Consider the following 55,146-nt stretch of genomic DNA (forward strand, 5'->3'; position numbering starts at 1 on the left):
GCCCCCGGACACCAGCCCCGCCGTCGCGGCGCCCCATCCGGCCGCTGCCGTCGAAACCCGTTTTTCCAACACCTTCCTGCGCCTGAAGAAGAAGCTCGAGCGCGGCGTCGGCAAGGCGATCGCCGACTTCAACATGATCGGCGAAGGCGACACCGTGCTGGTGTGCGTATCGGGCGGCAAGGACTCCTACACGCTGCTGTCCTGCCTGATGGCGCTGCGCGAGCGCGCGCCGGTGGACTTCCGCATCGTCGCGATGAACCTCGACCAGAAGCAGCCGGGCTTTCCCGCCGACGTGCTGCCGGCCTACTTCGAGTCGATCGGCATCGAGTACCGCATCGTCACCGAGGACACCTACTCGATCGTCAAGGACAAGATCCCCGAGGGCAAGACCACCTGCTCGCTGTGCTCGCGCCTGCGCCGCGGCATCATCTACCGCGTCGCCAAGGAGATCGGCGCGACGCGCATCGCGCTCGGCCACCACCGCGACGACATGATCGAGACGCTGTTCCTCAACATGTTCTTCGGCGGCAAGCTGAAATCCATGCCGCCCAAGCTCGTCAGCGACAACGGCGAACACGTCGTGATCCGCCCGCTCGCGTACTGCACCGAGAACGACATCGCCCGCTTCGCGCGCACGATGGACTTCCCCATCATCCCGTGCAACCTGTGCGGCTCGCAGGAGAACGCCCAGCGCAAGCAGATCAAGACCATGCTGCAGGGCTGGGCGCGCGAGTTCCCGGGGCGCATCGAGTCGATCGCGACGGCGATGAGCCAGGTCGTGCCCTCGCACCTCGCGGACAATGCGCTGTTCGATTTCCCCAATCTCACGCGCGACACGCCGGTCGCCGAGGGCGACATCGCCTTCGACCGCCCCGAGCTGCCGTCGCAGGACCGCATCATTCCCATCGTGAGTGAATTCACGGACGAGGATTGAGCGTCCATGCCGGCGGCTTGCGTCGCCGGCACCATTTGACGATCATTTCAGACTCCGCGATGTCCTCTTCCGCATCGCCCGGCCGCCCCCGCCGGCCCGCAACCGCAACGGAACCCCGGTCATGACCCAGCCGAACAACGTCTGCGTCCTCGTCGCCGAAATACCCGGCGCGGACCGCATCGCCGACGCTCTCGACGCTGCCGAGGCACGGCGCGCGCTGGAGCGCTGCATGCACCGCATCGACCTCGCGATCGAAGCCAACGGCGGCACGGCGCAGCGGCGCGGCGCGGCCCGCGTCTGTGCGACATTCGCGCGCGGCGACGAGGCGGTGCTGTCCACCTGCGAGATGTTCGACCGCGTGCAGAGCCTGCCCCCGCTGCGCGGCCTGCGCATGACGATCTGCGTCGGCCTGCACTGCGGCACCGGCGCCGACGACGCCGAACTCGGCGCCACGCGCCTGGCGGAAACGGCCAAACCCGGGCACGCGCTCGCGAGCGAGGCCGTCGTGATGCAGCTGTCGGCCACCGGGCGGCAGTTCGTCGCCGCCTCGCCCTCGCGCAACCCCGCACTCGCCGGCTTGGGCTGGACCGCCTTCGCGGTGGCGCGCCAGCCCGCCACCGCCGCCTCGGTTCCGGTCGACCGACGGATCGAGCAGCGTGTGCGCATCCGCCACGGCCAGAACACCCTGTTCGTGGACGAAACGCGCCCGGTGGTGCTGCTCGGACGCGAACTCGGCAACGACATCGTGATCGCGGACCCGCGCGCGTCGCGCCAGCATGCCCGCATCGAACGCCGGCGCGAGGGTTTCGTGCTGATCGACCAGAGCACCAACGGCACCTTCCTCGCCGACGACAGCGGCAACGAGCGCTGCATCAAGGGGGCCGAGCTCGTGCTCGCGGGCAGCGGACGTATCGGCTGCGGCTTCTCGGCGAACGAGGTCGAGCGCGAGCTGGTGTTCGTCGACATCGTATGAGGGGCCGGGCCGGAACGGGTGCAAGACCCGCCGGGACAGCGTATGGGCGCACTGGCGCGGCGCCGGCGAGGAAAAATCCGGCGCGACATCGCGGATGAGCTTCCTGTCGCTGCTCGATCCCGGCCCCGACGCCGGGCTGGCCGCCCTATTCGTGTCGAGCTTCCTCTCCGCGACGCTGCTGCCGGGCGGCTCGGAGCTGGTGCTCGCCGGCGTGCTGAGCCTGCGCCCGGAACAGCTCGTGCCCGCCGTGGCGCTCGCGACGCTGGGGAACACGGCGGGCGGCATGAGCACCTGGGGTCTCGCGCGCCTGCTGCCGCAGCGCGCCGACACCACCCGCCTCGACTGGGTGCGCCGTCATGGCGCACCGGTGCTGCTGCTCTCCTGGGCGCCCGTCGTCGGCGACGCGCTGTGTGGCGCCGCCGGCTGGCTGCGCCTGCCGTGGCTGCCCTGCCTGCTGTGGATGGGCGCGGGCAAGCTGCTACGCTACGCGCTCATCGCCTTTTCCGTCACCTAACCCCCTTCCTGCCCCCATGAACATCCAGCGCCTGGGCACCACCGCCCGCTATTCCGACATCGTCATCCACAACGGCACCGCATGGATCGTGGAGGTCCCCGCCAGCGCGGACGCCGACGCCGCGACGCAGACCGGCGAGATCCTCGCGAGCCTCGACACGCTGCTGGCGCGCGCCGGAAGCAGCCGCGAGCGCCTGCTGTCGGCGACGATCTACCTCACCGACATGGCCGACTACGACGCCATGAACGCGGCGTGGGACGCCTGGCTCCCCCCCGGCACGGCCCCGTCGCGCGCCTGCGTGCAGGTGGCCGGGCTCGCTCATGCGGGCTGGCGCGTGGAGATCGCGATCGTCGCCGCCTGCGCGCGCGCCGACTGAACTTTCGCCCCCGCAGCTGTCCGACAACAGTCTCAACCTGCAGAAAAATCAAGACCCTACGCGCCTCAAGGATTTAAAGCGCGCGTCTATTGCACTGCAGTAAGTTACAATTTGCGGTTCACTGCCGTCCGGTACCGGAACATCTCATGACCCAACGCCTGCGCGAGATTCCCTATAACTACACGTCGTTCTCCGACCGCGAGATCGTCATCCGCCTGCTGGGCGCCGACGCGTGGCAGACGCTCAATGCGCTGCGCGAAGAGCGCGTCACCGGGCGCTCGGCGCGCATGCTGTACGAGGTGCTCGGCGACATCTGGGTCGTGCAGCGCAACCCCTACCTGCAGGACGACCTGCTGGGCAACCCGGAACGGCGCAAGGCGCTGATCGAGGCGCTGCGCCACCGCCTCACCGAGGTCGAGAAGCGCCGCGAGGAAAGCGCATCCGCGGACCCCGACCGCAGCGACAACGTGGCACGCCTCGTCGCCGCCGCGCACGGTGCGGTGGATCGCTTCGCCGCTTTCTTCGACGATACCGGCGCGCTGCGCAGGCAGACGCTCAAGGCGCTGGCGCGTCACACACGGCGCGACAACATCTGCTTCGACGGACACGCGCGCGTGTCCCACGTCACCGACGCGACCGACTGGCGCGTCGAGTACCCCTTCGTGGTCCTGTATCCGGACACCGAAGAGGAGATGGCCCCGCTCGTGAAGAGCTGCATCGAGCTCGGGCTCACGATCATCCCGCGCGGCGGCGGCACCGGCTACACCGGCGGCGCCGTGCCGCTCGACGCGCGCTCGGTCGTCATCAACACCGAGAAGCTGATCGACCTCGGCAAGGTCGAGGAAATGCTGCTGCCCGACCGCAGCGGCAATCCCGCCCAGCCCTACATGACGATCCGCACCGGCGCGGGCATCGTCACCGAGCGCGTGGCGGAAGCCGCCTCGGCGGCCGGCCGCGTGTTCGCCGTCGACCCGACCTCGGCCAGCGCCTCGTGCATCGGCGGCAACATCGCGATGAACGCCGGCGGCAAGAAGGCCGTGCTGTGGGGCACCGCGCTCGACAACCTGGCGTGGTGGAAGATGGTCACGCCGGACGGCAACTGGCTGGAGGTCGAGCGCCTCGACCACAATTTCGGCAAGATCCACGAGCAGGAAACCGTGCGCTTCCGCCTGCGCCGCTTCGATGCCGCGAACTACGCGCTGCTCGGCGAGGAAGTCCTGACGCTGCCGGGCGCCTCGTGCCGCAAGACCGGCCTCGGCAAGGATGTCACCGACAAGTTCCTCGGCGGCGTGCCGGGCGTGCAGAAGGAAGGCACGGACGGCCTGATCGTCGCCGCGCGCTGGGTGCTGCACAAGATGCCGCCGGTGACGCGCACGGTCTGTCTCGAATTCTTCGGCCAGGTGCGCGAGGCTGTGCCGGCGATCGTCGAGATCACCGACTGGTTCAAGCCCGGCGCCGAAGGCCACCGCCTGGGCGTGCAGCTCGCGGGCCTCGAGCACCTTGACGAGCGCTACGTGAAGGCCGTCGGCTACACGACCAAGGCCAAGCGCCACGGCCGGCCGAAGATGGTGCTGATCGGCGACATCGTCGGCCACGACGAGGCCGCCGTGATGGCCGCGGCCTCGGAGGTCGTGCGCATGTGCAACGTGCGCGGCGCCGAAGGCTTCATCGCCGTCAGCCCCGAGCAGCGCAAGCGCTTCTGGCTGGACCGCTCGCGCACCGCGGCGATCTCGCGCCACACCAACGCGTTCAAGGTGAACGAGGACGTCGTGATCCCGCTGCCGCGCATGGGCGACTACTGCGACGGCATCGAGCGCATCAACATCGAGCTGTCGACGCAGAACAAGCTGGAACTGTGCGACGCGCTGAGCGAACTCCTGCAGGGCGAGCTGCCGCTCGACCAGGGCGACGCGAACCTCTCCAGCGAAGAGCTGATCGGCGACCGCCGCCAGGCCGCGCTCGACTACGTCGCGAGCGTGCGCCGGCGCTGGCAATGGCTGCTCGACAATCTCGACCTGCCGCTGGCGCAGGCCGAGGCCGCCTTCGGCGAGTACGGCGTGCATGCCGGCGAGCTGACCAACCGCGCGGCGCACCCCAGGCTGTTCCACCGTCTGCAGGACTACTCGGTGCGCACCTCGTGGAAGACCGAGCTCAAGCCGCGCCTCGACAAGATCTTCGACGGCGTGGTGTTCCGCGCCGTGCTTGCGCGCATCGAGGAAGTGCACAAGGAAGTGCTGCGCGGCCGGGTCTTCGTCGCGCTGCACATGCACGCCGGCGACGGCAACGTGCACACCAACATCCCGGTGAACTCCGACCACTACGACATGCTGCAGAGTGCCAACCGCGCGGTCGACCGCATCATGGCGCTGGCGCGCTCGCTCGACGGCGTGATCTCGGGCGAGCACGGCATCGGCATCACCAAGCTCGACTACCTCACCGACGAGGAAATGGCGAACTTCTGGGCGTACAAGCAGAAGGTCGACCCCGAAGGCCGCTTCAACCGCGGCAAGCTGATGCGCGGCGCCGGCACGCTCACCGGCAACCTCGACAACGCCTACACGCCCAGCTTCAACCTGATGGGCCACGAATCGCTGATCATGGAGCAGACCGAGATCGGCGACATCGCGCACGACATCAAGGACTGCCTGCGCTGCGGCAAGTGCAAGCCGGTGTGCTCGACGCACGTGCCGCGCGCGAACCTGCTGTACAGCCCGAGGAACAAGATCCTCAGCACCTCGCTGCTGATCGAGGCCTTCCTGTACGAGGAGCAGACGCGCCGCGGCGTGTCGCTCGCGCACTGGGCCGAGTTCGAGGACGTCGCCGACCATTGCACGGTGTGCCACAAGTGCGAGAAGCCCTGCCCGGTGGACATCGACTTCGGCGACGTGTCGATCAAGATGCGCAACCTGCTGCGCAAGCAGGGCAAGAAGAGCTTCAACCCCGGGAAGGCCGCGGCGATGGCCTTCCTCACCGCGAAGGATCCGGCGACGATCAAGCTGATCCGCACCGGCATGCTCCAGTGGGGCTACAAGGTGCAGCGCCTCGGCCACCGCATCGGCAAGTCACTGGGCCTGATTCAAGCCCAGGTGAAGCAGCCGCCCGCGACCCTCGGCAAGCCGCCGCTCAAGGCGCAGGTGATCCACTTCATCAACAAGCCGATGCCCGGCAACCTGCCCAAGCGCACCAGCCGCGCGCTGCTCGACATCGAGGACGACAAGGTCATCCCGGTGATCCGCAACCCGCAGCTCAAGCGCGACGAGTCGGAGGCGGTGTTCTACTTCCCCGGCTGCGGCTCGGAGCGGCTGTTCAGCCAGGTCGGCCTCGCCACCCAGGCGATGCTGTATCAGGTCGGCGCGACCACCGTGCTGCCGCCGGGCTACCTGTGCTGCGGCTACCCGCAGACCTCGGCCGGCGAGGACGACAAGGGCCAGCAGATCACGACCGACAACCGCGTGCTGTTCCACCGCGTCGCCAACACGCTGAACTACCTCGACATCAAGACGGTGATCGTGTCCTGCGGCACCTGCATGGATCAGCTGCTGAAATACCAGTTCGACAAGATCTTCCCCGGCTGCCGCCTGCTCGACATCCACGAGTACCTGATGGAGAAGGGCGTCAAGCTCGAAGGCCTCAGCGGCACGAAGTACATGTACCACGAGCCCTGCCACACGCCGATGAAGGTGCATTCGGGCATCAAGGTCGCCAACGAGCTGATGGGCACGCGCGTCGACCTGAGCGACCGCTGCTGCGGCGAATCGGGCACGCTCGCGGCCGCGCGGCCGGACATCTCGACCCAGGTGCGCTTCCGCAAGCAGCAGGAGATCGAGAATGGCGCCGCGGCGCTGCGCGACGGCGGCCACGACCCGGTCAAGATCCTGACCTCGTGCCCGTCCTGCCTGCAGGGTTTGAGCCGTTACGCCAATGACGCCGGCGGCGTGGATGCGGACTACATCGTCGTCGAGATCGCGAAGCACGTGCTGGGCGAGAGCTGGATGCCGGAGTACGTGCAGCGCGCCAACAACGGCGGCATCGAGCGGGTGCTGCTGTAAGCGATTCGCGAGACCGCCCGGCGTCCCGCCGCGGGAGCATTCCCGCGGCGCCTCGCCCGGCGCGCGACGCAAGCCTGCATGATCGATCTTCGGCGATGGACCCCAACGGTGCAGCGCTCGCCCCCGCGTCCCGCAACGTCACCACCCTGACCGGGCTGTGGCCCTTCCTGCGCCCGTATCGCGCGCGCCTGACGTTCGCGTTCGTGCTGCTGTGCCTCGGCTCGGCGATCATGCTGCTGATGCCGCTGGCCTTCCGCGACCTGATCGACTTCGGCTTCCGGCGAGCCCCGCCGCCCGCCGAAGGCCTGTTCGGCGGAGCGGACCTCGATGCCCATTTCCTCGCCCTGTTCGGCCTCGCCAGCGCGTGGGCGCTCGTCGTGTCGGCGCGCTACTACACGGTGACGTGGATCGGCGAGCGTGCCACGGCCGACCTGCGCTCCGCGGTCTATGCGCGCGTGCTGTCACAGTCGCCCCAGTTCTTCGAGACCCTGCAGACCGGCGAGGTGCTGTCGCGCCTGTCCGGCGACACGACGCTGATCCAGACCGTGGTCGGCAGTTCGGTGTCGATGGGGCTGCGCAGCCTGTTCCAGTTCGTCGGCGGGATGGTCATGCTGGCCATCACCAGCCTCCACCTCTTTTCCCTGAACCTCGGCCTCATGGCGCTGCTGGCCCTGCCGATCGCCGTCATCGGCCGCCGGGTCAAACGCCTGTCGCGCGAATCGCAGGACCGCATCGCCGACGCCGCGGCCCTCGCGGGCGAGATCCTCAACGCGATGCCCACGGTGCAGGCCTACACGCAGGAGCGCTACGAGGCGGGGCGCTTCGCCGGCGCGGCCGACACCGCCTTCGCCACCGCCGTCCGGCGCACGCGCGTGCGCGCCGCCCTGACCGCGGTGATCATCACGGCGGTGATGGGAAGCATCGTGTTCGTGCTGTGGGTCGGCGCGCAGCAGGTGCGAGCGGGCGACATGACCGAGGGCCAGCTCGCCTCCTTCGTCCTCTATGCCATGCTCGTGGCGGGCGGCGTCGGCACGATGGCCGAGGTCTGGGGCGACATCATGCGCGCCACGGGTGCCGCCGGCCGGCTCCTCGAGCTCCTCCACGCCGACACGGCCGTCCCCGAAGCGGCCCACCCGCAGGCACCGCGGCAACCGACACAGGCGGCGCTGCGCTTCGAGCACCTCACCCTGCGCTACCCGGCCCGACCGCAGCTGCGTGCGCTGGACGACATCTGCCTCGAGGTCGCGCACGGCGAAAGCGTCGCCCTCGTCGGCCCCTCGGGCGCCGGCAAGACCAGCCTGTTCCAGGTGCTGCTGCGCTACTACGACGCCAGCAACGGCCACATCCGCCTCAACGGCCAGGACATCCGCGAACTCAGCCTGCACGACCTGCGCCGACACATCGCGATCGTGCCGCAGGACCCGGTGATCTTCTCCGCGACCGCGCTCGACAACATCCGCTACGGCCGGCCCGCTGCGAGCGACGCCGAGGTCATCGCCGCCGCGCGGGCGGCTCGCGTGGACGAATTCGTCGAACAGCTGCCTGAAGGTTACCGCAGCTTCCTCGGCGAACGCGGCACCCGCCTGTCCGGCGGCCAGCGCCAGCGCATCGCCATCGCGCGCGCGATCCTGAAAGGCGCCCCGCTGCTGCTGCTCGACGAAGCCACTAGCGCCCTCGACGCCGAATCGGAAATCCTCGTGCAGAAGGGGCTCGACAGCGCGATGCAGGGCCGCACCACGCTGATCATCGCCCATCGCTTGGCGACGGTGCAGAAGGTTGACCGCATCGTCGTACTCGATCAGGGCCGCATCGTCGAAACCGGCACCCCGGCCGACCTCCGCCGCCAGGGCGGGCTTTACGCGCGCCTGGCGGCGCTGCAGCTCGGCGTCTGAGGCGGCGCGGCCCGGCACGGTCGCGCGGCACGCATCGCAGCGCCGGGCGGTTTGAGCATGCCCCCGGGAGATGCCCCCTGCGTTCGGGTTCGACCACCCTCCCCCGAGGGTCCGCGCCAACACGCACGCTACGACAACCGCGTAGCGCGGCGGTGTAAACTCGGGGCCTTGCCCCGGAGACCCCTAGCGAGGACCGGCCCCGCCCCCTCCGGCATGATCCAAGGAGGCGCCATGCGCAAGCGCGACAACACGCTCACCACCGACCACAAAGCTCTCGCGATCAACCTCGACAGGTACAAGTACGGCTCGATCGTCGAGATCGGTGCCGGACAGGAGGTGGCGCGGCGATTCTTCTCGGTCGGGGCCGCCGCCGGCACCATCGCCAAGACCATGTCGGCCTACGACATGGCCGTGAGCGACGACATCTACGGCCACGTCGACCGCTACGTGAGTCGCTCGCGACTGTTGCAGATGCTCGAGAAGGAGTTCACCCAGGTCGTCGAGCGGCTCGCCCATGTGCGGGCCAGGAACACGACCTTCTTCGCCTACGCGGCGACGGTGACCGCTCGCAGCTTCAAGCAGAAGAACGAATGCCACGGCTGGGTGGGCATCCGGCTGCAACTGCACCCGGGCGCCCGGCCGAGCGACGTGGTGCTGCACGTGCGCATGCTGGACCAGGACAACGCGCAGCAGTCGGAGGCGCTCGGAATCCTGGGCGTGAACCTGATCTACGGCGCATTCATGCATCACCAGAACCCCGAGTGGGTCGTCGAGGGGCTGGCCGACGGGCTGGGCTCCGATCGCATCGAGGTGGACCTGATCCACTTCTCCGGCCCGTATTTCGAGGAGGTCGAGAACCGCCTGATGAACCTGCACCTGATCCGCAGCTGGCTCACGCGGGCGGTCGTGTTCAATCCGGCGGGCGAGGTGGTGGTGCCGGGAGAACTGTTCTATCGCAAGCCGGTAATGGTCATGCGCGGCAACTTCAAGCCGGTGACGCTGGTGAACGTCGACATGATGTCGGCCGGCCTCAAGCAATTCAGCCAGCTCGCTGCGGTGAATGAGAACGAGATCCTTTCCCTCGCCGAAATCACGATGAACTCGCTGGTCAGCGGCGACAACGTGGACGGGGCGGACTTCCTCGCGCGCATCGACCTCCTCTCCTCGCAGGGCTACACGGTGATGATCTCGGACTACGTGCGCTTCTTCCGCCTGCGGGCCTACTTGCGCCGCTACACCCAGAAGCCGATCGGCATCGTGCTGTCGGTGCGGGATTTCGACTTCCTGTTCGACGAGAAGTACTACGAAGGCCTCGAGGGCGGCATCCTCGAAGCCTTCGGCAAGCTGTTCCCGGACAACACGCACGTCTATGTGTATCCGTCGCGCCCGCGCCACGGCGACGCAAAGGCCCTGGTCACGCTCGACAACGTGGAGGTGCCGGCCAACCTGCACCACCTGCTCGCCTTCCTGAAGGAAAACCAGAAACTGATTGCCGTCCGGCCCCACGACGACAGCCACCTGCACATCGACGTCACCGAGGTGCTCTCCGGCCTGCGCCGCGGCCGCGGCGAATGGGAACAGCACGTCCCCGAGGCGGTGGCAGCGCGGATCATGGAATCCCGACTGCTCGGCTTCGACACGGAATGAACGGTGGCCGGCCCGGGACGCCCCGCCGCAGGGCCGAACACCCGACGAACGCGCAGCGTTGCAGTCCCGCCATGATTGACTAGATTGAAGGACCGGGGCAGGCATGCCGAACCGCCCTGCCACAAAGAGTCGAAGTACCGATCGCGGGAGGGCTAATCATGAGGCGGGCGCAGGCGCGGGCGTGGCGGAACCTTTTCCTGGCGGGCGCGACGGCGCTCGCCACACTCGGTGCGGGGAGCGCCCTGGCGGAAGGCAAGGCGGCGGTCTACGACGGCAAGCCGGTCAAGATCGGTCAGGGCACGGCCCATACCGTGGTGCGCACCGGCGCTGACGGCGCGGTGTCCGCGATCGGGGTGGTATTCACGGAGAGCATGCTCGACGGGCTGCCCGTGGCGGCGCCCGGCACCAGTCCGCATTTTCCTTACGTGTTGAGCATGCCGACGAAAGGGCCGAAGTCGGTCATCGATCACGTGGTGATCGATTGGGAATCGGTGGGCCATCCGCCGCCGCAGGTCTACGACGTGCCGCATTTCGATTTCCATTTCTACGTCGTGAGCCGCGAGGAGGTGTCGAAGGTCCGTTTCAATGGCCCGGACGACTCGGCCGCTCCGGAGCAGCAGCCGCCGGCCGAACTGATGCCCGCCGGCTACATCCTGCCGCCGGGCACCGCCGTTCCGCGCATGGGTGTGCACGCAATCAACCCGGCCGCACCCGAGTTCCAGAAGCAGCCGTTCACGGCGACCTTCATCTACGGCTACTACAAGAAGCGCCTCACCTTCGTGGAACCGATGGCATCGCTCGAATTCCTCAAGTCGAAACCCTCGTTCTCGGCGCCGGTGCCGCGGCCCGCGAAATACTCGAAGAGCGGCGCCTATCCGTCGCGCTACCGCGTCAGCTATGACGACGCGAAAAAGGTCTATGAGGTGATGCTCGAGGAGTTGCGCTAGGCTCGACAAGCCCACGCGCCTGCATCGCAGCCCGGCTCAGTCCTCGAGCGGACGCTCCGGATGCAGCCGGCGCCACAGCTCGGGCATCGCCTCGGCGGCGCCAAGGCGCAGGCGGTGCGTGACGATTTCACTGACTTCGGTGTCGCCGGGGTTGATCTCGACGCTGGGCACGCCGGCTTCCCTCGCCCACCACACCGGCCCCGAGATGTAGGGGAACACGCTGGTCGTGCCGATCGACACGACCAGGTCGAGGCCGTGCGCGATCAGCGTCTCGAGCCGGTGCAGCCCCTCGTCGGGCAGCATCTCGCCGAACAGCACGACGTCGGGCCGCAGCACGCCGCCGCACTTCGGGCACGCGGGCGGCAGCTGCAGGCCGGCGTAATCCTTCACGCTGCGATGGTGGCTGCAGTCCATGCAGCGCAGGTGATGCACGGTGCCGTGGATCTCGATCAGGTGGCGCGAGCCGGCGTCGTGGTGCAGGCCGTCGACGTTCTGCGTCAGCACCCACACGCCCGGCTTCTCGTGCTCCAGCGCCGCGATGATGCGGTGCGCGATGTTGGGCTGGGCGCCGCGGCAGTTGGCCTCGATCTGCGCGATGTACTTCCACGAGATGTCGGGCCGGCGCTGCATCATCTCGCCCGACAGCGCCTCCTCGATCATCAGCCCCTCGTCGGTGAGGCGCTCGTGGTACAGGCCGCCGATGCCGCGATAGGTCGGCAGGCCGGAATCGGCCGAGATGCCCGCGCCGGTGATGAAGAGGATGCGCCGGGCGTCGCCGATCAGGCGCGCGACGCGGTCCAGGGTCTGGGCTTCGGTCACTCGACCACCCTCCGGCCGCTATGCGACGTAGGGTCTGCTTTGCATAGCTGACCCGTTTCGCAGGCGCGGAGGAGTGCTCCGCGAAACCCCTGCTTCACCCTCCCCAAGGGAGAAAGAGCGCCACCGTCGGGCGGCCGCGCGGCCGCACTCATGCCTTGTTCACCTCGACGAGACAGTCGTAGAAGGTCGGCCCGCCGCCGATGTCGGTCAGCGCGGGCGAAGTCACCGCATTGGCGTTTTCGCCGTCGCCCGAGAGCTTGCGCCACCACACCGAGGGGCACACGACGAGCCCCGGCCGCACGCGCGCGGTGACGACCGCCTGCGCGTGGAAGGCGCCGCGGTCGTTGAAGATGCGCACGCGCTCGCCCGCCGCGATGCCGCGCCGCGCGGCGTCGTCCGGGTGGATCTCGAGCTTCGGCCCGCCCTCCTGCTCGCGGAAGCGCGGCAGGTTGGCGAAGCTGGTGTTGAGGAAGTTGCGCGCCGGCGGCGAGATCATCGCGAGCGGATAGCGCGCGGCGAGCGCGGGATTGCTGATCGGCGACTCGTGCGGCGGCACCCAGCCCGGCAGCGGGTCGAAGCCGCGCTGTGCGAGTGAATCCGACCAGAACTCGCACTTGCCCGAGGGCGTCGGGAAATTGCCCTGCGCGAAGGGCGCGAACGGGCGCGGCAGGTTCAGGCGCGCCCAGCCACGCGCCCTCAGCGTCTCCGGGTCGAGGCCCAGCGCGCGGTGGTCGCGGCGCCGGAACGCCTGCGCAGCGATTTCGTCGTCGGACTCGAACAGCGCCGCATCGGTAAAGCCGAGGCGCGCGGCGAGCAGCCGGAACACCTCGCTGTTGGGCTTCGCCTCGCCCAGCGGCGCGATCGCCGGCTCGTTGGTCAGCGCGTAGAGGTGGCCGTAGGCCTTGTGCACGTCGCGGTGCTCGAGCTGGCTCGTGGCGGGCAGCAGGATGTCGGCGTAGTCGGCGGTGTCGGTCTGGAACAGCTCATGCACGACGCAGAACAGGTCCTCGCGCAGGAAGCCTTCGCGGACGCGCGTGCCGTTCGGGGCGACCGCGAGCGGGTTCGAGTTGTACACGTACAGCGCGCGGATCGCCGGATCGCCCGCCGCGAGCAGCGCCTCGCCGATCGTCGCCATGTTGATCGTGCGCGGCGCGCGCGCGTGGTGCGCCGTGTACAGGTCGGGGCGCTCGAGCGCCTGCTGGTCGACCGGAAAGTTGCCCGAGGTCGACAGCAGCGCGCCGCCCGCGGGATGGCGCCACGCGCCGATGAGCGCCGGCAGGCAGGCGATGTTGCGCATCACCGCCGCGCCGCCGGCGCAGCGGTTGAGGCCGTAGTTGGCGCGGATCGCCGCGGGCGTGGTGCTGCCATACTCGCGCGCGAGCGTGCGGATCGTGTCGGCCGGCAGCCCCGTCAGCGGTGCCGCCCACTCCGGCGTGCAGGCCTTCACGCGCTCGGCGAGCGCGTCGAAGCCGAGCGTATGGGCGTCGATGTAGTCGTGGTCGATGAGGCCGTCGGCGATCAGCACCTGCATCATCGCCAATGCGAGCGCGCCGTCGGTGCCGGGCCACGGTGCGAGGTGCAGGTCGCACTTCTCGGCCGTCTGCGAGCGCCACGGGTCGATGCACACGAGCTTGGCGCCGCGCCGCTTCGCCTCCTGGATGTAGCGCCAGCCGTGCAGGTTGGAGACGACCGGGTTGCCGCCCCAGATCAGGATCAGCTTCGCGTCGACGATCGCTTCCGGGTCCATGCCGACCGAGGCCCCCATCGTCGCCTTCCAGCCCGCCGCGCCGGCCGACGCGCAGATCGTGCGATCGAGCAGCGATGCGCCGAGGCGGTGGAAGAAGCGGCGGTCGATGCTTTCGCTTTGCACCAGGCCCATCGTGCCGGCGTAGCTGTAGGGCAGGATCGCACGCGGGTCGTCGGCGGCGATCGCGGCGAACCTGGTGGCGACCGTGTCGAGCGCCTCGTCCCACGAGATGCGCTCGAAGCGCCCTTCGCCCTTGCGGCCGACGCGCTTCATCGGATGCAGCAGGCGCTGGTCGGAATAGACGCGTTCGAGGTAGTGCGCGACCTTGGTGCACAGCGCGCCGTTCGTGAAGGGCAGGTCGTCGGCGCCGCGGATCTTCACCGCGCGGCCGTCCTCGACGGTGACCTCCATCGCACAGGTGTCGGGACAGTCGTGCGGACAGGCGGCGCGGACGACCTTGCTGGCGGCAATGCTCATGACCACTCCTGAATCTCGCCGGGTCGCACGCTGCGCTCCGGCCTGCAACCCGCGGACGGAAATCCCGGCGTCGCGCCCGCCGCCGGCCGCATGTTCAGCGCTGATTCGCGGCGGCGCTGCTCAGCTCCACGTAGCGGGCGCGGTCGGCCTCGAAGCGCGTGCGCGTCGCCGCGAGGTCGCGCGTCTTCTCCTCGATGAGCCTGCCCTGCGCCGCCAGCTCGCTGTCGATCGAGCGCAGATTGGCGGCGAGCTCGCGCGGCAGCTCACGCCCCTTGTGGAACTCGGCTTCCTTCTCGAAGCGCTGGCGTTTCGTGCGCAGCTCCTTGTCGCGTTTGCGCGCATCCTCGATGCTGCGCTCGATGTCGCCAATCTCGCGGTCGCGGCGACGGTCGAGATCCTCTACGCTCGCGTAGGTCTCGAGCAGGGCCTGGTCGAGGCGGCGCTGTTTGGCCTGGCGCGTCTCGTCATCCTTCTTCTGCTGTTCCGCCGCCCTGCGGCGCGCGATTTCCTCCGCGCTCAGCGGTGCCGAGATCTCGCGCTTGATCGTGCCCTGCGGGCCGATCTCGCGGTACGCGCGCCCGTAGCAGGCCTGCGGGAGCACGTCGCCGCACTGGCGCCGGCCGTCGCCATCCTCGCAGCAATACACTTTCGCGCCGGCGGGGTTCGCCAGCGTCAGGCCCAGCAGGAGCGCTGCCAGGAGTTCAGGACTGCGTCGCGATGCCATAGGTGTTCCGGTAGGCCTGCACGGCCTCGAGGTTGGCGGCCAGCTCCGGGCTGTCGCCCAGGTAGCCGATCAGGTCTTCCAGCGTCGCGACGGCGACGACGGGGATGCCGAAGCTCTCGCGCACTTCCTGCACCGCCGATTTCTCGCCCTTGCCGCGCTCCATGCGGTCGAGCGCGATTACCACGCCCGCCGGTTCGGCTCCGGCGCCGCGGATGATGTCGACCGATTCGCGCACCGAGGTGCCGGCCGAGATCACGTCGTCGAGGATCAGCACGCGGCCCTTGAGCGGCGCACCGACGAGGGTGCCGCCTTCGCCGTGGTCCTTGGCTTCCTTGCGGTTGAACGCGAAGGGCAGGTTCACGCCCTGATCGGCCAGCCGGATCGCCACGCCGGCGACCAGCGGGATGCCCTTGTACGCCGGGCCGAAGAGCATGTCGCAGGGCACGCCCGCGGCGACGATCGCGCGCGCGTAGAAACCACACAGCTCGCGGAACGAGCTGCCGTCGTCGAACAGCCCGGCATTGAAGAAATACGGCGAATTGCGCCCCGCCTTGGTCACGAAGGACCCGAAACGCAGCACGCCCTTGTCGCAGGCCAACGTGATGAAATCCCGGCTAAAATCCACGCTCTTGCTTCCAGTTCTGGGTTATCCGGCCGAATGTTACGCATCATCACCCTAAACCTCAACGGCATCCGATCGGCCACCACCAAGGGCTTCATCGACTGGCTCGGTGCACAGGATGCGGACGTCGTCTGCCTGCAGGAATTGAAGGCCCACGCGGGCGACCTCAATGACGCGATGCGCGGGCCCGCCGGCTACACGGGTTACTTCCACCACGCCGAGAAGAAGGGCTACAGCGGCGTCGGTGTGTATGCGCGGCGCACACCCGACCGCATCGTCGAGGGGCTCGGCATCGCCGACATCGACGCCGAGGGGCGCTTCCTGCAGCTCGACTTCGGGCAGCTGTCGGTCGTGTCGCTGTACCTACCCTCCGGTTCGAGCTCCGAGGAGCGCCAGCAGATCAAGTTCAGCTTCATGGAGCGCTTCCTGCCGCACATGGCGCAATTGCACGCAAGCGGGCGCGAGGTCGTGATCTGCGGCGACTGGAACATCGCGCACCGGGAAATCGACCTCAAGAACTGGAAGTCGAACCAGAAGAACTCCGGCTTCCTGCCCGAAGAGCGCGCATGGATGACGCGCGTGCTCGACGAGCAGGGCTGGATCGACGTCTACCGCCGCCTGCATCCCGACACCACCGACGCCTGCTACACGTGGTGGTCGAACCGCGGCCAGGCGTGGGCGAAGAACGTCGGCTGGCGCCTCGACTACCAGCTCGCGACGCCGGGCATCGCCGCGACGGCGCGCACCGCGCAGGTCTACAAGGACCAGCGCTTCTCCGACCACGCGCCACTGACGATCGATTACGCCTGGTCCGCCTGACGCCCGTGCGGCTCAGTGCGCGTGGCCGGCGGCTTCGCGCAGCACCTCGCGCAGGTCGCCGAACTTGCGCCGGTAGCGTGCCGGCGTGAGCTTCACCTCGCGCTTGAACAGGCGCGAGAAGAAGCTCGCGTCCTCGTAGCCGAGTTCCTCCGCGATCGCCTCGATCGGCAGGCGCGTCGCCTCCAGCATCTGCTTGGCCTCCTCGATGCGCACCGCGTGCACGTAGGCGAGCGGCGACATGCCCGTGACCTGGCGGAAGCGGCGCACGAAGGCGCGCTCCGACAGGCCCGTGAGTTCGGCCATCGCGGCGACCGGCGCGGGCTCCGCATAATGCGTCGCGGCCCACACCTGGGCGCGCGCGATCAGCGCGTCGTCGGTCTGCCGGCTGGCCGACAGGCGCGCGAACGGCTGCTGGCCGACGTGGTGCCAGTCGATGAGATTCACGCGGGCGAGCTGCATCGCCGCCTCGACCCCGGCGAAGCGTGCGATCAGGTACAGCGCAAGGTCCTGCCACGTCGTGCCGCCGCCCGCCATCACCAGCCGCTGGCCGTCGCCGGCGACGACCAGCGAGCGCTGGCACTGCACGCGCACTTCCGGGAAGCGTTCGGCGAGCGCGCCGCAGAATGCCCAGTGCGTCGTCGCCGCCTCGCCGTCCAGCAGCCCCGCCTGCGCCATCAGCAGCGCGCCGGAACAGGCCGACGCGATGACCGCGCCGCCCGCGTAGGCATCGCGCAGCCACGCGCACTCGGCGTCGAAGCGCGCGCCCAACGGTTCGGTCGGCACGACCGCGAGTTCGGGGATGCACACCAGGTCCGGCTCGGCCAGCGCATCGAGGCGGCAGTCCGGGCACACGCGCACGCCGTTCGCGACCGTCAGCGGTGTGCCGTCCGCCGACACGACGACCGAGGCCATCAGCGAGGGGCCGGGCGTGCCATGCTCGATCAGCCCCCAGTCGCGCCCGGCCGCATGGAAGAAGTCGTGCATGCCGTACAGCACCGAGGCGCTCGTCTCGGCGAAGGCGAGGATGGCGACCCGGGGCGGGCCGCCGGCGGAGCGGGCGGAATGCATGGCGCGATCGTCCTGTTCGTGACCGTTTTCACCTTAGTCCACGCAATCGCTCCGCCATAGGATGCATTCCAGACACCGCCGCCGCGACGGCGCAAGGTGCACCACCCCAACGGAGAGACACGATGAACACGACCGACCTTGCCGGCAATCCACTCAGCCACGCCGACGACGCAGCCCTCGCGCACTACGCCCGCGCGCTGCGGCAATTCCACTGCTACTGCGGCGACCCGGTCGCGACGACGGATGCCGCGACGGCGATCCAGCCGGACTTCGTGATGGGCCACGTGCTGCATGCGTGGCTGCACCTGCTCGGCACCGAACCGGACGGCGTCGCCGTCGCCCGCGCGGACGCGGCGAAGGCGGCCGCCTGCGCACCGAACCGGCGCGAACAGGCGCACCTCGACGCGATCGCACACTTCGCCGGCGGGCGCTGGGAGGCGGCGGGACGCGTGCTCGAGGACCTGACGATCGAGTGGCCGCGCGACGTCCTCGCGCTGCAGGCGGGACACCTCATCGATTTCTACCGCGGCGACGCGCGCATGCTGCGCGACCGCATTGCCCGCGCGCTGCCCGCGTGGGATGCGTCCATGCCCGGCTACCACGCCCTGCTCGGCATGCACGCCTTCGGCTGCGAGGAAACGGGCGATTACCGCCGCGCGGAAGCGCAGGGGCAGCGCGCGCTGGAACTCGAACCGGCCGATTCCTGGGCGCACCACGCGGTCGCCCACGTGCTCGAGATGGAGGGGCGCACCAGCGACGGCATCGCCTGGATGCGCGGACGCCAGCCGCACTGGGCGGAGGACAACTTCTTCGCCGTGCATAACTGGTGGCACCTCGCCCTCTTCCACCTCGACCGCGACGAGATCGACGAGGCGCTCGCGCTCTTCGACGGCCCGATCCACGGGCCGCGCTCGGTGCTGATGCTGGATCTCGTCGACGCGTCGGCGCTGCTGTGCCGGCTGCAGTTCGCCGGCATCGACGTCGCCGCGCGCTGGGCGAGCGTCGCCGAGTGCTGGCGCACGTCGGCACGGCCTGGGCTGTATTCGTTCAACGACCTGCACGCGATGATGGCGTGGCTCGGGGCGGGCCAGGACGCTCACGCGGGCGACTGGATGGCCGCGCAGCGCAAGCTCGACCCGGCGCAGGTCGGCGACCACGCCGCAATCGGGGCCGCGGTCGGCGAACCGCTGCTGCGCGCCTTCGCCGACCTCGCTGCCGGCCGGTTCGACGCCGCGATCGAGACGCTGCGCAGCGTGCGCCCGATCGCGCTGCGCTTCGGCGGCAGCAACGCCCAGCGCGACCTCATCGACCTCGCGTTGATCGAGGCGGCGCTGCGCGGCGGACGGGCCGCCCTCGCCCGCGCGCTGATCAACGAGCGTCTCGCACGCAAGCCCGACAGCGCGATCAATCGCCGCCTCGTCGCGCGCCTGCCGCGCTGAACCGCCTGCGCGCACGCGCCGCCCCGGAAAAGGGGCGGCGCGTGCCGGCGTCGCCGTGCCGCCGAGGCATCCCGTCACGCGCGATAAGCCTTTAGCATTTGCCTTCGCGCCGGAATCGGGCTAGCCTGACTTTGCCTCGTGCGCTTGCGCGCACGTCAATGTTGCCAGCACAGACGGGGGTACGAAAAATGTCCAACAATGCCGATGTTTCCCGCGACAAACTCGTTTCCGACTTCAAGGTCGTGATCAGCGACGCCGAGGAGCTGCTGAAGCTGACCGCCGGGCAGGCCGGCGACAAGCTGAGTGAAGTGCGCAGCCGCCTCAGCGACCGCATGGCGACCGCGAAAGACCGCATGTCCGACATGGAAGCGGTCGCCGTGGAGCAAGCGAAGAAGGTCGCCCATGCGACCGACGACTACGTGCACAAGAATCCGTGGCAGGCGGTCGGGATCGCCGCCGGCATGGCCTTCCTGCTGGGCCTGCTGTCGGGCCGTCGCTGACCCCGTGGCCGAGGAGCACAAGCGGCGCCTCGCGGGCAGCCTGCGCGGCTTCCTGGACGCCGGCCTCGCGACCGCGCAGACGCGGCTGGAGCTGCTCGCCGTCGAGGCGCAGGAAGAGAAGCTGCGCCTCACCGGGCTGCTGTTCAACACCTTGTTGAGCGCGGTGTTTCTCGGTTTCGGCGTCGTGTTCCTGGTGGTGTTCCTGACAGTGCTGTTCTGGGACGACCACCGCCTGCTGGCGCTGGGGCTGGGAACCGTCGTGCTGCTCGCGGCGGGCCTCCTGACGGCGCGCAATGCGGCGCGTGAAGTGAGGCGCGGCAGCCGCCTGTTCGCGGCGAGCCTGGGCGAACTCGCGCGCGACCGCGAAGCGCTGCGGCCACGCGAATGAATCCGCGGCTGCTCGAACTGGCGCTGCGCAGGCAGCGCCTGCAGTTCGCCGCGGAGAGCCAACGCGAGGTCATCGTTGCCGGCCTTGCGCGCGTCGAATCGGTGCTCGACGTCGTCGACCGCGCCAGCGACCAGGTGCGCGGTCTGCGCGACCATGTGCCGCTGCTGACCGCGCTGGCCCTCGCCGTCGTTGTCATCCGGCCGCGCGGGGCGCTGCGCGCGGCGCGCCGCGCCTGGTTCGGCTGGCTGCTCTACCGCCGGCTCGGGCGCAGCCTCGATTCCGTTATCGGCTACCTGCGGCGCGTCGCTAGCTGACGCGCTTCTTCGGCAGCACGAAGTTCAGCAGCACCGCCGCGAGCCCGCACAGGCTCACGCCCTGCAGCGCGACGCCGTCGAGCTTGAGCGCGAGCCCGCCGATGCCGAACACCAGCACCGAGGACACGATCACGAGGTTGCGCGGCTCCTCGAGGTCGACGCGCGCGGCGATCAGCGTCTTCAGGCCGATGCTCGCAACCGAGCCGAACAGCAGCATCATGATGCCGCCCATCACCGGCACCGGGATCGACTGCAGGATCGCGTTGAACTTGCCGAAGAAGGCCATCACGACCGCGAGCACTGCGGCCCAGGTCATGATCGCGGGGTTGAAGTTGCGCGTGAGCGTCACGGCGCCGGTCACTTCCGAGTAGGTCGTCACCGGCGGCCCGCCGATCAGGCCGGCGAACGCCACCGCCAGGCCGTCGCCGGCGAGCGTGCGGTGCAGGCCGGGGCGCTCGGTGTAGTCCTTGCCGGTGACGCCGCCGATCGCGACGATGTCGCCGACGTGTTCGATCGCCGGCGCGAGCGCGACCGGCAGCAGGAACAGGATCGCCGCCCACTCGAAGCGCGGCGCGGTGAATTGCGGCAGCGCGATCCACGGCGCGGCGGCGATCTTGCCGAAATCGACCAGCCCGATCGTCGCGGAGAGCATGTAGCCGACCAGCACGCCGGCGAGGATCGGCACGAGCTTGAGGAAGCCGCGCGCGTAGGTCGCGACGACGACCGTCGTGCCGAACGAGGCCGCCGCGATGAACATCGAGGTCGTGTAGGGCACCAGCTCGACCTTGCCGTCGCCGCTGCGGCCCATGGCCATATTGACGGCCACCGCCGCGAGCGACAGGCCGATGATCATGATGATCGGGCCGATCACGACCGGCGGCATGTACTTGTGCACGATGTCCGCACCGTGGCGCCACACCAGGCCCGCGAAGAGGAAATACACGAGGCTCACGCAGATCATGCCGCCCATCGTCGCGGCGGGGCCCCAGGTCTGCATGCTGAAGATGATGGGCGCGATGAAGGCGAAGCTGGAGCCGAGGAAGATCGGCACCTGGCGGCCGGTGACGAGCTGGAACAGCAGCGTGCCCACACCCGCGCCGAGCAGCGCCATGCTCGGGTTGAGGCCGGTGAGCAGCGGCACCAGCACCAGCGCGCCAAACGCGACGAAGAGAATCTGGGCGCCGGAAATCGCCTGCCGCCACAGCGGCTCGGCGCCCTCGATCGGGAGTTCGCGCATGGGGGTCTCAGTTGTGATGCTTGGTGCCGAAGATCTTGTCGCCGGCGTCGCCCAGGCCCGGGATGATGTAGCCGTGCTCGTTGAGGTGGCTGTCGATGCTTGCGGTGAAGATCTGCACGTCGGGATGCTTTTCCTCCATCAGGCGCACGCCTTCGGGCGCCGCGACCAGCACCAGCGCGCGGATCTGGCGGCAGCCGGCGCGCTTGAGCATGTCGACGGTCGCGACCATCGAGCCGCCGGTCGCGAGCATCGGGTCGATGATCAGCGCCATGCGCTCGGCGAGGTTGCCGACGAACTTCTCGACGTAGGGCGCGGGCATCAGCGTCTCCTCGTTGCGCGCGATGCCGACGACGCTGACCTTGGCGCTCGGGATCATGTCGAGCACGCCGTCGAGCATGCCCAGCCCGGCACGCAGGATGGGCACGACGGTGACTTTCTTGCCCTTGATGCGTTCGACTTCGACCGGGCCGGCCCAGCCGTCTATCGTCACCGTTTCGAGCGCGAAGTCCTGGCAGGCCTCGTAGGCCAGCAGGCGGGCGAGCTCGGCGGTGAGTTCGCGGAACTTCTTGGTGCTGATGTCGGCCTCGCGCATCAGTCCGATCTTGTGGCGGACGAGCGGGTGGTTGATCTGTTTCACGGACATGGAGGGTGGCTCCCGGCAGCGGTGTGGAATCGCGCGCCAGTCTAACGCAAGGGCGCGGCGCAATGCCCTCCGGTAGAATGGGGTCTTTCCACAATATCCGCGGGAGGGCGTGATGGCCGTCGATCTGGACGAAATCATCCGCGTGCGCGAGGAAGCCGACTGCCTCGCCGATGGCGCGACCGTGAATGCCGCGCTGGACCGCATGGCGGCGGAGATCACCGCGCAGATGCGCGACAAGAACCCGCTGGTGTACGTCGTGATGAACGGCGGCATGATCCTCGCGGGGCAAATCCTGCCGCGCCTGCCCTTTCCGCTCGAACTGGCCTACCTGCACGCGACGCGCTACGGCCATGCGCTGAAGGGCGCGGACCTCGACTGGCGCATGCGGCCGACGCAGGACCTGCGCGGGCGTGCGGTGCTGGTGCTCGACGACATCCTCGACGAGGGCCGCACGTTGCACGCGATCCTGGAATACCTGAAATGCGAAGGCGCCGCGGAAGTGCGTTCCGCGGTGCTCACGCACAAGCTGCACGAGCGCAAGGCCTATCCGGGCATGCGCGCGGACTTCACCGGGCTCGACGTCGCCGACCGCTTCCTGTTCGGCTGCGGCATGGACTACAAAGGCTACTGGCGCAACGCGCCGGGCATCTACGCGGTGAAGGGACTGTGAGGACAAGGCAATGCTGATCACCTTCAAGTCGGCCGCGGGCGCCGACGTCATCATGTTCGGCGACATCGCGAAGAAGCTTGTCGCGATCCTCGGCAAGGATCCGCAGGACGGCAAGGGCATCGTCACAGTCGAACAGCTGCCCGACGCGATCGCGCGCCTGCGCGCCGCGATCGACGAGGACAAGGCGCGCCAGGCCGGCCACGCGCAGGACGAGGACGAGGACGAACCCGATCCCGAGCGCCGCGGCATGGCCGCGCCGGTGAGCCTCGCGCAGCGCGCGTGGCCGCTGCTCGACCTGCTGCAGCTGTCGCAGAAGGAAGGCGTGCCGGTCGTGTGGGGCGTCTGAGCGCCCTGCCCGGCGTGCGCCCGGTGCATCGACCCGCAGGTCGCGGGCGTTCCGCGGCCGACGCACGATCGCCGCAATGACTGTGCAAGCGCAGATGCAGCCGTCACCTTCCGTGTCATCCCTGCCCGGCGCGCTGCTGTTCGCCATGGTGTTCGTCGAGGGCTTCGCGTCGCTCGGCGCGGAAGTCATCGCGTTGCGGCGCCTGGTGCCGCATCTGGGCAGCGCGATCACGATCACGGCGCCGACGATAGGCTTCTTCCTGCTCGCACTGGCGCTCGGCTACCAGTCCGGCGGGCGCGTCGAACGCGATTTCCTCGCACGCGTGCGGCTCAACTTCGTCGTCGCGGCGGCGCTGACCGGCGTCGGGCTGGCCGGTCCGGTCGTCGATGCGCTGTTCGCGCACGTCCGCCCGCCGCTCGTCGCCTACCTCGTCTTCGTCGCCGGCGTGCTCGGCCCGATCGCGTGGCTCCTCGGCCAGACCGTGCCGGTACTGACGAACCTGCTGCGCCACGAGCGCGCGGGCGCGCGCAGCGGCGCCGCGCTGTACTGGTCGACGCTGGGCTCCTTCCTCGGCTCGCTGTCACTGTCGCTCGTCGTGATGCAGTGGCTGGGGGTGTCGGCCGCGGTGCTGGTATGCGCTGCCCTGCTGCTCGCGATCGTGCCCTTCCTCGCTGCGCCCGCCGCACGGCCCGCGCTACGCACGCTGCCGCTGCCCGCCCTCGTCGCCGCAGCCGCGCTCGCCTGCAACGTGCTGCTGCCGCAGCAGATCGAGACCGCCTACGCGACCTACCGCGTCGATGCGGCCGCGGTGCCCGGGCGGACCAATGCGCGCGTGTTCCGCAACAACAACTCGGCGGCGTCGATGATCGACGCGAGCGAGCCGCCGCGCTACACGCGCTACATCGAGCGCCTGCGCGCGATCCTGCTCGACGAGCTGGGCTTTCGCGGCCGGCGCGTGCTCGTGCTCGGCGGTGGCGGCTTCACGCTGTCGCACCGCGAACCGCTCAACGACTATCTCTACGTCGACATCGACCCGGCGATCCGCGAGATCGCCGAACGAGAATTCCTGCGCGAACCGATCCGCGGGCGCTTCCTCGCGACCGACGCGCGCCGCTTCGTCGCCGACACGACGGAGCGCTTCGACGCCATCGTCGTCGATGTGTACAGCGCCCTCACGAGCATCCCGGCGCATCTGGTGACGCAGGAGTTCTGGGCGGGCACGCGCCGCGCCCTCGCACCGGACGGCGTGATGCTCGCGAATCTGATCCTCGACCCGCGCCTCGCAACGCCCTACGCGCGCAACCTGCTCGCAACGATCCAGTCGGTGTATGGCCAGTGTGCGGTCGAGGTGCTGTTCCGCGACCGGCCGCAGAGCAACGTGCTGGTGCAGTGCTTCGCCGGCGACGGCGAACCGGCGCCGGCCGAGCCCTACACCGACGAACGCAACCGCGCGGACATCGACCTGCTGCGCGGCGGGTGAGCCTCAGGCCTCGCCGGGGCACACGCCGGACGCAGCCGGCCGCACCCAGACCAGGTAGCTCGCGAGGCTGCCGAGCGCCATCAGGGCGATCACCAGCGCCATCGGCACGACCGAACCGCCGAGTGTGTGGCCGACGACGACGCCGGCGAGCGCCGCGAGCCCCATCTGCGAGAAACCCATCAGCGAAGCGGCCGAGCCGGCCATGTGCGGATAGGGCGCCATCGCAATCGCCGCGGCATTGGGCATCACGAGCCCGATCGAGCAGGCCGAGAACCACATCGGCAGCATCACCGCGAGCGGGTGATGCACGCCGGCGAGCGCCAGACCTAGCATCAGCGTGCCGGCCGCGACCCCGAGCAGCGTGCCGGTGCACATCAGCCGGTCCGGGCCGAGGCGGCGCGACAGGCGTCCCGAGAGCGTCGTGCCCGTCATGTAGCCCGATACCATCAGGCCGAACGCGAGGCCCATCTGCTGCGGACTGAAACCGAACATGTCGATGAACACGAAGGACGAACCGGAGATGAAGGCAAACAGTCCGGCGTAGGCCAGCGCATTGCACAGCAGGACGCCGCGGTAGCGGCGGTCGCGCAGCAGCGCCGCGAAGTTCGTCCACATCCCCGCCGCCCGCCCGGGCGCGGGATGCATGTGGAGATTGGTCTCGCGCAGCACGCAGGCGGTCGCGAACAGCAACAGCGCGGAATACACGACAAGGAAGGCGAAGGTCGCGCGCCAGCCCCACCACACCGCGAGCCATCCGCCCAGCACCGGCCCGACAAGGGGCGCCAGCGCCATCGCGGTGCCGACGTAGGACAGCATGCGTGCCGAATCATGCGGCCCGTAGATGTCGCGCACGACGGCGCGCCCGAGCACCGGACCGGCACAGGCGCCCAGCGCCTGCAGGAAGCGCGCGACGATCAGCGCGTCGATCGACGCGGCGAAGACGCAGGCGACGGACGCGATGAGGTACACCGCAATACCGAAGAGCAGCACCGGACGACGCCCGTAGCGGTCCGACAGCGGGCCGTAGACGAGCTGGCCGATCGCGAAGCCGAACAGGAAGATGGACAGCGTGAGCTGGGTGTGGGCGACGTCCGTCGCCAGCCCCGACGTGATGGACGGCAGCGCGGGCAGGTAGAAGTCGGTCGACAGCGGCCCCAGCGCGACGAGGGCGGTGACGAGGATGGCGAGCGGCAGGGACGGCGCGGTATTCATGGTGCGGGCGGAGAAGGACATGCTGGCCCGGATGGTAACGCCGTCGCGCGCCACCCGGAACACAGTCGGGTTAATTATTTGATTACCAGCAATCACCATTACTGACGATGACAACCCGCGACGCTGGCCGCGGCTGCGCACGGCGGTCGCCGAAGCGCATGAAGCGCGTTTGCGGCTTCCCGGTCTCGATGGTCTCGTACATGCGCAGCGCGGCGAGGCGGCAGTAGCCGACGCCGCCATGCCGGTTCTCGTCGTCGCTCACACGCCTTCGCGCGCGACTTTCATCGCCTCGCGCAGCACCGAGACGTCGCCGATATGGTTCGCAAGCAAAAGGATAAGGCGGGCGTTCGCCATCGCGCTCTGCTCGTCGCTGAGGTCGCGATGCATGTCGATCAGCGCCTCGTAGAAGTCGTCGCCGGGGCTGAAGGCACGGAAGTAGCGCTTGCCGGGGGTGAAGAAGTTGGGGTCGGTGTTGAGGCTCATGGCGGCGCTCCTTCAGGCGTTGCAGGTCGCGCGGGCGAGCGCGGCGCGCACCTTCGCGGCGTCGAAGCTGCGCCAGCGCGCAGCGACATGCTGGTCGGGGCGGATCAGGTAGCTCGTGCCCGGCTTGAGGTCGTAGCGCTCGCGGATGCGTCCCTTCGCGTCGATCAGCGTGCCGAGGCCCGCGGGCGCCGTGCCGCGCTCGGCCACGACCAGGGTCTCGACCGGGATCGAGCCTGCGGCGAGCGCCGCGCAGGCGTCGGCGGTCGCCGCATCGACGTCGCCCGCATCCGGCATGCAGTACAGCAGCACGAAGCGGTTGCCGGCCGCCTGCAGCAGCCACTTCTCGCCGCGCGCGCTGTCGACCGGGGCGTCGTCCATCGGCGCACCGGGCACCATGTTGCCGGCGAACACCTCCGTGTCGGGCGTGTTGAGGCGCGACTCGACGAGGAAGCTCGGCACCGACAGGCGCCCCGAATTCACCAGTGCGCGCGCGAACGGATAGTCCTTCGCCAGCCCCAGCACCGCGTTGCGGAAGGTCCGGCTGGTCGCGCTCTTGGGCGTGATGAAGTCGGTCGAGCGCGTCGAGTTCATGAGGTTCTCGTCGGCGGCGGCGACACGCTCTTCCGAATAGGTATCCAGCAATGCGTCGGGGGCCTTGCCGTCCAGCACCAGCTTGAGCTTCCACACCAGATTGTCGGTGTCCTGGATGCCGGAATTGGCGCCGCGCGCGCCGAAGGGCGAGACCTGATGCGCGGCGTCACCGGTGAACAGCAGTCGCCCGTGGCGGAACGCGTGCATGCGCCGGCACTGGAAGGTGTAGACGCTGACCCACTCGAGCTCGAATTCTCTCTCCTCGTTTGCGTGCCATCCGAGCATCGCCTTGATGCGCGGGATGACCTTCTCGGGCTTCTTCTCCTCCTCCGGATCGACGTTCCAGCCGAGCTGGAAGTCGATGCGCCACACGTTGTCGGCCTGGCGGTGAAGCAGCACCGACTGGTTCGGATGGAAGGGCGGATCGAACCAGAACCAGCGCTCGGTGGGGTAATCCGCCTTCATCACGACGTCGGCGATCAGGAAGCGGTCCATGAAGATCTTGCCTTCGATGTCCAGCCCCATCATGTGGCGGATCGGGCTGCGCGCGCCGTCGGCCACCACCACCCAGTCGGTGTCGATCGAGTACGCGCCGTCGGCGGTGTCGACGCGCAGCGCGACGCGTCCGCCCTCGTCGCTGACCGCGATCACGTTGTTCTTCCAGCGCAGGTCGATGTTCGGCAGCGACTGCGCGCGGCGCACCAGGTATTCCTCGAGGTAGTACTGCTGCAGGTTGATCATGCCCGGGCGGTGGTGGTCGGGCTCCGGGCACAGATTGAAGTTGAACACCTCCTGCTCGCGGAAGAAGGTGCGGCCGACGTTCCACGACACGCCCTTCGCCACCATCTCCTCGGCACAGCCGAGGCGGTCCATGATCTCGAGCGCACGCTTCGCGTAGCACACGCCGCGCGAACCGATCGATACCGTGTCGTCGTTGTCGAGCAGCACGACCGGCACGCCGTGGATCGCGAGGTCGATCGCCGCCGCGAGGCCGACGGGGCCAGCGCCGACCACCACGACCGGATAGCGCCCCCCGCGCCCCTCGGCGAGTTCCGGCGGGCGCCGGTATTCGAACTTCGGATACTGGTACGTGCTCAGCACGGGGGTCTCCTCCTGAGTTCAATCGTTGTTGGCACCGCCTTCTGCGGGCGGGTCGCAGGCCTGCTGTTCGTCTGCCCGGACACGGGCGCCCCGCCGGAGCCCCGGGGGAGTGAATTTCATCCTAGCCAACAATTTGTTAATCGTCAATTCGTTTGCTATCGTTGAATATCAATCGCAGAAGGCGATCCGCGCAACTGCTAAGATTCGCCCTCCATGGGAGACAAGAACTTGGACAACGAAACGCTCGCGGAGCGCCCGGACGAACGCGCCGGCAAGCAAGGCGGCGACCGGCGCGGCATCCAGTCGATCGAGGTCGGCGGCGCGCTGCTGCAGGCGCTGGTGCGCCAGGGCGCACCGATGATCCTCAAGGAGCTCGCGCGCGAGGCCGGCATGCCGCCGGCCAAGGCCCACCCCTACCTCGTGAGCTTCGGCAAGCTCGGGCTGATCGAGCAGGACCCGCTCACCGGCCGGTACGGGCTGGGCGCCTTCGCGCTGCAGATGGGGCTCTCGGCGCTGCACGGCGTGAATCCGCTGCGCGTCGCGACCCCCGAGGCGGCACGGCTCTCCGACGAGATCCAGCAGAACGTCGCGATCGCCGTGTGGGGCAACCACGGGCCGACCATCGTCAGCATCGAGGAATGCAGCCGCCAGGTGCACGTGAACATGCGCGTCGGCACCGTGATGGACCTGCTCACCTCCGCGACCGGCCGCACCTTCGCCGCCTTCCTGCCGGCGCGCGTGACCCACACGCTGATCGAGGAGGATTTCGCCCGCCTCGCTGCGGCCAACGGCGCCCCCACGCGCGAGCAGCTCGCCGCGGAACTCGCCGAGATCCGCCGCGAGCGCCTCGCCCGCGCCGTCGGCAAACCCATCCCCGGCATCAACGCCTTCACCGCGCCGGTCTTTGACCATACCGGCCACCTCGCGCTGGCGATCACCGCAATGGGCCCCGCCGCGAGCTTCGACCCGGCATGGGACGGCCCGGTGGCGACCAAGCTGCGCGCGTGTGCAGAGGCAATTTCGGCGCGACTGGGCAACACCGGGACCTGACGCGTGCGCGGGCGGCACGCGGACAAGCGATCACGCGGCGCGGCCCGCACAGGCATCCGGTTCATGCGGGCAACGCGGCTCATCGCGCTCACGGCCGCCCTCGCCCTCCCGGGCGCCACCGTCGCACAGACGCAGACCGCAAGCCCGCTCGTCGCCGTCGACGTCGGCCACACGCTGGACGCGCCGGGCGCGATCAGCGCGCGCGGCCGCACGGAGTTCGAGTTCAACCGCGAGCTTGCCGGGCGCGTCGTCGCGGCCCTCGAACGCCTCGGCCTGCGCGCCGAACTGATCAACGCCGACGGCCGCATCGAGTCCCTGCAGGCGCGCCCGGAGCGTGCCGCGCAGGCAGCCTTCCTGATCTCGATCCACCACGACTCGGTCGGCGCGCAGTACCTTACGCCCTGGGAATGGCAGGGCATGGCCCTCGATTTCAGCGACCTGTGGGCAGGCCACTCGCTCTTCGTGTCGCGCCGCAATCCCGACGTCGCGGCCAGCCTGATGTGCGCATCGACGATCGGCGCACGGCTGCAGCGCGCGGGTTTCGTGCCGACGGAGAAGAACGGTCGCCGCCGCGAATACGCCGACGCGCAGCATGCGACCCATTACTTCGACAACCTCGTCGTGCTCTACCGCGCGCAGCAACCGGCGGTGCTGTTCGAGGCGGGGGTGGTCAAGCACCGCGACGAGGAGTTGCTGCTGCGCGACCCGGAGCGCCAGCAGCGCATGGCCGAGGAGATCGCCACCGGCGTCGCCGCCTGCGTCACGGCAGGCGGCCTCGCCGCGGCACGGCGCGCCGAGTGAGGACGGCGCGGGCCTACTTCAGGCTCGCGAGGTACTGCACCACGGACTCGATATTGGCCTCACCGAGCTGCGCGACCGACGCGCTCATCTCGGCATTGGTGCGTTCGCCGCTGCGCGCGAGGTAGCGCTTGAGGCTCAGGCGCAGGTAGGTCGGCTGCTGGCCGGCGATGCGCGCGAAGGTCTCCGTGCCATACCCGTCCGCCTGGTGGCAGGACACGCACAGGCGCTTGTAGTGGCCGGCACCGGCGGTGGCGGCAGGCGGCGGCGGAGCGACGGCAGCGGTCGCCGGCTGGTTCGCGTAGAACAAGGCGATGGCCGCCTTCTCGCGGTCGCCCAGGACCTTCATCAGCCCCTGCATGAACTCGTTGCGGCGCGTGCCCGACAGGAAGGCGTCGATCTGGCTGACGATGTAGGCCGGATTCTGGCTGGCGAGGTTGGGCACCTCCGGATAGCGGGCGATGCCCTTGTCGCCGTGGCAGTTCTTGCAGAAAAAGGCTGCGGCGTCGCCTTCGCGCACGAGGGCCGTGCGGGTTGCGGGATCGGCCGCCGCCTTCGCGACCAACTGCATCACCGCCTCGTTGCCGGCGAACGCCGTGCCGCTGCAGGCGCCGATCAGCAGCGCCGCGAAGAGAGCCAGACGGCTCCGAATCATGTTCGTGTCCCCCGGGGAGTGTGGCGCGCCATGGCGGCACGCGGTCATGCCAGCAAAGCCGCCGCCGGACAAAGCGCGCATTTGAGCATGGTTCCGGCCCCGTGGTCCACGGGCGCCGGCGCACGCTCAGACGAAGACCGGCTCGGGCTCCAGATGCACGCCGAAGCGCGCGAAGACGTCGTCCTGGATCGCCCGCGCGATGCGCTCGACATCGGCACCGGTCGCGCCGCCGCGATTGACGAGCACCAGCGCCTGCTGCTCGTAGGCGCCGACGGGCCCGAGGTCGCGCCCCTTCCAGCCGCTGCGGTCGATCAGCCAGCCGGCGGCGAGCTTGAAGCCGCCGTCGGGCTGCGGGTAGCGCGGAAGGTCGGGATGGGCGGCATCGAGCCGCGCCAGCACCGCGGCATCGACGACGGGGTTCTTGAAGAAGCTGCCGGCATTGCCGAGGCGCGCGGGATCGGGCAGCTTGCGCTGGCGGATGGCGATGACGGCGTCCGACACGTCGAGCGCGGACGGCTGCGCGATGCCGCGCGTGGCGAGCTCGCGCGCGAGGTCGGCATAGCCCGTGACCGGCTGCCAGCGCTTGGGCAGGCGGAAGGTGACGGCGGCAATCAGCACGCGCCCCGCGAGCGCCTGCTTGAACACGCTGTCGCGATAGGCGAAGCGGCAGTCCGCCGGGCCGAGCCGCAGCATCTCGCCGGTCTCCAGCGACACCGCCTGCAGGCAGTGGAAGCGCTCGGCCATCTCGAGCCCGTAGGCGCCGATGTTCTGCACCGGGGCGGCGCCGACGGTGCCGGGAATCAGCGACAGGTTCTCCAGCCCCGGCCAGCCTTGCGCGAGCGTCCAGCGTACGAAGTCGTGCCAGTTCTCGCCTGCGCCGGCCTCGACGTACCACGCGTCGGCGTCCTCGTCGACGAGGCGCCGTCCGGCGATCGCGACCTTCAGCACCAGGCCGGGGAAGTCGCGCGTGAGCACGAGATTGCTGCCGCCGCCGAGCACCAGGCGCGGCAGCGCCCACTCCGGGCTCGCGATCAGCGCGACGACCTGCGCCACGTCGTCGATGGTGGCGAGCCGGGCCGCGCGCGCCGGCAGGCCGAAGGTATTGAAGGGGCGCAGGTCGGCACCCGACACGATCGCGGGCATCGCGGCGGTCATGGACAGATCATTTCGCACGGACGAACGCCTCGGTCGCGGTCGGTTCGATGGGGAAGGCGCGGTCGTAGCCGAGGTTGAAGGCGAAGGCATAGATCACATAAGCGGTCGCGAGCCCGAGGTCGGCGACCAGCGCCTCCAGCCAGCCCATGCCGGTCCACGCCATGATCACCGGCAGGGTCATCAGCAGCAGCCCGCCCTCGAAGCCCAGCGCATGCACGGCGCGCAGCGCGAAGGGTCGACGGTCGGCGGTGCGGCCGGTGCGGCGCCCCTCGATCCAGTCGAAGGCGGTGTTATAGACGGCGTTCCACAGCGCGGCGATCAGCGCCGCAATGGCGAGCAGGCCCAGCGAATCGGCGATCGGCACACCGCTCAGCCACGCAAAGGGCGGGGTGATGAGCGCGAGGCCGCCGATTTCGAACAGGACCACCTGGCGGGCGCGATCCCGGACGGAGCGGAGTTTGGGGTGATGGACGGACAAGGAAGCAGGACTCGGAGGGGCGACCCGAGAAGATAGAACCTCGCCCCCCCAAAATCAACTGCTGCACTGCAACAGTACTGCGGGATGCGGCGTCAGCGCCCGCCCTCGAACTGGCCGAAGGGCGGGCGGCGGCGTTGCTCTTCCTCGCCGCTGCCGCGGTTGTCCCGTGGCGGCGCCTCGCGCTGGAGGCGCTGGCGCTCGGCCTGACGCTGCTGTTGCTGTTCGGCCTGACGCTGCTGCTCGGCCTGCCGTTGTTGCTGCTCGGCCTGCCGCTGTTGCTGGAGCTGGATCTGGCGCTGCTGCACCTCGCGCTCGCGCTGCTCCGTCTGCTGGCGCAGCGCGTCGCGCCGGCGTTCCTGCTCCTGCGCCTGCATCGCCTGCTGGCGGCTGCGTTCTTCGCGCTGCTGCTCGATCTGCTGCCGGCGCGCCTCGCGCTCGCCCGCCTCCTGCTGGCGTTGGGTTTCGAGGCGCTGCTGGCGTTCCTGCTGGCGCTGTTCGACTTCCTCGCGCTGCGCGCGGCGGGCCTCGTCGCGCCGCTGTTCCTGCTGTTCGCGCAGGACCGAGCGCTGACGCTGCTGTTCTTCCTGCTGCGCGGCCTCGCGACGCCCCTGTTCCTCGCGCTCGCGCGCGTTCTGCTGGCGCAGGGCCTCGAGCCGCTCCTGCCGCGTCGTCGCCTCGTCGCGCCGTTCCTCACGCAGCTGCTCGCGGCGCTGGTCCTGCTGCTCGCGCTGCAGTTGGCGCTGGCGTTGCTGGTCCTGCTCGCGCGCGCCCCGCTCCTCACGCTCGCGCGCCTGCTGCTGGCGCAGCGCCTCGGTGCGCTCCTGCCGCGACTCCAGGCGCTGCTGGCGCTCGTCCTGGCGCTGATCGCGCACGGCCGGCTGACGCTCGTCGCGGTCGCCGCGCTGCTGCATGAACTGGGCCGGCTGCACGGCACGCACGCGCGTACCGTCGGGGCGCACCACCTCGCGCACCGGGAAGCCGCGCCGCTCCCATTCGCGGAAGCGGTGCTCGCGACGGCGCTCGACGTCGAGCGCGACCGGCTTGGGCGCGCGCAGGATGCGCTCCGACACCCGCGTCACCGCCTCGCTGCGGTCGCGGAACGCGTAGCGCACGTGCCGCGGGGTTTTCACGACGCGATCGATCTCGATCACGTTGGTGATGTGGGTGATGTTGACCTGGCGCACGTAGGTCGGGCTGTAGCGGTAGTGCGGCACATACACTTCGCGCGGCGCGAGCGGGAACCAGCTGACGTTGGGGAGACCGGAGGTGTAGGTGATGCTCACGCCCGGCGTGCCGATCCACCCGACCAGCGCCGGCGCATACACCGGACGCGCGATGTAGCGACCCGGCACCCAGGCCCACACGCCGCGGATGCGCACCCAGCGGCCGTAGTGGAAGGGCGCGAAGCCCCACGGCGCGTCATCGACCCAGGTCCAGCCCCACGGCGCGATCGAGACCCAGCGACCGTAGCGGTAGGGCGCCCAGCCATAGGGCACGTCGCGCGGGAACCACACCGCACCGTAGTCGTCGTACTCGCGCCAGTCGCCGTATTCGTACAGGTCCTCGGCACCGGTCATCTCGGGCGAAACGTAGTTGTTGCGCGCGACACGGTCGTCGCGCCGGTCGCGCGCGAGGGACCACTCCATGAAGTCGTCCTCGTCGGGCTCGTCCCACTGGACGTCGGTCGGCCCGTCGCTCCAGATCTGGGCGCGGCGCCCCTCGGTGACGCCGACGTGGCGGTCGTCGGTGCGGAAGTCGATGTGGCCGCGGTGGTTGCTCACCAGCGTGCCCGAATCGACGAAGTCGACACGGTACTGGCCGGGCTCGGTCGGCACGGCCACGCCGTCGCGCGTCTCGACCTCGATCGCGTCCTCGCGGTCGGCGCTGCGGATGCGCAGCGCCACGCTGCCTTCCTTGAGGCGCACGCGGATGCGCTCGTCGTCGAGCCGCAGCACCTCGACTGCGGTCGCCTGGTCGAGGCGCAGCACGCTCGATCCGATGCGCAGCTCGGCGCGCGCGTCGGATTCGGTCGCGATCTCGTCGCCGGTCGTGACCGGCAGGTTCACGGCCGCGCTCACCCACTCGCGGGTGCTGTCGCGGCGCAGGGCCACTTCGCCCTCGACGACGGACAGCCGCCCGGCGCGCGACGGCGGGTCGGCCAGCACGGCGCCGCTCGCGCCCGTCAGGGCAAGCACCAGCGGCACGATGAACAGCTGTCGCAAGGCGTTTTTCAGGTTGCGGACCATTTCGATGTCACTCCGGACTAGCCCCTGGCGGGGCGGACAGATCCGGCGCGCCTCGCGTCCTCGGCAAACGCACCGGAATCTGGTCATTCAACGGCCATCCAATACCGCTGCCGACCGCCCACACAAATCTTTTCAATTCGGCGGCTGCGCGCGCTCCGCCTCGCCCTGCCCCTCCGGCGCCGGCACCAGCGGACGCACCTCGCCGGTGGCCATGCCCGCATCGGCGCCGCCGCGCACCGGCTCCTCGGCGGAGGCGTCCGCATCGCGCTCGGCCTCGGTCGGGGGTACACGCGCCGGCTCGGGCTCGGCGACGGTCTGGGTCAGGTAGGGCAGCAGCGTCGGCGCCATCGACTTCAGGATCTGCACCGGCAGACCCGACGTGAATTTGAACGATGCGGCGTCCGCTCCGATCACGTACGCGGTCAGCGTGCCGAAGTGGCGCGGGCCGAGGTAGAAGACGAAGGTGGCGGTGCGGTTCATCGCGACCCCGCCCTTCACCTGGCCGCGCGCGCCCGAGATCACGATGCGGTTGTCGCCGGTGCCGGTCTTGCCGCCGACCACGATCGGCGTGCCGTCGGGCGCCGCGAAGGCGCCGGCGAGGCGGCGGGCGGTGCCACCCTCGACGACCTCGGACAGGGCGCCGCGCAGGGCCGTCGCGACCTCGGAGGACATCACGCGCTCGCCCTCGCTCGGCCGGCGCGCGAACACCGTCTCGTACGGCGTGTCCGGCGCGAAGTGCAGGCGGTCGATGCGCGCGCTCGGCAGGCGCACGCCGTCGTTGACGATGATGCCCATCAGCTCGGCCAGCGCTGCGGGGCGGTCGCCGGCGCTGCCCAGCGCCGTCGCGAGCGAGGGCACGAGGCGGTTGAACGGATAGCCCAGACGCACCCAGCGGCGGTGGATGTCGAGGAAGGCCTCGACCTCGAGGATGGTGTAGATGCGCGTGTCCTGGGCGCCCTTGTAGCGCGTGCGGAACAGCCAGCGGTACACGGCTTGGCGCTCGGCCTTGCTGGCGGCGACCACCTCGTCGAAGCTCGCCTCGGGATGGGTGGCGAGGTAGCCTGCGAGCCACAGCTCCAGCGGGTGCACGCGCGCGATGAAGCCCTGGTCGGGCAGGTCGAAGGAGCCCGGCGCATAGCGTTTGTACAGCGCGGCCAAACGCTCTTCGCCAAGCTGGGCGGCCGGCAGGCGCTCCGCGACGAAGGCCGAGAAGCTCTTCAGGTCGGCCTCCGGGTTGAGGTAGCGGTAGGTCGCCGCGAGGCGGTCGGCGCTCGGGCGCAGGCCGTCCATGAAGGTCGCGCGGATCTTCTCCGGGCTCTGCCCCTTGTACTTGCGCCAGAAGCGCCGCATGAAGACCTGCGCCTCGCGATCGGCGAACTTGGCGAGATATTCGCTGCGGCGCGGATCGTCGTCGTCCTGCAGCAGCTTCGCGGTACTGCCGGGCACCTGGTACATCGTGTGGCGCACGACGTCGCGCATCAGGCGCACGAAGGGCAGGTTGATCGAGGCCTGCAGCGCCTGGCGGATCGTCGGCACGCGGCTGTCGTCTTCCTTGCGGAAGTTGTTGAAGGTGTGCAGGCCCCCGCCGGTGAAGAAGGCCTCGCCGGGGCCGGCCGAATACGGGCGCTCCAGCGCCGCTTCGAGCATCGCCGGCAGGTTGCGGTCGGACGTGCGGATCAGGTAGTCGATCGCCCAGCGCGTGATCGCGTCGTGGCGGTCGACCTGCACCGCGCGCAGCTCGGCCACGGATTGCGCCGCGTGGCGCTGGTGCAGCTCGGCGACGATTTCGAGGTAGGTCGCGAGCACGCGCAGCTTGGCCGTGGACCCGAGCTCGAGCTTGCTGCCCTCGTTGATGTCGAGCGGCTGGTCGGTGGTGTCGGTCTGCACGCGCACGCGGTTGCCGCCCGGGGTGCGCTCGAACAGGGTGAAGCTGTAATGCACCTTGTCGAGCTGCGCCGGGGTGAGCAGGCGCTCGCCGATGATGCCGGCGTTGCGGCCGAACTCGGGCTCGGCAAGCTGCTGCAGGTAGCCGGTGACGACTTCCTGCAGCTTGCCGTCGAGCGTCGTCGAGGCTCGCAGGTCGAGGCGGTCGAGGTCGTAGAGCGACACGTCGAGCATGCCGGCGATGCGCGTGCGCACCAGCGTCGAGCCCTTGTCGGCCGGCACCGGCACGCGCGCGGGGTCGACCGCGGGGTCGCGGAACGCGAGCTTCGCCTTGAGGCCCGCGTCGCGCAGGCCCGGCCCGATCAGCCCGCCTTCGGCGAGGATGCGCAGGTGCGCGTCGGCGAGCTTGGCGAGGTCGTCGCGACCGCGCCCCAGGTAGTGGGAAGGGCGCCGGTGAGCGATCATCAGCGCGAGCACCTGACGCAGCGCGAGGCCCTGCTCGGCGAGCTCGTCGCCGCTCGCCTCGTCCTTCGCGAGCAGTGCGTTGACGCGCGCGAAGTCGGCGCCGAACCACACCCACAGGCCGTCACCCAGGCCGTGCACCTCGCCATACACGGGCGCGGCAGACAGCGGCACGGTGTTGAGGTAGTCGAGCACCAGGTCGCGCCGCGCCGGCAGCGTTTCCGCGCCGTCGCGGTAGGCGCGCACGCTCGCGGACACCATCTGGCGCAGCTTCTCGCGCGGGGAGTGGGTGACGCCGTCGGGCGAGTGGCGGTATTTCTCGATCTGCGTCGCGAGGGTGCTGCCGCCGGGGGTATTGAGGTCGTCGTCGACGACCTTCGCGAGCTGGGCGACGATCGCGCGGCCGAAGCGCGCCCAGTCCACGGCCGGGTTCATGTGCGGGCGCTCGGGATCCAGCAGGTCGCGGTTCTCGATGAATAGCAGCCCCTGCACGATGCGCGGCGGGATACTGTCGAACGTGTCGTAATGGCGGATGGGATAGTGCGTCGCGTACAGCGCTTCGCCGCGCGCATCGCTGACCGCCAGGCCGGTGTGCGTCTTTTCGCGGTACGGCGGGAAATAGCCGCGGCCGGCGTAATCGAGCAGCGCGTCGGAGAACCGCGCCTGGCGCTCGATCGCATAGCCGCGCGCGGCGAGGCGTTCGGAGAAGTCCCGGAGCTGCGTGTAGCCCAGACGCAGGTCGAAGGGGCCGTGTTCGGGGAAGCGGATCGCCTCGCTCGGGCCAGGCTGCAGCGCGTAGGAGAGCTTCGCCGCGTAGCGCGGGATCTCGCGCGACTGCAGCCAGGACGTTTCGCTTTCGTAATACGCCGCGACGCCGCCGACGATGATCGCCAGGACACACAGCCAGAACAGCGAGCGCCGCAGCGTCCTGAACCACCCTCGCCGTTCCGACTTCTTGTTGCTGGTGTTACCTGACACGTCGGCGCCCGCATGCATGAGATGCGGGGATTATCCAGCATCGGCACGCCATGCAGATACCCGTGTTGCGTGAAGGAAACAGCTGCGCCGTGGTGCAGCGCAGCATTTGCGGCCAGCCGGACAGCTGCGACACCGTTCGAGCGGGGCCTGTCGAAGCCCTGCATATGACCTTCGACGAGCTCAGGGCGAACTGGATCAGGCCGCCGGGCCGACTCCCCCGCTCAGGCGAGCACCTGGCCGTGCTCGCGTGTCGCGTGGAAACCGACCTTGGGCCACTTCTCCATCGTCACTTCGAGGTTGTAGCGGCTGGAGGCGAGATACACGGGGTTGCCGTCCACGTCCTTGCCGATGCGCATCGACTGCTCGCGCTCGAAGTTGCGCCGCGTGAGCTCGTCCGGGAAGGTGAGCCAGCGCGCGGTGTGGATGTCGGCCGATTCGAAGATCGCGTCGACCTTGTACTCGTCCTTCAGGCGCTGCGCGACAACCTCGAACTGCAGCTGGCCGACCGCGCCGAGCAGCATGTTGCCGCCTTCCTGCTCGAACACCTGGATCGCGCCCTCCTCGCCCAGCTCCTGCAGGCCCTTTTGCAGCTGCTTGGACTTGAGCGGGTCGCGCAGGCGCGCGGCGCTGAAGAGTTCCGGCGAGAAGTACGGGATGCCCTTGTAGCCGAGGCTCTCGCCTTCGGTGAGGGTGTCGCCGATGTGCAGCTGGCCGTGATTGTGGATGCCGATGATGTCACCGGCGACGCCGTCCTCCATCAGCACGCGCTCGTTGGCCATGAAGGTGAGCGCGTTGGCGAGCTTCATCTCGCGCCCCATGCGCACGTGCCTGACCTTCATCCCGGACGTGTAGCGCCCGGAGCAGATGCGGAAGAAGGCGATGCGGTCACGGTGCTTCGGGTCCATGTTCGCCTGGATCTTGAACACGAAGCCGGTGAAGGGCGCTTCGGCAGGCTGTACCAAACGGGTGTCCGCGTCGTTCACGCCGGCCACCCGCGGCTGCGGCGGCGGCGCCCAGTCGAGCAGCGCCTGCAGGATCTCCTGCACGCCGAAGTTGTTGATACCGGAGCCGAAGAACACCGGCGTCTGCTTGCCGGCGAGGAAGTCGCCGAGCGAGAACGGGCTCGATGCGCCCTGGATCAGCTCGACATCCTCGCGCAACTTGCTGACTTCGAGCGGGAACAGCTCGTCGAGCTGGGCGTTCGCGATGCCCTTGATGAGCTCGCCCTCGCTGCGCTTTTCCTCGCCCGCGGTGAAGCGCAGCACACGGTCCTCGAGCAAGTGGTACACGCCGCGGAAGGTCTTGCCCATGCCGATCGGCCAGGTGATCGGCGCGCAGTCGATCTTCAGCACCTCCTCGATCTCCTGCAGCAGGTCGAAGGTCTCGCGCACCTCGCGGTCCATCTTGTTCACGAAGGTGATGATCGGGGTGTTGCGCAGCCGGCACACCTCGAGCAGCTTGATCGTCTGCGCCTCGACGCCCTTCGCGGCGTCGATGACCATCACCGCCGCGTCGACGGCAGTGAGCACGCGGTAGGTGTCTTCCGAGAAGTCCTGGTGGCCCGGGGTGTCGAGCAGGTTGATGGTGTGATCCTGGTACTCGAACTGCATCACCGAGCTGGTCACCGAGATGCCCCGCTGCTTCTCGACCTCCATCCAGTCGGAGGTCGCGTGGCGCGCGCTCTTCCTCGCCTTGACGGTGCCGGCGAGCTGGATCGCGCCGCCGAACAGCAGCAACTTTTCGGTGAGCGTGGTCTTGCCCGCGTCGGGGTGGGAGATGATGCCGAAGGTGCGGCGTTTCGCGACGTCGCGCATCAGTTCGGGCGGATAGGGGAGGTCGGCCATGGATCGGTTCGCAAAAAAACAAAGCCGCCGGCCGGAATCGGCGAGGCGGAGACAAACGCAATTCTATCAAGGAATTAGGGACGACCACAGGGAAACGGGCGGAAAGCGTGGAAATCCCCGCGCGGCAGCGCACGCGCACCACCACACGCGGCGTGACGGCGCGAAAATCTGCGATGATGCGGCCCTCGTCCCTTCTCATCCACGCACGACCATGCCCAAAGCCGCTCCCACGCTGCGCCAGCGCAAGATCTTCGCCCTCACCCGCATCCTCGGCGGCCTCGTCGCCGCCTGCTACCTCGGCTACGTCGTCATCGCGAACCTCGCCGGCGGCATGCCCTTCGACAGCAAGCTGATGTTCACGGCGCTGGTCGCGGCGGCGGGGTTGGGCTATGCGGCCTGGTATCTGCGCGATCTTTCCGCGGTCGCGCGCGAGGAGCGCGCGCAGGGCGTAAACGGCAACGGCGGCGCGAAGGGCTGAGCCGCCGCGCCGCCGTCGGCACGCCGGGTTTCCCCGGCGCGACCGGCCCGCGTCAGCGCGCCGGCTGCTTCTCCGCAACGTAGGGTTCGTGCAGCACCACCGGCTTGACCGCGCGCTTGCGCATGCGAATGTTGAGCATCTCGACGACCACCGAGAATGCCATCGCGGAATAGATGTAGCCCTTCGGCACGTGATGACCGAAGCCTTCGGCGATCAGCACGACACCGACCACCATCAGGAAGGACAGCGCCAGCATCTTCACGGTCGGGTGCTCCGAAACGAAGTTGCCGATCGGCGCCGACGCCACCATCATCAGGCCGACCGACGCGATCACCGCGGCCATCATCACGGTCAGGTTGCTCACCATGCCGATCGCGGTGATGATCGAGTCGAGCGAGAACACCAGGTCGATGACGATGATCTGCATGATCACGGCCGAGAAGGTCGCCTTGACGGCCGACGAGGCCTCGCCCTCCTCGCCTTCCATCAGCTGATGGATCTCGCCGGTGCTCTTCCACACGAGGAACAGGCCGCCCCCCAGCAGGATCAGGTCGCGCGCCGAAAAACCGTGGCCGAACAGCTCGAACAGCGCCTGGTTGAGGCCGGCGAGCCACGCCAGGATGGACAGCAGCGCGAGGCGCATGAACATCGCGAGGAACAACCCCAGGCGACGCGCGAACGCACGCCGCTCGGGCGGCAGCTTGTCGACGAGAATCGAGATGAAGATGATGTTGTCGATGCCCAACACCAGCTCCAGCGCGGTGAGGGTCAGGAAGGCGACGATGAGTTGCGGGTCGGTAAGGAATTCGATCATGGCGGGTCATCAAATGGACAATCCCGCTTATATAGCATGCCTCCTGCAAGAACGATGAACTGCGCAACCGCAGCAAAGGTTCCGCAATTCCTGATTGACGGTTGCCGGCACGCGGCCGGAAGCGGTTTCAGCGCCGGCAGTACGTACCGACGTGATGTCGATCACGCCCACAACGCCGACTGTGCCAAACCCGGCAACATAAGCATCGGAAATACCCGGGCTATCACCATGGGGGTAGGGAACCGGGTATCCTTGCGGGTTTCGCACCTGCCACGCCTGGACCGAGATTCCGTTGGCCGCCTTCCCGATCCGCCTCCTCAGCCTGCACCTGACGATCGCCTTGAGTGCGAGCGTCGCGATTCCCGCCTCCGCGGCCGAATCGCCATACTTCGAGGAGCTGCCGCTGGTACTGAGCGCGACCCGCCTGCCCCAGCCCCGGCACGAGGTGCCCGGCGCGGTGACGGTGATCGACCGCGAGCTGATCGCCGCAACCGGCTACCGCGATCTGGCGCGCGTGCTGCGGCTCGTCCCCGGGATGCAGATCGGGCAGGAGCGCGGGCACGCGCAGTGGGTGACCTACCACGGATTGTCGAGCGATTACCCGACCGAAATGCAGGTGCTGGTCGACGGCCGCTCGGCGATCAACGGCAGCGCCTTCGGCGGCATCGACTGGACCGCCCTGCCCCTCACGCTCGACGAGATCGACCGCATCGAGGTGGTGCGCGGCACCAACGCGACGAGCTACGGCGCGAATGCCTTCCTCGGGGTCATCAATATCATCACCCGCCACAGCGTCGAGGATCCCGGTCTGCGGGTGGACCTGCGCGCGGGCGACGACCGCATCCGCGACGCGACCTTCACCTGGAGCGGCGGCGACGACCCGCTGACCCTGCGCGTGAACGCGGTGACGCAGCGCGACGAGGGCTTCGACGGCCTGCACGACACCCGCCGCACCGACACCTTCTCGCTGCGGGGCGACCTGCAGGTCGACGCCCAGAACTCGCTGCTGCTGCGGGTCGCGAGCAACAGCGGCACGCGCGGCGAGGGCTATCCGGGTTCCGTGTTCAACAACAACGGCACTCGCCACAGCAGGAACCACAGCCACAACATCCACCTGCAGTGGCAGCACAACGACTCTGCGAACGCGGAGTGGCTGCTCAATTACTACCGCAATCACGAACGCGTGCGCGAAGAATGGATCGCGAGCGCACCGATGTTCCCGGCGGTGCCGCTCAACCGCAACCGTGACAGCGTGCGCGACAGCGTGGGGATCCAGCGGCGCAGCGCGCCCGCGCCTGACCTGCAGCTGGTGTGGGGGCTGGAGGCCCAGCGCGAGGATGTCGACGCGCCCTTCCTCTACTTCGGCGGCAACCCCGACCCGCAGTACCTGTATCGCGGATCGGGCAACGTCGAGTGGCGCGCGCTGGACGACGTGACGCTGAACCTGGGCGGCGCCGTGGAGCGGTATTCCGGCGGCAAGACCCACCTCAGCCCGCGCGCCTTCGCGAACTGGCAGGCGGCCCCCGGACACACGCTGCGCGCCGGCTATTCCCGCGGCCTGCGCCAGAACAACGTGTTCTCGCGCTACGCGGACATTCGCGCGATCGACCCGGCGAGCGGCCTGGTGCTGGTCCACCCCTACCTGCCCAATCCCGACCTCGATCAGACGCGCGTCGACGCCCGCGAAATCGGCTACTTCGGCCGCTTCGAGACCTGGAACACGACGCTGGACGTACGGGTGTTCGAGGAGAAGATCCACGACTTCGTCGTGCGCGTACCCCAACCCGATCCCGCGACGGCGCCTCTGCTGTCGTCCTTCCTCGGCTCCACCCGCTACGAGAACCTCGACTCCGCGGTGCGCCTGCGCGGCATCGAATACGAGCTGTCGACGCGCCCCCGGCCCGGCACCGAGCTGCGCGTCGCGCACGCCATCCTCGACCGCAACAGCAGCCACCCCGGCATCGAGGACCGCAGCGCCCCCTACTCCGCGGCGGTGAGCTGGCTCCAGGACTGGGGCGGCGGCTGGAAGAGCATGGTCAGCGTCATGCGCATGGGGCCACTTGCCGGCGGCGACGGCTATGTACCGCGCTATCGCTTCGTCGCCCAGCCCTACACGACGACCGACGCGAACATCACCTACACGACCAGGGTCGCCGGGCACACCGTGCAGTGGGGCCTCACCGCCCAGAACATCGGACCCCGCCACCAGGAATTCGCCGACCGTAGCCAGCAGGCCGCAAGCGGCTCGAACGACCCGGTTAACGAGGCCTGCCCGGTCGCGTACCTCTCGCTCAGCATCGCGCTGGAGCGCGGCAAACGCCCGTGACTGCTGCAGCGAACGCGCAGCTTCGTCCTTACCCGGCGAGCCGCCCCTGCCCGATCGATTCGATCGCGGTGAGCGTCTGCCGCGAGGACGGTGGCGGGCTACGGCTGCGTTTCGAACTCGTGGGGAACGTCCAACAAGTGGCCGTCCCCGGCCCGCGCACCGCGCGGATGGCGGACGGGCTGTGGGCGCACACCTGCTGCGAGGCTTTCGTCGGCCTCCCCGGCAGCCCGGCCTACCGCGAGTTCAATTTCTCGCCCTCGGGCGAATGGGCGATCTACGACTTCGACGCCTACCGCAAGCGAAGCACGGCGGGAATCGTCCCGCCGGCCCCCCGCATCGCGTCCAGGCTCGAAGCGGACCGGCTCGTGCTCGACGCGACCGTCGACCCAGCGACCCTGCCGCAGGGCTCGCCGCTCGAGCTCGGCCTCACGACGGTCGTCGAAACGCTCGACGGCACGCTATCCTATTGGGCCCTGCACCACGCCGGTGCCCGCCCCGATTTCCATCTCCGCGACACCTTCACGCTGACGCTGGCTCGGCCCTGAGTACGTCGGAAACCACCAATACATCATGACCGCTTCCATCCGGTTCGGCCTCGACCGCCTGCTCGAAGACCCCGCGCTGCGCCGCCCGCTCGCCGGCCGCCGCGTCGCCCTGCTCGCCCATCCCGCGTCCGTCACGCGCGCGCTCACGCATTCGCTCGACGCGCTCGGTGCGTTGCCGGACATCACGCTCAGCGCCGCCTTCGGCCCGCAGCACGGCCTGCGCGGCGACAAGCAGGACAACATGGTCGAGTCGCCCGACTTCATCGACCCGGCACACGGCATCCCCGTGTTCAGCCTGTACGGCGAAGTGCGCCGGCCCACCGACGCGATGATGGACACCTTCGACGTGCTGCTCGTCGACCTGCAGGATCTCGGCTGCCGCATCTACACCTTCATCACGACGCTGCGCTACGTGCTCGAAGCGGCAGCGCGCCACGGCAAGGCGGTGTGGGTGCTCGACCGCCCGAACCCCGCCGGCCGGCCGGTCGAAGGCCTCGTCCTGCGCCCCGGTTGGGAAAGCTTCGTCGGCGCCGGCCCGCTGCCGATGCGGCACGGCCTGACGATGGGCGAGCTCGCACGCTGGTTCGTCGCGACCCTGAAGCTCGACGTCGACTGCCAGGTCGTCACGATGGACGGCTGGCAGCCGGACGCGGCCCCCGGCTACGGCTGGCCGCTGGGCGAGCGCAGCTGGGTCAATCCCAGCCCCAACGCGCCCAACCTGTCGATGGCGCGCGCCTATGCCGGCACCGTGATGCTGGAAGGCACGACGCTGTCGGAAGGCCGCGGCACGACCCGACCGCTGGAGCTCTTCGGCGCCCCCGACATCGACGCGCGCGCGCTCCGCGCGGAGATGCGGCACCTCGCCCCGCACTGGCTCGCCGGCTGCGTGCTGCGCGAGTGCTGGTTCGAGCCGACCTTCCACAAGCACGCCGGCAAGCTGTGCAGCGGCCTGCAGATCCACGTCGAGGATCCGGCACATTACGACCACGCCGCGTTCCGTCCCTGGCGCGTGCAGGCGCTCGCCTTCAAGGCGCTGCGCGGCCTGCAGCCCGACTACCCGCTGTGGCGCGACTTCCCCTACGAGTACGAGCACGAGCGCCTCGCGATCGACCTCATCAATGGCAGCGAGCTGTTGCGCCGCTGGGTGGACGATCCGGCCGCGACCCCGGCCGACCTCGACGCCCTCACCGTCCCCGACGAGTCCGACTGGACCGCAGCGCGCGAACCCTTCCTGCTGTATCGCTGAACGGCGCAACGCGGCGACACGCCCCCGGATCGCCGCACCGCAGCATCCAGCACCCCGCGCGCCGCCCGCCGCCTTGTAACTTCCTCCCGCGCCCTCCGCGCCGCAGCGCAGCAATCCCCCACCCGTGTCGCCCGCCGGCGACAGCGCAATAGCCGCGCCACACGCGGCTTTCCGCGCGCACGCCGGCCGTTCCGTCGCCTCAAGGCGACGATTTTGCGCCCGCGCAGCGCTGCACGGCCATGCCAATGGCTTCAACACGTTGATACAAAACAGTTTTCCATGACTGGCCCGCCGCTTGCAAAGTGGTGGAGGTCTTCTGCGTTCCCCGCAGAATCCACCAGGATGGAGAAACAACGTGCTAAGCAAACGCCTGATCTGCGCCACGCTCGCACTGAGCGTGCTGGCCCCGCTGGTCGCCGCCGCCGCCGGGGCCTTCACGCCCGTCGCCCTCGATTCCCAGTCGCAGCGCGCCGCCGAACCCGAACCGGACGCGAACTACGTCTTCGGCCTGCTCGACCGCAACAGCGACAGCCGCATCGACGGCGACGAAGCGCGCGCCTCGGCGCCGCTGGTGAAGTACTTCGGCGACATCGACACCGACTCCGACGGCAAGATCAGCCGTCCCGAATGGGTCGCCTATTTCCAGCACATGGATCCGCGCACCTGAGCTCGGTGTCCGCCTCCTCATCGAGTTCCTGACCCCGGAAGCGCGGGCGCTTCCGGGCGCGTGAGTCGCCTTTCCACATCGTCGCATTCTGCCGCGGCCCCGTCGCGGCAGCTACAATTCGCAACGAGATGTTGCGCCGGCCCCGCGGCGCGGCACCACCGCCACCGGAGCGAATGCGATGAACGACGCCCTGCGCATCTTTGCGTGCAACTCCAACCGTCCGCTGGCCGCGGAGATCTGCGACACGCTCGGACTGGCGCTGAGCCCGCTGGAGATCTCGCGCTTCTCGAACGACAACCTGCACGTGCAGATCCGCGACAACGTGCGCGAGCGCGACGTGTTCGTCGTGCAGTCCTTCACCGAGCCGGTGAGCGACCACATCATGGAGCTGATGATCACGCTCGACGCGCTGCGCAGCGCCTCGGCGCGGCGCGTGACCGCGGTGATCCCCTACTACTCCTACGCGCGTTCCGACAAGAAGGATGCCCCGCGCATCTCGATCACCGGGCGCCTGATCGCCGACATGCTGCAGACCGCCGGCGCCAACCGCGTGCTGACGATGGACCTGCATGCGGACCAGGTGCACGGCTTCTTCTCGGTGCCGGTCGACCACCTCACCGCAATCCCGACCATCGCCGAGCACTTCCGCCGCAACCACGACCTCGCGCACATGGTCGCGGTAGCGACCGACGCCGGCGGCGCGAAACGCGTCGGGCGCTTCTCCGAGCGCCTGGGCATCCCGATGGCGATCATCGACAAGCGCCGCGTCAGCGACACCAACGTCACCCACGGCGAGGTTGTCGGCAACGTCAAGGGGCGTGACGTCGTGATCTTCGAGGACGAGATCTCGACCGGCGGCACGCTGCTGTCGACCATTGGCACGCTCAAAGCCGCCGGGGTGCGCTCGATCCACGTCGGCGCCGTGCATGCGGTGCTGTGCGGCCCGGCGATCGACCGCCTGCGCGACGCGCCGATCGAGTCCATCGTCGTCACCAACACCGTACATATGCCGCCGGGCAAGCGCCTCGACAAGATCACCCAGCTCACCGTCGCACCGCTGTTCGCCTCGGCGATCGAGCGCATCCACAGCGGCGAGAGCGTCGGTGCACTGTTCGAGTAGCGCCGCCGCGATTCAGGCGGAGCGCGTCGCCGCCAGCCAGGCCTCGTAGCCGCCCTTGAGCGGACGCGCCGCGGCGTAACCCAGGTCGCTCAGCACATGCGCGGCACGCACCGCAGTCGCGTCGCCGGGACAGGCGCACATTGTCACGATGAGCCGCTCGCGCGGCCAGTCTCCTACCGCGTGCAGGAGGTTGTCGATTTCGGCCGCGCGCGCGCCGTCCACCGCCCCCTTGGTCGCGATCAGCGCCGCACCGCGCAGGTCGAGGAACAGCGGCGGCACGTCGGACTCCATCGCCGCGATCAGTTCGGATGGCGTGACATGCGGGATCGCCGCGAGCTTCTCGAAGCGGTAGCGCTGCCACAGCTTCCACGCGATCCATCCGCCCAGCGCAAGCGCCAGCAAGGCGATCATCGTCGAACCGTGGCGGCTCATCGCCGCAAGCGCGGTCTGCACCTCGTCGCGCAGCCACCAGCCGGCGAGAATTGCGCCCCCCGCCCACAGCGCGGCCCCGGCAGCGGCCGCCGCCAGGAAGCCGGGCAGCGGCATGCGCAGCGACCCGGCGATGGGCGGCGCGACGGTCGAGAAGCCGGGCACGAACTTCGCGACGACCAGCGACCACACGCCCCAGCGCATGAAGCGCGCCTCGGTCTGCGTTACGCAGGAACCAGGATTGAGCGATAGCCGGCACAGGCCGGACAGCACGCGATAGCCGAAGATGCGCCCGGCGAGATACCACACCCAGTCGGCGACGACCGAGGCCGCCACCGCTGCGGCGAGCATCACGCCCGCCTGGCCCGAGCTTGCCGCGAGGCTGCCCGCGACCAGCAGCGTCGGCACCGCCGGCACCGGCAGGCCCAGTTGCTGGAGCAGCACATTGACGAACACGACCCAAACCGCGTCACGCTGGATCGCTTCGGTAATCTGGCTGAGATCCATCACGCCCCTCCCGGCGTCGCCGGGGAGCTCCAAATGAAGAGAGCCACGATTCTCTCGCGAAAATCGTGGCTCTGCGTGACCGGAACGGAAACACTCAGCGCTCGGGCTCGCCCTTCAGGCCGCGCACGAAGGCCTTGCCGCCGTCGCGCACGGTGTGACCGATCGTGATGCCGGTACGCTTCATCGCGTCCCAGGTCACGACCGCCGCGTCGCGCGCGGTGTGGCCGACCGCCTTGCCGGCCTTCCCCGCCGCCTGCCCCACTTCCTTGCCGGCATCGCGTGCGCCAGTGCCGATGTCGTGCATCGTCGAGCCGACGCCATGGCCGACATCCTCGGCCGTCGTCGTGCCGCGCGAATCCTGCGCGAACGCGGACAGGGATGTCGCCGCACCCAGCGCCAGCAGCATTCCGACGACGATTCGCGCGATTGAGGCCGGCCTCCGAGACCGGCCGGATCGAATGCTTGCTTGCATGATCGGGTCTCTCCTGTTTTCGGTCATCCGGGCAACGAACTGCCGCTCCGCCTGAGCACGTCGAAGGCCTTGGCAGTGCCGCTGCCCTGGCACTTCAAGTTTAGGCCAGCACCCGCCCTCCCGGGGTAAGCACGCGTAACGCCCCGAAACGCTTACAGCAGCGGAGCGAGCCAGCGCGCGGCCTGCTCCACCGTCATGCCGGTGCGCTTCGCCCAGTCCTCGAGCTGATCGCGCCCGACCTTCGGGATTGCAAAGTACTGCGCCTGCGGATGCGCGAGGTAGAAGCCGCTGACCGCGGCCGCCGGACTCATCGCGAAGGATTCAGTCAGCGTCATGCCGGCGTTCCTTGGCGCGTCGAGCAGATCGAACAGCGCGCCCTTCGACGTGTGGTCCGGGCAGGCCGGGTAGCCGGGCGCCGGGCGGATGCCGCGGTATTCCTCGCGGATCAGCGCATCGTTACCCAGCGCCTCGTCGGCCGCGTAGCCCCAGAACTCCTTGCGGACGCGCGCGTGCAGCCACTCGGCGCATGCTTCGGCGAGGCGGTCGGCGAGGCTCTTCAGCATGATCGCGTGGTAGTCGTCGTGCGCGGCCTCGAACTCGGCGAGCTTCGCCTCGATGCCGATGCCGGCCGTCACCGCGAAGGCGCCGGCGTAGTCCGCGACACCCGAATCCTTGGGCGCGACGAAGTCGGCGAGGCAGTAGTGCGGCTTGTCGGACGGCCGCTCGTGCTGCTGGCGCAGGCCGTGCCAGCTCATCAGCGGCGTCGCGCGCGCCTCGTCGGCGTAGAACGCGATGTCGTCGCCGACGCGGTTCGCCGGGAACAGGCCGAACACCGCGCGCGCCTGCAACCAGCCCTCGGCCACGACTCGTTCGAGCATCGCCTGACCGTCCTTGAACACGCTGCGTGCAGTTTCGCCAACCACCTCGTCGTCGAGGATCTTCGGGAAGCTGCCGGCGAGGTCCCAAGTCTGGAAGAACGGGCCCCAGTCGATGAAGGGTACGAGCTCCGCCAGCGGCACGTCGAGCGCCTGCACGCCGAGCACGTTCGGCCGGGTCGGGACATAGCCCGGCACGCCATCCCAGCGGAACGCGTTCGCACGCGCCGCTTCCAGACTCACGAGCTGCACGCCCTTCTTGTTCGCATGCTGCGCGCGGATCTTGTCGTAGTCGGCGGCGAGCTGCGTCTTGAAGTCCGCCGCGCCGCCTTCGGAGAGCAGCGCCGTGACGACGCCGACCGCGCGCGACGCGTCCGGCACATACACCACCGGCCCCTCGTAATGCGGCGCGATCTTGATCGCGGTGTGCGCGCGGCTGGTCGTCGCACCGCCAATCAGCAGCGGGATGGACACACCGTCAGCGAAGCCCTGGCGCTGCATCTCGGCGGCGACGTGGCTCATCTCCTCCAGCGAAGGCGTGATCAGGCCCGACAGGCCGATCGCCTGCGCGCCATGCTCGCGCGCGGCGTTGAGGATCTTCTCGGCCGGCACCATCACGCCGAGGTCGATGACCTCGTAGCCGTTGCAGCCCAGCACCACGCCGACGATGTTCTTGCCGATGTCGTGCACGTCGCCCTTCACCGTCGCCATCACGATGCGGCCCTTGGAGCTCGCGCCGGTGCGCAGCTTCTCGGCCTCGATGAAGGGGATCAGGTGCGCGACCGCCTGCTTCATCACGCGCGCGGATTTCACCACCTGCGGCAGGAACATCTTGCCCGCGCCGAAGAGGTCGCCGACGACGCTCATGCCCGCCATCAGCGGGCCTTCGATCACCGCGAGCGGCGGCTTGCCCTCGCCTTCGAGCTTCGCGCGCACTTCCTCGGTGTCGGCGACGACGAACTCGGTGATGCCCTTCACGAGCGCGTGTGACAGCCGCTCCTCGACCGACAGCGCGCGCCACGCGAGATCCGGCCCGGCGTTCTTCGCCTTGCCTTCCTTCACTGACTGCGCGAACTCGACCAGCGCCTCGCCCGCACCCCCAGGCGTGGAAACTGCGCGGTTCAGCACCACGTCCTCGACCTTGTCGCGAAGCGCGGGCTCGAGATCGTCATAGACGCCGAGCATGCCGGCATTGACGATGCCCATCGACAGGCCCGCCTTGATCGCGTGGTACAGGAACACCGTGTGGATCGCCTCGCGCACCGGGTCGTTGCCGCGGAAGCTGAAGGACACGTTGGACACGCCGCCCGAGGTCTTCGCGTACGGCAGGTTGGCCTTGATCCACGCCACCGCGTTGATGAAGTCGACGGCGTAGTTGTCGTGCTCCTCGATGCCGGTGGCGATCGCGAAGATGTTCGGGTCGAAAATGATGTCTTCGGGCGGGAAGCCGATCCCGACCAGCAGATCGTAGGCGCGCTTGCAGATCTCGGTCTTCCTCGCATAGGTGTCGGCCTGGCCCTTCTCGTCGAAGGCCATCACGATCACCGCCGCGCCGTACTGGCGGCACAGCCGCGCCTGGCGCAGGAACTCGGCCTCGCCTTCCTTCATCGAGATCGAATTGACGACGCCCTTGCCCTGGATGCACTTGAGGCCCGCCTCCATCACGCTCCACTTCGACGAGTCGAGCATGATCGGCACGCGCGAGATGTCCGGTTCGGACGCGATGAGCTTGAGGAAGCGCTCCATCGCGGCCATCGAGTCGAGCATCGCCTCGTCCATGTTGATGTCGATGACCTGGGCGCCGTTCTCCACCTGCTGGCGCGCGACCGCCAGCGCATCGTCGAAGCGGCCTTCGAGGATCATGCGCGCGAAGGCCTTCGAACCGGTGACGTTGGTGCGCTCGCCGACGTTCACGAACAGGCTGTCGGCGCCGACGTTGAAGGGCTCGAGACCCGACAGGCGCAGCTTCTTCTCGACTTGCGGCACCTTGCGCGGCGCGAGGTCGGCGACGGCCTGTGCGATCGCCGCGATGTGCGCCGGGGTCGTGCCGCAGCAGCCGCCGACGATGTTCACCAGCCCCGCCGCGGCCCACTCGCGGATGTCGGTGGCGAGCTGCTCGGGCGTCTCGTCGTAGCCGGTCGGCGCCAGCGGGTTGGGCAGTCCGGCGTTGGGGTGCGCGGAGACGTGCGTGTCGCAGACGTGCGACAGGTCCTCGACGTATTGGCGCAACTCCTTCGCGCCGAGCGCACAGTTGAGGCCGAAGGAGATCGGCCGCGCGTGGGCGAGCGAGTTCCAGAAGGCTTCGGCGGTCTGGCCCGACAGCGTGCGCCCCGAGGCATCGGTGATCGTGCCGGAGATCATCACCGGCACGCGGCGATCCATCTCGGCGAAGAGCTTCTCGACCGCGAACACTGCCGCCTTCGCGTTCAGCGTGTCGAAGATCGTCTCGATCAGCAGGATGTCCGCGCCGCCTTCGAGCAGGCCGCGCGCCGAATCGTAGTAGTCGTCGACCAGCGCATCGAAGCTGATGTTGCGGAAACCCGGGTCATTGACGTCGGGCGAGATCGACAGCGTGCGCGAGGTCGGCCCGAGCACGCCGGCGCAGTAGCGCGGCTTCGCCGGGTTCTGCGCGGTGTATTCGTCGCACAGCTCGCGCACGAGACGCGCGCCGGCGACGTTGATCTCGTAGGCGAGGTCCGCCAGCCCGTACTCGGCCTGCGACACGCGCGTGCCGTTGAAGGTGTTGGTCTCGATGATGTCCGCGCCGGCGTCGAGGTAGGCGCGGTGGATGCCGGCGACGACGTCCGGGCGCGTCAGCACCAAGAGGTCATTGTTGCCCTTGAGGTCTTTCGGATGGGACTTGAGGCGCTCGCCGCGGTAGTCCGACTCGCCCAGCTTGTGTTGCTGGATCATCGTCCCCATCGCGCCGTCGAGGATCAGGATGCGGCGGGCGAGAAGGTCGCGGATTTCATTGGAGCGGTCGGCTTGCATGGTTCTACCTCGGTCGATTCAAGCACCGGGCGGAAGCCGCAGGAGCGCACAAAAGCAAACGGCGCGGCAAACCCCGGTGTTGGTTTGCGAGCGCCGTTGTTCGGTTGCCGAGCCTGGCCCGCAATTGATCGGGTCGCAGCGCTCCTCGGCAAGCGGGTGATTCTATGGAATTTTTCCGCCGGTGCCAAGCCGGTGGGGGGACACTACATCAGCTCGCGCCAGTACACCCGGCGCCACTTCGTCGGCGGGCTTCCTGCCATCTCCGGAATCGTCGGATTCTTGACCGTGCGATCGGACATGCGAATCAGCGCGCGCTTGCCGGACGAGGTCTCGACGATCACCGGCCGGCTGCCCAGCGCATTGCCGAGATACCAGCCGCTCTCGAAGGTATCGCTGCCGCTCGTCGAGCGCCGCACCGCGCCGCCCGTGTCGGCATCGACGGCAAAGAACCAGCTCGAACCGCCCGGATCACAGATCGCGGTGGTCGGGACGTTGACCGTGAACACCAGCACGCCCGTCGTGGTGACCGCCGGATGCGTATTGATGCGCCCGTTCGCGATCGGAAGATCGAAGTACCAGCCCTTGTTGGCAGTCTGCAGCGTGTTCGTCGTCAGCGTGAAGGTGCCGCCCGAGGAGCTCGCGACGCGCTGGCAGACGAAGTCGCCGTTGCCGCCGTTGCCCGGACAACCCGCACCATTGCTGCCACGAATGTCGGGAAGCGTCGGCGTGGCGACGGTCGTGTCGTCGATGATGCCGTACATCGATTGCGTCTGGGTCGCATGGGTGTTCACCGGCGTATTTCCCGGGACGTCGCTGTTGCCGAGATATTGGCCCGTTCCGACATAAACATAGAATTTGTCGCTGCTGCCGCGCACTTGCCGGACGACCGGAGCGGAGGTCACCGGCTGGGCGGCACCGCCACCGTCGGCGAGCGCCGCGATTTTCGTCGCCGACCAGTTGGCAAGGTCGAAGCGCCAGACATTGCCGAGGAGGTCGCCGCCGTATACGAAGCGAGTCATCTGGTCGGCTGCGGCGTTGCTGAGGCGGGCGAGATGGGTCAGCCCCGCGGGCAAAGAGGGCGAGCCAGCGGGGGTCGCGATGTGCCGCAGCACCGTGCCGTCGCGCGGGTCGAGCGCCCACACGTGACCGAGACCGTCGCCGCCACCGCTCGTGCCGTTGTTGTAGCCGGATGTCACGAGCACGACCCAGCCGTCGCTGGGCGTGCGCACGATCAGCGGCGTGCCGAAGCTGAAGCCGCTGTCGGCCGCCGGGGTCTTTTCCCACAGCACCTTGGCTGCGGCAGCCGTCTCGCTCGCCGCGGTGCCGTCGCTGATGTCCAGCGCGTAATACCCGGTCCCGCCCTTGCCCAGCCCGCCGACGAGGATCTTGCGTCGGAAGCCAGACACGTCGACGTCGGCGACCGCGGGCGTCGCATCGACGAAATATTCGTGCGCGTAAGTCGGCTCGGCGAGCTTCCACAGACGCGAATGCAGCATTCTCGGCACGTAGGCCCACAGCTCGCTGCCGCCGGCAGTGCCCGTGCCGCCGTCGAAGGCGTGCACCATCCCGTCGTTGGCACCCTGATAGACGACAGTCGAACTGCCGTAGCTAACGATGGCCGGCTCCGCGTTGATGATGTCGCCCAGCAGGTGTTGGCGACGGCGATAGATTGAGGCCTCGCCGGAACGGTCACCGCGCAGATAGTCGATGACGCCAGTGGTGAGGCCGATCGCGTCGTTGCGGTAGTTTGCGCCGGTGAACGCGCTGCCGCTGCTGCCGGTGTAGGAGACGATCCTGCGGCTCGACTGCGGGCTCGCGAGCGCGTCGAGCCGCGCCTGCGCCGACCACAGGCGCGGGGTGATCGGCAGGCCGCTCGCGAGGTCGAGTGAGAAGGCCTCGAGATCGCCGGTCCAGTAGCCCGACGTGAAGCTCGACGCATAGCTGGTGTTGTTGGTCGTGAGCTGCGTGCTCGTGACTGCGACCGCGGCGGCCGCACTGTCCTTGTCGAGCGCGTCGTTGAGCGCGCCGACGAAGGCCCGCGTCAGGGATTCCTCGTTTTCGGCGGAAAGGAACAGCCCGCCGCCCTGGCGCGCCGTCTCCTGCATCAGCGGGTCGTTTAGCGCCTGGCGATCGGCGAAACCCACCGTATAGGTGCGCAGGTTGTTCACCGACGCCTGTCCGCCCGGCGCGGAGAGGTCGGGCCGCAGGTCGGTCTCGAAGAGCGCCTGCGCGACGTCGTCGAGGTAGTCGCTACCCGCGCTCTCGTAACTGTGTGCGCCGCCGAGGTGCCCGGTGTGGTTCGTCGCCGCGCCGCCGTTCTTCTGGTCGTAGGCCCTCGCGCCGCTCGTCGTGCAGCTCCCGCTGTCGCCGTCGTAGTCGCACAAGTGCTCGTTGTTCGACAGGGCCTGGTCCTGCTGCGGGCGCCCGTCGGTCATCAGCACGGCGATCGAGCGCTGGCACCAGTACTGCACCGGGCAGGACAGGCCGGAGCAGCCCGTCGGCAGGGTGCCGCTCAACCGGTGCGGCGCCGACGTGCCCTGCTTGAAGAGCTGCGCGATGCTCACGGTCGTCGGCGTCGTGGCACCGGGGTGTATCGTCAGGTTGCCCGAGTAACCGAGCGTGAAGAAGTGCCCGACGTCGGCAAGCGTTTCCGCGAGCGGCGTGCTGCCGGTGGCAGCGAGGCCGTCGATGCTGGACTTGAGATCGGCAAGGTGCGACGAGCCGAGATTCGCGAGCCCGCGCACGAGGAGGCCGCCGTCGTCGCCGTTGTAGGTCGTCAGGCCGACACGGGCCTTCACGGTGGTCGCCGTGGTCTGCAGGGGGATGGTGTCGAGCGCGGCCTTGGTGGCCTTCTTTGCGATCTCCAGGCGCGTCCGCGTATCCGGCTTGCGGTCACCCCAAGCGGTCAGCGTGCCGATGCGAAAATACCAGTTGAGGTAACGGCCGGCGTACTCGGCGGGCAGGTAGGAGGCTCCCGCCGCGGTGCGGCAGTTGGTGCCGCAACTCTGCTGCGTGGCGAGCAGACGCACGTCCGGATAGACCGCGTCATCGACGAAACATACTTGCCCCGCCGCCGTGCCGACATCACAGCCGCTCGTGCAATCGGTACTCGAC

Annotated in this window: 46 protein-coding genes and 1 riboswitch; of the genes, 24 read left to right on the forward strand and 22 right to left on the reverse strand. The window is 69.1% G+C overall.

The features are described 5' to 3' along the window. From ttcA to GPA27_RS17445, 8 genes are all read left to right on the forward strand, one after another. The coding region (gene ttcA / locus GPA27_RS17410; protein ID WP_373322776.1) for a tRNA 2-thiocytidine(32) synthetase TtcA at window positions 1-934 on the forward strand (934 nt) is incomplete at its 5' end. 121 nt (window positions 935-1,055) lie between these two features. Then, the gene (locus GPA27_RS17415) at window positions 1,056-1,907 is read left to right on the forward strand and encodes an FHA domain-containing protein (protein ID WP_169141763.1); all 852 of its coding nucleotides are present in this window, start codon (window positions 1,056-1,058) and stop codon (window positions 1,905-1,907) included. 94 nt (window positions 1,908-2,001) lie between these two features. Next, window positions 2,002-2,421, forward strand: a complete 420-nt coding sequence (locus GPA27_RS17420) for a YqaA family protein (protein WP_169141764.1) — start codon at window positions 2,002-2,004, stop codon at window positions 2,419-2,421. Between the two features lie 16 nt (window positions 2,422-2,437). After that, a complete protein-coding gene (locus GPA27_RS17425) occupies window positions 2,438-2,797 on the forward strand; it encodes a RidA family protein (RefSeq protein ID WP_169141765.1) in 360 nt (119 codons plus the stop codon). 146 nt (window positions 2,798-2,943) lie between these two features. Next, window positions 2,944-6,846, forward strand: coding sequence for a DUF3683 domain-containing protein (locus tag GPA27_RS17430; RefSeq protein ID WP_169141766.1), 3,903 nt, complete (start codon window positions 2,944-2,946; stop codon window positions 6,844-6,846). Between the two features lie 95 nt (window positions 6,847-6,941). Next, a complete protein-coding gene (locus GPA27_RS17435; RefSeq protein WP_169141767.1) occupies window positions 6,942-8,738 on the forward strand; it encodes an ABC transporter transmembrane domain-containing protein in 1,797 nt (598 codons plus the stop codon). A gap of 231 nt (window positions 8,739-8,969) precedes the next feature. Further along, the gene (locus tag GPA27_RS17440; protein ID WP_169141768.1) at window positions 8,970-10,385 is read left to right on the forward strand and encodes a TonB-dependent receptor; all 1,416 of its coding nucleotides are present in this window, start codon (window positions 8,970-8,972) and stop codon (window positions 10,383-10,385) included. 158 nt (window positions 10,386-10,543) lie between these two features. Continuing rightward, entirely contained in the window at window positions 10,544-11,332 is a 789-nt protein-coding gene (locus tag GPA27_RS17445; RefSeq protein ID WP_169141769.1) for a DUF5602 domain-containing protein, read from the forward strand. Between the two features lie 36 nt (window positions 11,333-11,368). Here the strand turns inward: GPA27_RS17445 and GPA27_RS17450 are convergent, their stop codons facing one another. The 4 genes from GPA27_RS17450 to pyrE all read right to left on the reverse strand — a co-directional run bounded on the left by GPA27_RS17450 (window position 11,369) and on the right by pyrE (window position 15,724). Further along, complete coding sequence (locus tag GPA27_RS17450) at window positions 11,369-12,151, reverse strand: NAD-dependent deacylase (RefSeq protein ID WP_169141770.1); 783 nt, start codon at window positions 12,149-12,151, stop codon at window positions 11,369-11,371. 148 nt (window positions 12,152-12,299) lie between these two features. Beyond that, entirely contained in the window at window positions 12,300-14,375 is a 2,076-nt protein-coding gene (locus tag GPA27_RS17455) for a molybdopterin-containing oxidoreductase family protein (protein ID WP_169141771.1), read from the reverse strand. 94 nt (window positions 14,376-14,469) lie between these two features. Then, the gene (locus tag GPA27_RS17460) at window positions 14,470-15,099 is read right to left on the reverse strand and encodes a hypothetical protein (RefSeq protein WP_169141772.1); all 630 of its coding nucleotides are present in this window, start codon (window positions 15,097-15,099) and stop codon (window positions 14,470-14,472) included. Then, on the reverse strand, window positions 15,077-15,724 hold the full coding sequence (pyrE, locus tag GPA27_RS17465; RefSeq protein ID WP_169141773.1) for an orotate phosphoribosyltransferase: 648 nt from the start codon (window positions 15,722-15,724) through the stop codon (window positions 15,077-15,079). Before pyrE ends, GPA27_RS17460 begins: the two co-directional genes overlap by 23 nt. A 33-nt stretch (window positions 15,725-15,757) precedes the next feature. Here pyrE and GPA27_RS17470 point away from each other — a divergent pair, with 33 nt between their 5' ends. Continuing rightward, on the forward strand, window positions 15,758-16,540 hold the full coding sequence (locus GPA27_RS17470; RefSeq protein ID WP_169141774.1) for an exodeoxyribonuclease III: 783 nt from the start codon (window positions 15,758-15,760) through the stop codon (window positions 16,538-16,540). 12 nt (window positions 16,541-16,552) lie between these two features. Here the strand turns inward: GPA27_RS17470 and GPA27_RS17475 are convergent, their stop codons facing one another. Continuing rightward, window positions 16,553-17,608 (reverse strand): GlxA family transcriptional regulator, encoded by a 1,056-nt coding sequence (locus tag GPA27_RS17475; RefSeq protein ID WP_169141775.1) that lies wholly within the window; start codon window positions 17,606-17,608, stop codon window positions 16,553-16,555. A 122-nt stretch (window positions 17,609-17,730) separates the two neighbouring features. On the opposite strand from GPA27_RS17475, the gene GPA27_RS17480 reads away from it, so the two are divergent. From GPA27_RS17480 to GPA27_RS17495, 4 genes are all read left to right on the forward strand, one after another. Further along, window positions 17,731-19,047, forward strand: coding sequence for a tetratricopeptide repeat protein (locus GPA27_RS17480; protein WP_169141776.1), 1,317 nt, complete (start codon window positions 17,731-17,733; stop codon window positions 19,045-19,047). 188 nt (window positions 19,048-19,235) lie between these two features. After that, window positions 19,236-19,547: an ElaB/YgaM/YqjD family protein gene (locus tag GPA27_RS17485; protein WP_169141777.1), complete on the forward strand. Its 312-nt coding sequence runs from the start codon at window positions 19,236-19,238 to the stop codon at window positions 19,545-19,547. 4 nt (window positions 19,548-19,551) lie between these two features. Next, complete coding sequence (locus tag GPA27_RS17490) at window positions 19,552-19,935, forward strand: phage holin family protein (protein WP_169141778.1); 384 nt, start codon at window positions 19,552-19,554, stop codon at window positions 19,933-19,935. Beyond that, window positions 19,932-20,249 carry a YqjK family protein gene (locus GPA27_RS17495; protein ID WP_169141779.1) on the forward strand — a complete coding sequence of 106 codons (318 nt, stop codon included), beginning with the start codon at window positions 19,932-19,934 and terminating at the stop codon, window positions 20,247-20,249. Before GPA27_RS17490 ends, GPA27_RS17495 begins: the two co-directional genes overlap by 4 nt. On the opposite strand, the gene GPA27_RS17500 is transcribed toward GPA27_RS17495, so the two are convergent. Continuing rightward, complete coding sequence (locus GPA27_RS17500; RefSeq protein WP_169141780.1) at window positions 20,242-21,486, reverse strand: uracil-xanthine permease family protein; 1,245 nt, start codon at window positions 21,484-21,486, stop codon at window positions 20,242-20,244. The genes GPA27_RS17495 and GPA27_RS17500 overlap by 8 nt on opposite strands. A 7-nt stretch (window positions 21,487-21,493) precedes the next feature. Continuing rightward, window positions 21,494-22,129 carry a uracil phosphoribosyltransferase gene (gene upp / locus GPA27_RS17505; protein WP_169141781.1) on the reverse strand — a complete coding sequence of 212 codons (636 nt, stop codon included), beginning with the start codon at window positions 22,127-22,129 and terminating at the stop codon, window positions 21,494-21,496. Window positions 22,130-22,241: 112 nt separating this feature from the next. Here upp and GPA27_RS17510 point away from each other — a divergent pair, with 112 nt between their 5' ends. From GPA27_RS17510 to GPA27_RS17520, 3 genes are all read left to right on the forward strand, one after another. Next, window positions 22,242-22,799, forward strand: coding sequence for a hypoxanthine-guanine phosphoribosyltransferase (locus GPA27_RS17510; protein ID WP_169141782.1), 558 nt, complete (start codon window positions 22,242-22,244; stop codon window positions 22,797-22,799). Between the two features lie 10 nt (window positions 22,800-22,809). Next, entirely contained in the window at window positions 22,810-23,145 is a 336-nt protein-coding gene (locus tag GPA27_RS17515; protein ID WP_169141783.1) for a DUF1840 domain-containing protein, read from the forward strand. Window positions 23,146-23,221: 76 nt separating this feature from the next. Continuing rightward, window positions 23,222-24,625 carry a fused MFS/spermidine synthase gene (locus GPA27_RS17520; RefSeq protein ID WP_169141784.1) on the forward strand — a complete coding sequence of 468 codons (1,404 nt, stop codon included), beginning with the start codon at window positions 23,222-23,224 and terminating at the stop codon, window positions 24,623-24,625. Window positions 24,626-24,628: 3 nt separating this feature from the next. Here the strand turns inward: GPA27_RS17520 and GPA27_RS17525 are convergent, their stop codons facing one another. The 4 genes from GPA27_RS17525 to GPA27_RS17540 all read right to left on the reverse strand — a co-directional run bounded on the left by GPA27_RS17525 (window position 24,629) and on the right by GPA27_RS17540 (window position 28,012). Beyond that, window positions 24,629-25,858: a multidrug effflux MFS transporter gene (locus GPA27_RS17525; protein ID WP_246261197.1), complete on the reverse strand. Its 1,230-nt coding sequence runs from the start codon at window positions 25,856-25,858 to the stop codon at window positions 24,629-24,631. 61 nt (window positions 25,859-25,919) lie between these two features. After that, a complete protein-coding gene (locus GPA27_RS17530; RefSeq protein ID WP_169141762.1) occupies window positions 25,920-26,099 on the reverse strand; it encodes a hypothetical protein in 180 nt (59 codons plus the stop codon). Beyond that, window positions 26,096-26,320: a DUF2783 domain-containing protein gene (locus tag GPA27_RS17535; RefSeq protein ID WP_169141785.1), complete on the reverse strand. Its 225-nt coding sequence runs from the start codon at window positions 26,318-26,320 to the stop codon at window positions 26,096-26,098. The genes GPA27_RS17530 and GPA27_RS17535 overlap by 4 nt, the downstream gene beginning before the upstream one ends. 12 nt (window positions 26,321-26,332) lie before the next feature. Beyond that, window positions 26,333-28,012 (reverse strand): FAD-dependent oxidoreductase, encoded by a 1,680-nt coding sequence (locus tag GPA27_RS17540; protein WP_169141786.1) that lies wholly within the window; start codon window positions 28,010-28,012, stop codon window positions 26,333-26,335. Window positions 28,013-28,240: 228 nt separating this feature from the next. Between GPA27_RS17540 and GPA27_RS17545 the strand changes: the two genes are divergently transcribed. Both GPA27_RS17545 and GPA27_RS17550 read left to right on the forward strand, forming a co-directional pair. After that, the gene (locus GPA27_RS17545) at window positions 28,241-29,062 is read left to right on the forward strand and encodes an IclR family transcriptional regulator (RefSeq protein WP_246261199.1); all 822 of its coding nucleotides are present in this window, start codon (window positions 28,241-28,243) and stop codon (window positions 29,060-29,062) included. Window positions 29,063-29,125: 63 nt separating this feature from the next. Beyond that, window positions 29,126-29,863, forward strand: a complete 738-nt coding sequence (locus tag GPA27_RS17550; RefSeq protein ID WP_169141788.1) for an N-acetylmuramoyl-L-alanine amidase family protein — start codon at window positions 29,126-29,128, stop codon at window positions 29,861-29,863. 13 nt (window positions 29,864-29,876) lie between these two features. On the opposite strand, the gene GPA27_RS17555 is transcribed toward GPA27_RS17550, so the two are convergent. From GPA27_RS17555 to GPA27_RS17580, 6 genes are all read right to left on the reverse strand, one after another. Next, window positions 29,877-30,515, reverse strand: a complete 639-nt coding sequence (locus GPA27_RS17555) for a c-type cytochrome (protein ID WP_169141789.1) — start codon at window positions 30,513-30,515, stop codon at window positions 29,877-29,879. 126 nt (window positions 30,516-30,641) lie between these two features. Beyond that, window positions 30,642-31,670, reverse strand: coding sequence for a UDP-N-acetylmuramate dehydrogenase (gene murB, locus GPA27_RS17560; protein WP_211165061.1), 1,029 nt, complete (start codon window positions 31,668-31,670; stop codon window positions 30,642-30,644). Between the two features lie 7 nt (window positions 31,671-31,677). Beyond that, the gene (locus tag GPA27_RS17565) at window positions 31,678-32,148 is read right to left on the reverse strand and encodes a PACE efflux transporter (protein ID WP_169141790.1); all 471 of its coding nucleotides are present in this window, start codon (window positions 32,146-32,148) and stop codon (window positions 31,678-31,680) included. A 92-nt stretch (window positions 32,149-32,240) separates the two neighbouring features. After that, window positions 32,241-34,394 carry a DUF6600 domain-containing protein gene (locus GPA27_RS17570; protein WP_169141791.1) on the reverse strand — a complete coding sequence of 718 codons (2,154 nt, stop codon included), beginning with the start codon at window positions 34,392-34,394 and terminating at the stop codon, window positions 32,241-32,243. Window positions 34,395-34,526: 132 nt separating this feature from the next. Further along, complete coding sequence (locus GPA27_RS17575; protein ID WP_169141792.1) at window positions 34,527-37,736, reverse strand: transglycosylase domain-containing protein; 3,210 nt, start codon at window positions 37,734-37,736, stop codon at window positions 34,527-34,529. A 203-nt stretch (window positions 37,737-37,939) separates the two neighbouring features. Further along, on the reverse strand, window positions 37,940-39,562 hold the full coding sequence (locus GPA27_RS17580; RefSeq protein WP_169141793.1) for a peptide chain release factor 3: 1,623 nt from the start codon (window positions 39,560-39,562) through the stop codon (window positions 37,940-37,942). Between the two features lie 211 nt (window positions 39,563-39,773). On the opposite strand from GPA27_RS17580, the gene GPA27_RS17585 reads away from it, so the two are divergent. Further along, window positions 39,774-40,040 carry a hypothetical protein gene (locus GPA27_RS17585; RefSeq protein WP_169141794.1) on the forward strand — a complete coding sequence of 89 codons (267 nt, stop codon included), beginning with the start codon at window positions 39,774-39,776 and terminating at the stop codon, window positions 40,038-40,040. A gap of 52 nt (window positions 40,041-40,092) precedes the next feature. Here the strand turns inward: GPA27_RS17585 and GPA27_RS17590 are convergent, their stop codons facing one another. Beyond that, complete coding sequence (locus GPA27_RS17590) at window positions 40,093-40,854, reverse strand: TerC family protein (protein ID WP_169141795.1); 762 nt, start codon at window positions 40,852-40,854, stop codon at window positions 40,093-40,095. Between the two features lie 292 nt (window positions 40,855-41,146). Here GPA27_RS17590 and GPA27_RS17595 point away from each other — a divergent pair, with 292 nt between their 5' ends. The 5 genes from GPA27_RS17595 to GPA27_RS17615 all read left to right on the forward strand — a co-directional run bounded on the left by GPA27_RS17595 (window position 41,147) and on the right by GPA27_RS17615 (window position 46,758). After that, complete coding sequence (locus tag GPA27_RS17595) at window positions 41,147-43,180, forward strand: TonB-dependent receptor plug domain-containing protein (RefSeq protein WP_169141796.1); 2,034 nt, start codon at window positions 41,147-41,149, stop codon at window positions 43,178-43,180. After that, the gene (locus GPA27_RS17600; protein ID WP_169141797.1) at window positions 43,177-43,725 is read left to right on the forward strand and encodes a DOMON-like domain-containing protein; all 549 of its coding nucleotides are present in this window, start codon (window positions 43,177-43,179) and stop codon (window positions 43,723-43,725) included. The genes GPA27_RS17595 and GPA27_RS17600 overlap by 4 nt, the downstream gene beginning before the upstream one ends. A gap of 25 nt (window positions 43,726-43,750) precedes the next feature. Next, complete coding sequence (locus tag GPA27_RS17605) at window positions 43,751-44,971, forward strand: exo-beta-N-acetylmuramidase NamZ family protein (RefSeq protein WP_169141798.1); 1,221 nt, start codon at window positions 43,751-43,753, stop codon at window positions 44,969-44,971. 355 nt (window positions 44,972-45,326) lie between these two features. Beyond that, window positions 45,327-45,638, forward strand: coding sequence for an EF-hand domain-containing protein (locus tag GPA27_RS17610; RefSeq protein WP_169141799.1), 312 nt, complete (start codon window positions 45,327-45,329; stop codon window positions 45,636-45,638). Between the two features lie 178 nt (window positions 45,639-45,816). Beyond that, the gene (locus GPA27_RS17615; RefSeq protein ID WP_169141800.1) at window positions 45,817-46,758 is read left to right on the forward strand and encodes a ribose-phosphate diphosphokinase; all 942 of its coding nucleotides are present in this window, start codon (window positions 45,817-45,819) and stop codon (window positions 46,756-46,758) included. A gap of 12 nt (window positions 46,759-46,770) precedes the next feature. Here GPA27_RS17615 and GPA27_RS17620 read toward each other — a convergent pair whose 3' ends face one another. From GPA27_RS17620 to GPA27_RS17635, 4 genes are all read right to left on the reverse strand, one after another. Then, entirely contained in the window at window positions 46,771-47,694 is a 924-nt protein-coding gene (locus tag GPA27_RS17620) for a VTT domain-containing protein (protein WP_169141801.1), read from the reverse strand. Between the two features lie 94 nt (window positions 47,695-47,788). Continuing rightward, a complete protein-coding gene (locus GPA27_RS17625; protein WP_256223018.1) occupies window positions 47,789-48,166 on the reverse strand; it encodes a hypothetical protein in 378 nt (125 codons plus the stop codon). Between the two features lie 152 nt (window positions 48,167-48,318). Then, window positions 48,319-52,032, reverse strand: coding sequence for a methionine synthase (gene metH / locus GPA27_RS17630; RefSeq protein ID WP_169141803.1), 3,714 nt, complete (start codon window positions 52,030-52,032; stop codon window positions 48,319-48,321). An 81-nt stretch (window positions 52,033-52,113) separates the two neighbouring features. Next, window positions 52,114-52,185: riboswitch (S-adenosyl-L-homocysteine riboswitch) on the reverse strand. A 50-nt stretch (window positions 52,186-52,235) separates the two neighbouring features. Next, a partial coding sequence (locus GPA27_RS17635) for a PilC/PilY family type IV pilus protein (RefSeq protein WP_169141804.1) occupies window positions 52,236-55,146 on the reverse strand: 2,911 nt, incomplete at its 5' end.

Source organism: Aromatoleum toluolicum (genome assembly GCF_012911005.2).
Classification (GTDB): Bacteria; Pseudomonadota; Gammaproteobacteria; order Burkholderiales; family Rhodocyclaceae; genus Aromatoleum; species Aromatoleum toluolicum.

Excerpts from the sequence above, each read along its gene's own strand:
- GPA27_RS17440 (WP_169141768.1), top strand. The coding sequence starts at position 8,970 with ATGCGCAAGCGCGACAACACGCTCACCACCGACCACAAAGCTCTCGCG.
- GPA27_RS17415 (WP_169141763.1), top strand. The coding sequence starts at position 1,056 with ATGACCCAGCCGAACAACGTCTGCGTCCTCGTCGCCGAAATACCCGGC.
- metH (WP_169141803.1), bottom strand. The coding sequence starts at position 52,032 with ATGCAAGCCGACCGCTCCAATGAAATCCGCGACCTTCTCGCCCGCCGC.
- GPA27_RS17420 (WP_169141764.1), top strand. The coding sequence starts at position 2,002 with ATGAGCTTCCTGTCGCTGCTCGATCCCGGCCCCGACGCCGGGCTGGCC.
- GPA27_RS17430 (WP_169141766.1), top strand. The coding sequence starts at position 2,944 with ATGACCCAACGCCTGCGCGAGATTCCCTATAACTACACGTCGTTCTCC.
- GPA27_RS17485 (WP_169141777.1), top strand. The coding sequence starts at position 19,236 with ATGTCCAACAATGCCGATGTTTCCCGCGACAAACTCGTTTCCGACTTC.
- GPA27_RS17550 (WP_169141788.1), top strand. The coding sequence starts at position 29,126 with ATGCGGGCAACGCGGCTCATCGCGCTCACGGCCGCCCTCGCCCTCCCG.
- GPA27_RS17435 (WP_169141767.1), top strand. The coding sequence starts at position 6,942 with ATGGACCCCAACGGTGCAGCGCTCGCCCCCGCGTCCCGCAACGTCACC.
- GPA27_RS17460 (WP_169141772.1), bottom strand. The coding sequence starts at position 15,099 with ATGGCATCGCGACGCAGTCCTGAACTCCTGGCAGCGCTCCTGCTGGGC.
- GPA27_RS17625 (WP_256223018.1), bottom strand. The coding sequence starts at position 48,166 with ATGCAAGCAAGCATTCGATCCGGCCGGTCTCGGAGGCCGGCCTCAATC.
- upp (WP_169141781.1), bottom strand. The coding sequence starts at position 22,129 with ATGTCCGTGAAACAGATCAACCACCCGCTCGTCCGCCACAAGATCGGA.
- GPA27_RS17575 (WP_169141792.1), bottom strand. The coding sequence starts at position 37,736 with ATGCATGCGGGCGCCGACGTGTCAGGTAACACCAGCAACAAGAAGTCG.
- GPA27_RS17570 (WP_169141791.1), bottom strand. The coding sequence starts at position 34,394 with ATGGTCCGCAACCTGAAAAACGCCTTGCGACAGCTGTTCATCGTGCCG.
- GPA27_RS17585 (WP_169141794.1), top strand. The coding sequence starts at position 39,774 with ATGCCCAAAGCCGCTCCCACGCTGCGCCAGCGCAAGATCTTCGCCCTC.
- GPA27_RS17580 (WP_169141793.1), bottom strand. The coding sequence starts at position 39,562 with ATGGCCGACCTCCCCTATCCGCCCGAACTGATGCGCGACGTCGCGAAA.
- GPA27_RS17520 (WP_169141784.1), top strand. The coding sequence starts at position 23,222 with ATGACTGTGCAAGCGCAGATGCAGCCGTCACCTTCCGTGTCATCCCTG.
- GPA27_RS17445 (WP_169141769.1), top strand. The coding sequence starts at position 10,544 with ATGAGGCGGGCGCAGGCGCGGGCGTGGCGGAACCTTTTCCTGGCGGGC.
- GPA27_RS17480 (WP_169141776.1), top strand. The coding sequence starts at position 17,731 with ATGAACACGACCGACCTTGCCGGCAATCCACTCAGCCACGCCGACGAC.
- GPA27_RS17590 (WP_169141795.1), bottom strand. The coding sequence starts at position 40,854 with ATGATCGAATTCCTTACCGACCCGCAACTCATCGTCGCCTTCCTGACC.
- GPA27_RS17500 (WP_169141780.1), bottom strand. The coding sequence starts at position 21,486 with ATGCGCGAACTCCCGATCGAGGGCGCCGAGCCGCTGTGGCGGCAGGCG.
- GPA27_RS17495 (WP_169141779.1), top strand. The coding sequence starts at position 19,932 with ATGAATCCGCGGCTGCTCGAACTGGCGCTGCGCAGGCAGCGCCTGCAG.
- GPA27_RS17455 (WP_169141771.1), bottom strand. The coding sequence starts at position 14,375 with ATGAGCATTGCCGCCAGCAAGGTCGTCCGCGCCGCCTGTCCGCACGAC.
- murB (WP_211165061.1), bottom strand. The coding sequence starts at position 31,670 with ATGACCGCCGCGATGCCCGCGATCGTGTCGGGTGCCGACCTGCGCCCC.
- GPA27_RS17620 (WP_169141801.1), bottom strand. The coding sequence starts at position 47,694 with ATGGATCTCAGCCAGATTACCGAAGCGATCCAGCGTGACGCGGTTTGG.
- GPA27_RS17555 (WP_169141789.1), bottom strand. The coding sequence starts at position 30,515 with ATGATTCGGAGCCGTCTGGCTCTCTTCGCGGCGCTGCTGATCGGCGCC.
- GPA27_RS17470 (WP_169141774.1), top strand. The coding sequence starts at position 15,758 with ATGTTACGCATCATCACCCTAAACCTCAACGGCATCCGATCGGCCACC.
- GPA27_RS17615 (WP_169141800.1), top strand. The coding sequence starts at position 45,817 with ATGAACGACGCCCTGCGCATCTTTGCGTGCAACTCCAACCGTCCGCTG.
- GPA27_RS17425 (WP_169141765.1), top strand. The coding sequence starts at position 2,438 with ATGAACATCCAGCGCCTGGGCACCACCGCCCGCTATTCCGACATCGTC.
- GPA27_RS17510 (WP_169141782.1), top strand. The coding sequence starts at position 22,242 with ATGGCCGTCGATCTGGACGAAATCATCCGCGTGCGCGAGGAAGCCGAC.
- GPA27_RS17475 (WP_169141775.1), bottom strand. The coding sequence starts at position 17,608 with ATGCATTCCGCCCGCTCCGCCGGCGGCCCGCCCCGGGTCGCCATCCTC.
- GPA27_RS17515 (WP_169141783.1), top strand. The coding sequence starts at position 22,810 with ATGCTGATCACCTTCAAGTCGGCCGCGGGCGCCGACGTCATCATGTTC.
- GPA27_RS17535 (WP_169141785.1), bottom strand. The coding sequence starts at position 26,320 with ATGAGCCTCAACACCGACCCCAACTTCTTCACCCCCGGCAAGCGCTAC.
- GPA27_RS17525 (WP_246261197.1), bottom strand. The coding sequence starts at position 25,858 with ATGTCCTTCTCCGCCCGCACCATGAATACCGCGCCGTCCCTGCCGCTC.
- GPA27_RS17605 (WP_169141798.1), top strand. The coding sequence starts at position 43,751 with ATGACCGCTTCCATCCGGTTCGGCCTCGACCGCCTGCTCGAAGACCCC.